Source organism: Streptomyces sp. NPDC007095, assembly GCF_040634475.1.
Classification (GTDB): domain Bacteria; phylum Actinomycetota; class Actinomycetes; order Streptomycetales; family Streptomycetaceae; genus Streptomyces.
This window is the reverse complement of the sequence record NZ_JBEYFS010000028.1, coordinates 1-48,220: the sequence shown is the minus strand read 5'-3', so window position 1 is coordinate 48,220 and position 48,220 is coordinate 1. Positions and strand designations below refer to the sequence as shown.

Below are 48,220 nucleotides of genomic sequence, written 5' to 3'. Positions count from 1 at the left end.
GGAGACATTCGACGCCGGGCTCGGAAACGAACTCGGAAGCGGACTCGGCGCGGGGCTCGGGGAGACATTCGACGCCGGGCTCGGAAACGAACTCGGAAGCGGACTCGGCGCGGGGCTCGGGGAGACATTCGACGCCGGGCTCGGAAACGAACTCGGCGCGGGGCTCGGGGAGACATTCGACGCCGGGCTCGGAAACGGACTCGGCGCGGGGCTCGGACACGGATTCGACGTGGACCGCGGCGAGGACGTCTTCGTACCGGCTCCGGCGATGGCGAGGGCCGCGGAGAGCGCGCCCGGCTCGGCCGACTCACCCGAGTCGGCCGAGGAGGACGCGCTGCCCGCGCTGGCCTATTTCGGCCCCCTGTGCGGGCCCTACGTAGTGGCGACACCTCTGCTGGACCACCACCACCGCACGCGCGTCAAATCCTGACGCCGCCCGCCCTCAGGTAGGCGACCGGATCGACGTCCGTGCCGAAACCGGGCCCCGTCCGCACCTCGAAGTGCAGATGCGGGCCCGTGCTGTTGCCCGTGGAGCCGGAGCGGCCGATGCGCTGGCCGCTCACCACTCCCTGCCCGTCCTTCACCGAGATCGCCGACAGATGGGCGTACTGGGTGTAGCGGCCGTCGGCGTGCCGGATCACCACCTGGTAGCCGAACGAGCCGCCCCAGCCCGCGCTGACGACCTGGCCCGCGGCGACCGCCTTCACGGAGGTGCCGGTGGGCACCGGGAAGTCGACGCCCGTGTGGTAGCCCTTCGACCAGGAGGCACCGGCGGCGTGGTAGGGCGTGCCGGTCGCGGCGTGCACGGGGGCGACGAGCGTGTCGGTCTTCTTGGCGGTGTCCGAGGACGTCTTGTGCGAGGGGGTCTTGTGCGGGGACGTCGTGTGCGTGGACGGTTTGTCGGGGGTCTTCTGCTTCTTCGACGCGGACGAGGGAGTGCTCTCGGTGTGTGCCGGGTTCTGGCCCTTGCCTCGCAGGTTCAGCCGCTGGCCCGGGAGGATCAGGTCCGGGTCGGAGCCGACGGTGGTGCGGTTCGCGTCGTACAGCCGTTGCCAACCGCCCTGGACGTGGCGGGATCCCGCGATGCCGGAGAGCGTGTCGCCGTGCACGACCGTGTACATCTCGGCGGTGCCGGCCCGCGACTGCGGTGTGGTCTGCGGCTGGACGTCGCGTGCGGAGCGCTTGGTGGTCTGGGGCGAGGTGCCGGACTTGGTGCCGGTCCGCTCGGCGGCCGGGGTGATGTCGGGGGTGTCCCCACCCCGGGTGAGACCGGCGCGCACCGAGCAGACCGGCCAGGCACCGGGCCCCTGGCCCTTGAGTACCTTCTCGGCGATGGCGATCTGCTGGTCCTTGGTGGCCTGATCCGCGCGCGGGGCGTAGACCTGCCCCCCGTACGCCTCCCAGGTGGACTGGGTGAACTGCAGTCCGCCGTAGTAGCCGTTGCCGGTGTTGATGCTCCAGTTGTCGGTGGACTCGCAGGCGGCGACCTTGTTCCAGGTGTCCACGTCGGCCGCGTGTGCGACACCGGTGCCGATCAGCGGGAGTGCCATTCCGGCGCCGCCCGCCGTGACGGTGAGTGAGGCGCGGTTGATCCTGTTCGGCTGATACCGGCGGTGCCGGCCGCGTACGGCCATGTGGGAGCCCCCTCGACATGCGTCAGGAGCGGCAAAAGTAAACGCCGCGAACAGGCCATGACAAGAGCGCAATCGGCCGTGCTGTGCGCCCCGGGCGCCGCTCCCTCGCCCGGGGAGGCGGCGGGTCGTTCTTCTGCGTACACGTCGCCGACGCGTCAGGATGGCCGGAGGAACACTGACGAACAGGAACGGCAGGATCACCGGCAGTACCGATACCGACCGATACCGATAGATACCGACGAATACAAAGACCTCTTACCGGATCTCTTAGGAGCCAACCGTATGAGCAACTCAGCCCAGATCGGCGTCACGGGTCTCGCGGTCATGGGGCGCAATCTCGCCCGTAACTTCGCCCGCAACGGCTACACGGTCGCCGTGCACAACAGGACCGCGGCCCGGACGCACGCGCTGGTGGAGGAATTCGGCCACGAGGGCGATTTCGTGGCGACGGAGACCGCGAAGGAGTTCGTCGAGGCACTGGAGCGGCCGCGACGTTTGATGATCATGGTGAAGGCCGGTGAGCCGACCGACGCGGTGATCCAGGAATTCGCCCCGCTTCTCGAGCCCGGTGACATGATCATCGACGGTGGCAACGCGCACTTCGAGGACACCCGGCGCCGGGAGCGCGACCTGCGGGGCCAGGGCATCCACTTCGTCGGCACGGGCGTGTCCGGCGGCGAGGAGGGCGCGCTGAACGGGCCGAGCATCATGCCGGGCGGCTCGAAGGAGTCGTACGCGTCGCTCGGTCCGATGCTGGAGAAGATCTCCGCGAAGGCGCCGGACGGCTCTCCCTGCGTGACCCACTGCGGTCCCGACGGCGCCGGGCACTTCGTGAAGATGGTGCACAACGGCATCGAGTACGCCGACATGCAGCTGATCGGCGAGGCCTACCAGCTGCTGCGCGATGTGGCCGGGTACTCCCCCGCGCAGATCGCCGACATCTTCCGCACCTGGAACACCGGCCGGCTCGACTCCTATCTGATCGAGATCACGGCTGAGGTCCTGTCACACGTGGACGCGGCGACGGGCAAGCCCTTCGTGGACGTGGTCCAGGACCGCGCGGAGCAGAAGGGCACGGGCCGCTGGACCGTGCAGATCGCGCTGGACCTGGGCGTTCCGGTGTCCGGTATCGCCGAGGCGGTCTTCGCCCGCTCGCTGTCCGGGCACGCCGATCTGCGCGCCGCCTCCCGGGAGCTCGCGGGCCCCAAGGCGAAGCCGCTCGGGGAGTCCGAGGCGGCGGCCTTCGCGGACCGGGTGGAGCAGGCGCTGTACGCCTCGAAGATCGTGTCGTACACGCAGGGCTTCCACGAGATCAGCGCGGGCAGCGACCAGTACGACTGGGACATCGACCTCGGTGCCATCTCCGCGATCTGGCGCGGCGGCTGCATCATCCGGGCGGCGTTCCTGGACCGGATCCGCTCCGCGTACGACGCCCGGCCCGACCTGCCGAGCCTGCTGTCCGACAAGACGTTCGCGCGGGAGATCGCGGCGGCGCAGGACGACTGGCGCGAGGTCCTGGTGGCCGCCACCCGCCAGGGCGTGCCCGCACCCGGTTTCTCCGCGGCGCTCGCCTACTACGACGCGCTGCGCGCCGAGCGGCTGCCCGCCGCCCTGACGCAGGGGCAGCGGGACTTCTTCGGGGCGCACACCTATCGGCGCGTCGACCGGGAGGGCTCGTTCCACACGTTGTGGGGCGGCGACCGGTCGGAGGTCGAGGCGTAGGCGGACGTAACGCTACGGGGCGTACGGGTACCGGACGTACGGGTATTCCGCGCCGCCGAGGCCGTCACATCCCCGGAACCCGGGGTGTGACGGCCTCCGACGTTCACCCGTTCGCTCGCCTGTTCACGTGAGCGGGGGGCCCGGTTCGGGGTTCGGTACCGGCTCGGGGCCCGGCGGCACCGGGCCGGGGCCCGGTGGGGTCGGTTCGGGGCCCGGTGGGGTCGGTTCGGGGCCCGGTGGGGTCGGCTCGGGCCCCGGCGGCTTCGGCACCGGGGACGGCGGAGGGGTGGGCTTCGGTGCGGGGTGAGGGCCCGGATCCGGGGTCGGGTCCGGGAAGGGGTGGGGGTCCGGGAAGGGCTGCGGGCGGTCGGGGCCCGGCCCGGGCGTGGGACCCGGTTGTACCGGATCGGGGTTCGGATGCGTCATGGTGTCCTCCAGCCAGTCGATACGTCGGCCCTGGACTTGTCCCACGCGTACCCGGCCACCGCTCCCCCAGTCACCCCGTCGCGCAAGGCGCGCGGACCAGTTGGACCAGACGGACCCGGCCGGCCGGTCCACCGGTGGCGCGTCCATCCATGGAACGTCCGGCCATGACACGTCCGGCCATGCCGCGTCTACCCGTGGCGCACCGCGTCCGCGCCGGCCGCGAGCCCCGGGCGGGGACTGGACAGTACCGGGACCGCGGTCGTGGTCAGCCGCTGGGCCGGGGTCATCGACGCCTGGGCGAGGACGATCGCGTCGGCGTCCGTGACCGAGTCGGCGGCCGCCGCCACGCTGCGGACGTACCCGTCGATGTCGCCTGCCTCGAAACGGGCCCAGGCCCCGTCGACCAGCAGCGTACGAACCTGTACGGAACGCCCGGCGGCGCGGGCCTCCTCCTCGACGAGGGCGGCCGTCGGCCCCAAGGTGCTCTCCGACGTCGCGACGACCACCACACGAGGGCCCCTGGCGACCGCGGCGGCGGCCATCGGACGGTCCACCCGGAGCACGGGTACCCCGGCGCCCGCCTCCTCGGCGACGGCGCCGATGGTCGAGCAGGTGCACAGCACGGCACGCGCCCCGTCGTCGACCGCCCGGTCGAGCGCCGCCCGCACCTCGCCGGCCACCGCGGCCGGGCCCTCGCTCCGGGCCCGGGCCAACAGTTCCTCGTCCACCAGGTGCCGCAGTTCCAGCCCCTGGTGGTCCTCGTCGCGCAGCGCGTCGAAGACGGGGATGTGCAGGGGCGAGGTGTGCAGCAGAGCGAGAGGACCCGATCGGTACATCAGAAGCGCCCGGGGTGCGTCTTGAGCCACTCCACCGCCGCCCCGAGCAACTCCGGGTCGGCCGCCGGAGCCTCCTCGGGGTGGCGCGCCGCCCACTTCACGACGTACGGGCACAGGGGCGCGACCACGACGCCCTCGCGCGCGGCGATGCCGTACAGCTCACGGGCGAGGGAGCCCGCGATGCCCTTCCCCTCGTGCTCGGGTTCCACGATGGTGTGCACGGGGACGAGGGCGCGCGCGGGGGCCTCGAGGACGAAGTACTCGATGTGGCCGACGACTTCGTCCCCGGCGAGGGCCTCGAGGCGGCCGCCCGCACGGTCGTCGCGGATCTCCATGTCGCTCATGGGCAACTCCTCGCGTCCTCGGGTCGTCTGCTTGCCCAGCCGCTGCCCCGGGGCCGGGGTTCAGACGGTGACCGCCTGCGGGCTGCGCTCCTGGTCCGAGCCCGGCACCGGTTCGGACGGATCGGCGCCGAGGGCCACGATCCGGTTGTCGTGGTCCACATGCACGACCCTCGGCCGCAGTGCCCGCGCCTCGGCGTCGGAGACCTGAGCGTAACTGATGATGATCACCAGATCTCCGGGATGCACGAGATGGGCCGCCGCCCCGTTGATCCCGACGACCCCGGAACCGCGCTCGCCCTCGATGACGTACGTCTCCAGCCGGGCGCCGTTGGCGATGTCGACGATGTGCACGAGCTCACCCGGCAGCAGATCCGCGGCGTCGAGCAGGTCGGCGTCGATCGTGACGGATCCGACGTAGTGCAGGTCGGCCTGGGTGACAGTGGCACGGTGGATCTTGGACTTGAATACGGTACGAAGCATTCAGCACTCCCGAAATTCGCTCCCTGCCTGCTTTGTGCAGGTCAAGGGCTGTTCTTTCACCCTACAGCGGAGGGCTCTCCGGCGGACATTCATCCGCGGACTCGGGCCTCTCACTGACCGCTTGCCGAGTTCACCGACATGGGCATCAGCCTGGGCTGAAGGCTGTTGACGAGTCCACTCCTCAGCCGCGGCCAATGAACGGGATCAGGGTAGGGAACAGGACACCGCCGGCGCATCGAGATCTCCGTCACGTGCCCCTGATGCCCTGCCCGGGACGGCGAATGGACACTGCTGCGGTACGGCCTGCCTGCGACATGTCGCAGGCAGGAGCGCCACCACGCCCGTCACCCCGAAGTACCCGCCACCCAAGGCAAAGAAGTGCCCGCATCCACAGCGAGAAGGGCATCCGCGTCGTCGGCCGACCGTACCAACGCGTCAGGCGCCGCTGCTGCCGAGGTGCCGGGCTTTGAGCGCGGTGACCTGGGCAGCCAGGTCCGATGGAGAGGAACGGCGCAGAGCAGTAGCGCGTGCCAACCGAGCCACGTCACTCGCCGACGGCACTGAACTGCCGTGACCGATCGCCCTCACGGGCGCGTGCCGCTGGATTTCCCGCGTCATGGTTCCGGTCATCCGCAACCGATGCGGCGCGGACATCGAGGTCAAGCCGTCAGACCAGTGGCGACCCGCGAAGCGGACGAACAGCGATCGGCGGCGGTCGGAGTGGGGGAAGGCCGGGCCATTGTCGACTGAGCACGTGTTGCCTCGGCCCCGGCCTCTCGGCGCCTTCGAGGCCCGGCATGCGACGGGCAGGGTCATCGGCGGCGGCGCGGGGCGGACAGAACAGCGGTGAAGTCGTCCAGGGCCGCGAGGTTGTGGGCGCTGACGACGGCGTCGCAGTAGGGCAGTGCCGCAGCCATGCCGCCCACGAGCGGACGGTAACGCGGGCTTGCCGTACGCGGGTTGACCCACACTACGCGGTAGGCGACCCGGGACAGCCGCGCCATCTGAGTGGCGAGGTCGGCGGGCGCTCCGGTGTCCCAGCCGTCGGAGATGATGGCGACCACGGCGCCGTGCGCCATGCCGCGCCGGCCGAACCGCTCGTTGAACTCCGCCAGGCAGTCGGCGATCCGGGTGCCCCCGGACCAGTCCGGGGCCACCCGTCCGGCCCGTGCCAAGGCGTCGTCCGGCCCGGCCCGCCGGAGGACGGGCGTGAGGCGTGTGAGCCGGGTGGCGAAGGTGAAGACCTCGGCGTGGGCGGCACGGGCGGCACAGTAGAGCAGTTGGAGCATCGCGCGGGCATAGGGCTCCATCGATCCGGAGATGTCGCAGAGCACGATGAGGTCGCGGGGGCGGGCGCGGGGCGCGAAGCGGCGTAGTCGCAGCGGGTATCCGCCGGTGCGCCGGCTGACGGAGAGGGTGCGGCGCACGTCGATGCGCGCACCGTGGTGCGCGGTGCGGCGCCGGCGGGACGGCCGGGTCGGGGTGCGAAGCACGAGGGTGCGCATCACCTCGGAGAGCCGTGCCAGTTCCTCGGCGGACAGGTCCGCGAAGTCGCGGCCCGCGAGACGGTCGAGCGGACTGGCGGCGAAAGGTACGGGAGCCTTCTGCGGCTGTGCGTCGGCATCCCGGTCTCGTCCGTCGACGGTGTCCTTCCGGGTGCCGGGGACGCGGCCCGCAACGGTGTTCGGGAGCGTTCGGGGCGGGTCGCCGGGTTGCCCGCGCGGTGCTCCGCGGTCGGCCGGGCCGCCGAAGACCTCGCGGAAGACCGCGTCGAACGGCTCGATCTGCTCCGGGTCGGACACCAGGGTGGCGAGCGCGCAGTGCCGCAGCTCGCACGTCGTCGACGGTGCCAGCAGGGTGAGCGCCCGGGCGAAGCTCCGGGTGCGGTCGGGGCCCACCGCGATCCCCGCGTCGTGCAGGGCGGCGGTGAACGAGGCTGCCAGTTCCGGCAGGTCAGGCATCGGAACCGGACTCCGCGTCGATCAGCTCCGCCAGGCCGGCCCCGCGTACGGCCTCCAGGTCCTCGGCGTACTTGAGTACCGCCCCCAGGGTCCGGTCGGCGGCGTCTGCGTCGAGCACGGAGAGCCCCAACGTGTGCAGCGCGCCCGCCCAGTCGATCGCTTCGGCGATGCCGGGCGGCTTGGTGAGTCCCTGCCGAGCGCGCAGGCGTGCCACCCCGATCGCCACGCGCGCGGCCAGCCACTCGGCCGACTCCGGCACCCGCCTGCGGATGATCGCGGCGACCCGTGCGGTGTCCGGGTAGTCGATCCAGTGATAGAGGCAGCGGCGTTTGAGCGCGTCGTGCAGATCCCGGGTGCGGTTGGACGTCAGTACGGCCACCGGCGGTACCGCGGCCGTCCGGGTGCCGAGTTCGGGGATGGTGACCGCGGCGTCTGCGAGAAGTTCCAGCAGGAACGCCTCGAACTCGTCGTCGGCGCGGTCCACTTCGTCGATGAGCAGCACCGCCGGCCGCGGTCCCGGGTGGCAGATCGCGGCGAGCAGCGGCCGTGGCAGCAGGTAGTCCTCGGCGAACAGGTCGGCGTCCCGCAGGGGCTCCCCGCGGGACTCGGCCAGTCGGATGGCCAGCAGTTGCCGTGGATAGTTCCACTCGTAGAGGGCCTCGGCCGAGGACAGTCCCTCGTAGCACTGCAGCCGGATCAGCGGCGTGTCGAGCACGGCGGCGAGGGCACGGGCCGCCTCGGTCTTGCCGACGCCGGGCTCGCCCTCCAGCAGGATCGGCTGCCGCATGCGCACGGCCAGCAGCAGCGCCGTGGCCAGGGCGTCGTCGGCCAGGTAGCCGACCGTGTCCAGACGCGAGCGCAGGGCGGGGACATCAGGTACGAGGGGGTCGAGGTCAGGCATGCGCGTACCGGGAAGGGTCGTCGGCGAAGGCGTGCTGGCACCCCGGGCCGCAGAAGTACACCCTGCTGCCGGCCCGGTCCAGTGAGAGGGTGGCGGGCGTGATCACCACGGTCATGCCGCACACGGGATCCACGCCCTCGGCCACGGCCTGCGGTGCGGCGGAGTCGGCTCCGGGGCGCGCGGCTCGGGCCGCCTGCGGCCGCAAGGCGATGATCTCGGCGTACACCGACAGCGCGATCTCCGCCGGGGTCCGTGCGCCGATGTCCAGGCCGGCCGGGGTGTGGACGCGCGCGCGTTGTTCCTCGGTGAGCCCCAGCCCGGTGAGCACCGCCGCGCCGCGCTTCGGACTGGCCACCAGCCCGATGTACGGGATCCCGGCGCGTGCGGCCTCGATCAGTACGGTCTCCTCGTCACGGCCGTGGGTGGCGATGACGACGACGTCCAGATCGGGCGGCAGCGGCTCCCCGGACGAGGCCGGCCGGGCGTCGAGGCCGAGCACACGACCGACGTCGAGCAGAGCGCGGGCGATGGGGGCGTGTCCGTAGACGTACCCCAGCGCCGGCGGGAGGTTGGCCTCCAGGAAGATGTCCAGCGTCCCGCCCGACAGGCAGGGATTGGCCACCGTGACCAGGCCTTCGCCCGGCTCCTGCGCGCCTTCGGCCCCGCTGTCCGCGGCGGGCGTGATCCTCAGCAGCAGCGATTCGCCGGTCTCCAGCACCCGCAGGCCCTGCAGTTGCACCGTCGTCTCGGCGCATGTGCCGCCCACGAAGCCCTCGACGGTGCCGTCGGGCAGCACCAACGCGCTGTCCCCGGGCTTGGCACTCGTGGGCCGTTCCGCGTGGACGACAGTGGCCAGGACGAACGGGGTCCGGCCGTGCCGGAGCACGTCCGCGCGGGTCAGCAGTTCGGTGTTCGTCATCGCGGGGGCCTCAGGTGATCGCCAGGTCGGTGCGCAGCGGCCGGCCCTGGGCGGCCCGCCACACCGCGGCGGGCGTCAGCGGCATGTCGACATGGCGTACGCCGAGCGGCTTCAGCGCGTCGACCACGGCGTTGACCACCGCGGCGGGCGAGCCCACCGTGGCGGACTCGCCGACGCCCTTGGCTCCGATGGGGTGATGCGGAGAGGGGGTGACGGTCTCGCCGAGCTCCCAGGACGGGCACTCGACCGAGGTGGGCAGGAGATAGTCCATGAACGACCCGCCGAGGCAGTTGCCGTCCTCGTCGAAGGCGATCACCTGCATCAGCGCCATGCCGACGCCGTCGGCGAGTCCGCCGTGCACCTGCCCTTCGACGATCATGGGGTTGATCCGGTTGCCGCAGTCGTCCACGGCGATGAACCGGCGGACCTTCACCTGGCCGGTGTCCGCGTCCACATCGGTGACGCATATGTATGCGCCGAAGGGGAAGGTGAGGTTCGGCGGGTTGTAGACGCAGGTCGCGTCCAAGTGGCCCTCGACGCCCTCCGGGAGTTCCAGGTTGGAGTGCGCGGCGAGCGCGATCTCGGTCATGGTCCTGCCCTGGTCGGGGTCGCCCGTGACGAACCAGCGGCCCTTCTCCCATTCCAGGTCGTCCGGGCTCACTTCGAGCATCGCGGAGGCGACGATCTTCGCGCGTTCGCGCACCTTGCGGGCGACCATCGCGGTTGCTGCTCCGGACACCGGTGTCGAGCGGGATCCGTAGGTGCCGAGCCCGAACGGAGTCTGGTCGGTGTCGCCGTGCACCACCTCGACGTCGTCGGGCGGGATGCCCAGTTCCTCGGCGACGATCTGCGCGAAGGTCGTCTCGTGGCCCTGTCCCTGGGTCTGTACGGAGAGCCGCAGGACGGCCTTGCCGGTCGGGTGAACGCGCAGTTCGGCGCCGTCGGCCATGCCCAGTCCGAGGATGTCCATGTGCTTGCGCGGGCCCGCGCCGACGGCCTCGGTGAAGAAGCTGACCCCGATGCCCATCAGCTCGCCTCGCTCGCGTTTTTCGGCCTGCTCCCGGCGCAGGTCCTCGTAGTGCGCGATGTCCATGGCCAGCCGCAGGGCGCGGGGGTAGTCGCCGGAGTCGTACTCCCACCCCGTCTGCGTCTTGTACGGGAACTGCTCGGGCCGCAGCAGGTTGCGCATCCGCAGCTCGGCCGGGTCCGTGCCGAGCCTGTCCGCGAGCAAGTCGACCATCCGCTCGACCAGGTACACGGCCTCGGTGACGCGGAACGAGCAGGCGTAGGCGACGCCGCCGGGCGCTTTGTTGGTGTAGACGCCCGTCACGCTGCAGTGTGCGGCGGCCAGGTCGTACGAGCCGGTGAAGACGCCGAAGAAGCCGGCGGGGAACTGCGTCGGCTGTGCGGTGGCGTTGAACGCGCCGTGATCGGCGATCACCTGGACGCGCAGGCCCAGGATCTTCCCCTCCTTCGTCGCCGCGATCTCGCCGTGCATGTGGTAGTCGCGGGCGAAGGAGGTGCTCATCAGGTTCTCCGAGCGGTCCTCCACCCATTTCACCGGCTTGCCGGTGACGATCGATCCGACGACCGCGCACACGTAACCGGGGTAGATGCCGACCTTGTTGCCGAAGCCGCCCCCGATGTCCGGGGAGATGATCCGGATCTTGTGCTCCGGGATGCCGGCCACCATCGCGTAGATCGTGCGGTGGGCGTGCGGGGCCTGGGTGGTGGACCACACGGTCAGCTTCCCGGTGATGGCGTCCATGTCCGCCACGGTGCCGCAGGTCTCCAGCGGCGCCGGGTGCACTCGCGGGTACAGCATGTCCTGCTTCACCACGACGTCAGCGGCCGCGAAGACCTCGTCGGTGCGCTCCTTGTCGCCCGCCGACCAGTCGAAGATGTGGTTGTCGGTCTGATGGTCCTTGTCGTCGCGGATCACCGGCGCGTCCGGGTCGAGCGCCCGGCGGGCATCGACTACCGGCGGGAGCGGTTCGTACTCCACGTCGATCAGCTCGAGGGCGTCCCGGGCGGCATAGCGGTCCTCGGCGACGACGAAGGCGACTTCCTGGCCCTGGAAGCGCACCTTGTCGGTGGCGAGCACCGCCTGGGTGTCGTACGAGAGTGTGGGCATCCAGGCCAGCCCGAGTCCGGCCAGGGTCTCCCCGGTGATCACGGCCTTGACCTTCGGGTGCGCGTCGGCGGCGCTGGTGTCGACGGACACGATCCTGGCGTGCGCCAGCGGGCTGCGCAGGATGGCGCCGTACAGCATCCCGGGCAGCCGGACGTCGTCGACGTAGGTCCCGTGGCCGCGGACGAACCGCGCGTCCTCCTTGCGGGGCATCCGTCCGAAACCGACCGGCCGTTCCTCGGTGGTCGTCATGCCCGCACCTCCTCGCGGCCGGGCGCCGACTCGGTGGCCGCGTCCGCGGTCCGCGCCCCGCCGCCGTGCTCGGCGGCCCAGCGGATGGAGCGCACGATGTTCTCGTAACCGGTGCAGCGGCACATCTGTCCGGAGATGGCCTCGCGGATGTCCTCCTCGGACGGATCCGCGTTGTGGTCGAGCAGCCAGCGGGCGGTCATCATCATTCCCGGCGTGCAGAAACCGCACTGCAGCCCGTGGCAGGCGACGAATCCCTGCTGTACCGGGTCGAGTTCGGCCCCGTGCGCCAAGCCTTCTACGGTCCCCACCTCATGGCCGTCGGCCATCACCGCCAGCACGGTGCAGGACTTGACCGGCGTCCCGTCCAGCCAGACGGCGCACACCCCGCAGTTGGAGGTGTCGCAGCCCCAGTGGGTGCCGGTGAGTCCGAGTTCGTCGCGCAGGAAGTGAACGAGCAGCAGTCTGGGTTCCACGTCCCTCGTGTGCTGCTCGCCGTTCACGGTCACGGTGATCCGCATGTCACGCCTCCTGCCCCTGGGCACGTGCGGCGGCGGCGCGCAGCGCCCGCGTGGTGAGCACCCCGGCCAGATGCCGCTTGTAGTCGACCGGGCCGCGCTGGTCGGCCGTCGGCCTGCACTCCCGCGAGGCGATCCGGCCCGCCTCGACGAAGACCTCGTCGTCCGGCCGTCCACCGCGCAGGAAGTCCTCGGCCTGCTCGGCCACGAACCGTGGGGCACCCACCGCGGTCAGCCCGATCCCGGCCTCGGTGATGACCCCGTCGGAGATCTCCAGCACCGCTCCCGCGGCGACGACCGCCCAGTCGCCGACCCGGCGCTCGACCTTGCGGTAGGCACTGGCGTGCGAACGGATGGGCACGCGGATCTCCACCAGAAGCTCCGCTTCGTTCAGCGCGGTCTCGTACGGCCCGCGGAAGAACTCCCTGATCCCGATGGTGCGCCTGCCGTCGGGGCCTTGGGTGACAAGGGTCGCCCGCAGTGCCGAGAACGCCGCGGACAGGTCCTCCGAGGGATCGGCCTGGCACAGCGAGCCGCCCACGGTACCGCGGTTGCGTACGAGCGGATCGGCGATGACCCGTTCCGCGTCCCGCAGGATGGGGAAGTGCTCGCCGACCACCGGCGAGGCGAGCAGCTCCGCGTGGCGGACCATCGCTCCGACGGACAGGTCGTGCTCGTCCACCCGGATCAACGCCAGCTCGCCGAGGCCGTTGATGTCGATCAGGGCTTCGGGCTGGGCCAGCCGCAGCTTCATCATCGGCAGCAGGCTGTGTCCGCCCGCCACCACGCGGGCCTCGGGGCCATACCGTGTGAGCAGCTCGATCGCCTGCTCGAGGCTGGTGGCCGTCTCGTACTGGAAGGCAGCTGGAACCTGCATCGGGCCCTCCTGGAACGCTGTTCCCAGTGACCATTCATGCTGCGCTCGTCCGCACTGATCGCGCAATAGCTTGATAAGCATTCACTTATCCACTCAAACGCGGGAAAATCGAATAGTGACCGTCACGCAGCTGAGCTCCTTCGTGCTGGTTGCCCGGCTCGGTTCGGTGAGCGCCGCGGCGCGGACTCTGGACGTGAGCGAGTCCGCGGTGTCGCAGGCGCTCGCCGCGCTGCGCACCCACTTCGGCGATCCGCTCATCCGGCGCGCAGGCGGCGGTGGGATGCGTCTGACGCCCGCCGGGGCGCGGCTGCTGCCGGTCGCGTCGCGGATGGTCGCGCTGAGCGCGGATGCCGAGGCTGCGGTGCGGGCGGCACGAGGTGCGCCCGACGAACTGCGGGTCATCGCCACGAGCACGCTGGCCGAGTTCGTACTCCCGTCGCTCGTCGAGGCCTTCGCCTGTCGCTCGGGGCACAGGACCGAGACCTCGTTCGGGGTTGCCTCCGGCAACGAGATACGCGTACTGGTGGAGAATCGGCTGGCCGACGTCGCGCTCGGGCCGCGCCTCGACTCCGCCCGCAGGGGCGAACTGGTCAGCGAGCCGCTGTTCCGCACCCAGTTGGTCGTGGTGATCGGCGCCAGGTCACCGCGGCCGCCCGGTCCGCCGCCGCAGTGGTCGTGGCTGGTCGATTCCACCGGGACCGATCCGGACGCGGACTCCGGGCGGCTGCTACGTCGGCTCGGAGTGACCGAAGGACACGTGTGGGTGTTCCCCAACCAGGCCGCGACCTGGGCGGCCGCCGCCGAGGGCGCGGGGGTGGCACCGGCGTCGGCCCATCTGGTGTCGCCCCGCATCCGGCGTGACGAGCTTCGCATACTGGAAACCCCGGCCACCCCGTCGGACGCCACCTGGCACGCCACCGTCCTGCAGCCCGAACACCGTTCCCCGGCCGCCGACGCGTTCCTGCACTTCCTGCACACGCCCGCAGCGACCCGCATCATGCGCGGGCCCGGCACGGGCGTCCCGCCCTCCCGGTTCCGGCCCCCGGTGTACGTCACGCTCTGGGGCGCGTGAGAGAGCAGGCTCTCCCCCGTTGCCGTGGCGGCGCGCCCGGCTTGTCGCAGATGCGGAGGTACACCAGCGTGTCTGGGCGGGCCCGCCTGCCCAGGGCCGGTACACGGCACTCCGGGTCGGCCTGCAGAGCGCGCACGACGCCGGACGTTGCCTCGCAGGCAAATACCTCCAGGGGTATTTGACGCCCTTCTCGAAGCCGCCATACGCTCGCGAGCAAGAAACCCCCGGGGGTATTTGAGGAGGCAACGAAGTGGCTCGTGAAGTGACACAGGAGGCGTTCGCGGCCGGGCACGTACCGGGCGCGCTACTGATGCCGCTGCGCTCCGCGCCGACCCAGTGCGGTGAGCTGCCGGCCGACCGGCCGGTGTACGTGATCCGTGCCGGCGGCAACCACAGCATGACCGTCGCCGACTGGATGAACTCGCGCGGCATCGACGCCCGCTCCGCGGCCGACGGCACCTCCGTCCGGGTACGCGGCGGACGCCCGGTCGCGGCCGGACCCATCGGGCACGCGGCCTGACCCCACACCGACACCGGGCCAGAAGAGAAGGAGCTCCGCCTTGACCGCCACCCCCTCACCCACCGGCGAGCCGATCTCCGGCCGTCACCGCGTCGCCGTCATCGGCGGCGGCAGCGCAGGCATCAGCGTCGCCGCCCGCCTACGCCGAGCCGGGGTCACCGACATCACCCTGATCGAACCCTCCGACACCCACTGGTACCAGCCGCTGTGGACCCTGGTCGGCGGCGGCCAGGCGCCCCTGCGCGCCACTCACCGCCCCGAAGGATCCGTCATACCCGACGGCGTGCGCTGGATCCGCCGGCGCGCCCAGGCCGTCGACCCCGACGCCCGCACGGTGACCCTGTCCGGCGGCGCCGAACTCACCTACGAGTACCTGGTGCCGGCGCCCGGCCTCCAGCTCGACTGGGACGGCGTGCCCGGCCTCGCCGAGGCGATCGGCTACGACCGGGTGAGCAGCAACTACGCGCCCGAGTACGCCCCGCGCACCTGGAAGCTGATCAAGCAGATGCGCTCCGGCACCGCGGTCTTCACCCACCCGGCCACACCTCTGAAGTGCGGCGGCGCCCCGCAGAAGATCGCCTACCTGGCCGCGGACTACTGGCGCAAGCAGAAAGTGCTTGACCGCATCCGCGTCATCCTCGTCATCCCGGACCCGGCGCTGTTCAAGGTGGCCGCCTGGTCACAGGTCCTGGAGAAGGTGGCCGCCCGGTACGGGATCGAGGTGCGGCTGCGCTCGGAGATGACCGCCGTCGACGGCGACGCCCGCGAGATCACCGTGACCGACCACGCGAACGGCACCGAGGAGACCATCGGCTACGACCTCCTGCACGCCGTACCGCCACAGAGCGCACCCGACTGGATCAAGACGGGCCCGCTCGCCGACCCGGCGAGCCCTCAGGGGTTCGTCGCCGCAGACAAGCACACACTCCAGCACCCGTCCTACGACAACGTCTTCGCCCTCGGTGACGTGGCGAACCTGCCCACGTCCAAGACCGGCGCCGCCGTACGCAAGCAGGCGCCGGTCGTGGCCGCCAACCTGCTCGACGTGATGAACGGCCGGGCTCCGTCGCGCCGTTACGACGGCTACACGTCCTGCCCGCTGGTGACGGCCCGCGACCGGATGCTGCTCGCCGAGTTCGACTACGACCTGAACCCCACACCCACGTTCCCGCTGCTCGACCCCTTCAAGGAGCGGCGCACGATGTGGATGTTCAAACGGTACGGGCTGCCGCCGGTGTACTGGCACGGCATGCTCACCGGCCGCCTCTGACCGGCCGGCCCGGGACGTCCCCCGGCCCGGGCCGGTCACCCCGCCCTCGAAACAAGGGCGGACCAGACCCTCCCATATACCCCCAGGGGTATGGACAACCCTGCCTTTCCGACACGGAGGTCATCCGCCATGTTCTTCGCCCAGTACTACCTCGACTGCCTCTCCCAGGCGTCGTACATGATCGCCGACGAGACCACCGGCCGGGCGGTCGTCGTCGACCCCCGCCGTGACGTCTCCGAGTACCTCACCGACGCAGCCGCCCATGGCTTCACCATCGAGGCCGTCGTCAACACCCACTTCCACGCCGACTTCCTCGCCGGCCACCTGGAGCTGGCCGACCGCACCGGCGCCTGGATCGGCTACGGGCAGCGCGCCGAGACCGAGTACCCCATCCGCAAGCTGACCGACGACGAGCGGATCAGCCTCGGCGACGTGCACCTGCAGATCCTCGAAACCCCTGGCCACACGCCGGAGTCGATCAGCGTCCTGGTGTACGAGCACGCCGACGACGCCGTCCCCTACGGCGTCCTCACCGGGGACGCGCTGTTCATCGGCGACGTGGGCCGGCCCGACCTGCTCGCCTCGATCGGCGTGACCGCCGACGAACTCGGCCGCATGCTCTACGAGAGCATCCAGCACAAGCTGATGGCCCTGCCCGACGCCGTCCGGGTCTTCCCCGCGCACGGCGCCGGCTCCGCCTGCGGCAAGAACCTCTCCACCCAGCGCCAGTCCACCATCGGCGAACAGCGCGCCACCAACTACGCCTGCCGCCCGATGAGCGAGGAGAAGTTCGTCGAGCTGGTCACCGAGGGACAGCCGTCCGCGCCCGCGTACTTCGTCTACGACGCCATCCTCAACCGCAAGGAGCACGACCTGTTCGACGCCGCCGCCGCGCCCCTGCCGCTGTCGGTCGGGGAGTTCATGCAGCGGCGCGCTGCGGGGGCGGTCGTGGTCGACGCCCGCTCGCCGCAGGACTTCGCCCCGGGGTATCTGCGCGGCTCGGTCAACGTGCCCGCGGACGGCCGCTTCGCCGAACAGGCCGGCATGGTCGTCTCCCCCGAGCAGGACGTCGTCGTCATCGCGCCGCAGGACCGCGAGGAGGAGGTCGTCACCCGGCTCGCCCGGATCGGCTTCGACAAGGTCGGCGGCTACCTGCGCGAGCCCGAGGGCGCCTTCGCCTCGCTGGCCGACGAGATGGAACAGGCGAGCCGCCTGACTGCCGACGAACTGCGCCGCCTGCTCGACGACGAACCCCCGCTGGTCCTGGACGTGCGCAACGCCGCCGAGCGTGAAGAGGGCTTCATCGAGGGCTCCCTGCACATCCCGCTGGCCGAACTCGCCCGCCGCGTCGACGAGATCCCGGCCGACCGGCCCCTGGTCGTCCACTGCGCGGGCGGTCACCGCTCCTCCGTCGCCGCCAGCCTGCTGCGCCACCAGGGCCGCGCCGACGTCTCCGACCTGCTCGGCGGCTACGGCGCCTGGCTCGCCCTGCCGACATCGGCCGACGTCTGATCCACCGCACGGCGGGCGGCGGCCGAACCCGGCCGACCGGCCCATCGACACCAGCGGCGGAGGCGTTCCCGTACTTCGCGGTCGCGCGCGTTCGGCACTACCGCCGGCACGCGCCGCACTCCGTCCGGCAGGCCGTGCCCGGTACCGGTCATCTCAGGTGTAGATGATCTGGCCGCCGGCCGCGTGCTCGTAGAACTCGCCGACCGTGATGATGTCCTGGACCTGGTCGACGAGGTCGTCCTTGTCGAGTTCGAAGAGGTCGACCGACGCCTTGCAGGCGTAGATCCCGGCGCCTGTGTCGGCGATCATCTCGATGAACTCGGGGATCGACGGGATGTCGAGCCTGTCCATCTTGCGTTCCATGTACCGGGTGACCAGGTCGGGGACGCCCGGCATGCCGCCCAGCAGGGTCGGCAGGTGCAGGCCCGGGTTGCCGACGGTGGCCAGCTTGATGTGCTCCCAGCGCTTCCTCGTGATGGCGTCGAGGCCGAAGAAGGTGAAGAACAGGTCGGCCTCGATGCCCTCGGCGCGGGCGCCGTTGGCCATGATCAGGGCCGGGTAGATCCCTTCCAGGGACCCCTTGGAGACGATGATCGAGACCTTCTCGATCGTTGCGGTGTCGGCCATGACGGCACGCTCCTCGATGGCAGAGACGATGGCGGAGATGTCAGATGCAGCCGCGCGGCTTGGGAATTCCGGCGATCTTCGCGGCGGTCTTGGCGGGGCCCTTGGGGAAGAGCTGGTAGAGCTCCTTGACGCTCACGCCGGACGTCTTGCCGAGGACGCGGACGGTGGGGCCGGTGCCCTTGGCGGCGTATTCGGCGCGCATGAAGTGGATGACCGTCCAGTGCCGGTCGGTCAGCTTCTCGATGCCCTGGTCGTGGGCGATCTGCTCGGCCATGGGCTCGGTCCACCGCGCGGGGTCGGTGAAGAAGCCCTCATCGTCGACAGGGACGGCCGTGTCGCCGTAGGTGGCAGTGGGCATGGCGGGTTCTCCTTCGATCAGGCGTGGACGTGGTGCTTGCCGTGCTCGGGCATCGCCGAGTCGATGCCGGGCAGTTCACGGCCGGGCAGCAGGCTGTGCCAGTACAGCCACTCGAAGGCGAGCTTGCCGAGGTGGTTGGCGTGCGACTCCTTCAGCAGCGGCAGGCCCACTGCGGCCGGGAAGTGACCCGGCAGCGGTTCGGTGTCGTAGTTGAAGTCGATCAGCAGCGCCTTGTGGAAGCCCGTCTCGACGAAGCAGTTGGTGTGTCCGTCGAAGGTGGCGTCCAGCGGCTGTCCGGCCAGGAAGCGCCCGATGTTGTGGACGAGGGTCTCGCCCGCGAAGTGGGCCACCGAGCCGGCCTTGGACGCCGGCAGCCCGGCCGCGTCCCCGATCGCGAACACCTCGGGGCGCTCGGGGTGTTGGAGGGTGCGCTGGTCGACGGGGATGAAGCCCAGCTCGTCGCCGAGGCCCGGGGAGCGGCCGACGTACGCGGCGCCGCCGTGCAGCGGCACCACCACGGCCAGGTCGAAGGGCACCTCGCGCTCGTCGTACGAGACCAGCCGGCCGCCCTCGCCGTCGACCTCTCCGAGCGTGAACTCGGTGACCAGCTCGATGCCCTTGTCCGCCAGCAACCCGCCGAGCGCCTTCGCCGCGACCGGCTTGGTGAAGGCACCGTCCAGCGGGGTGGCGTAGGTCAGTCGGACCTTGTCGCGGATGCCGCGCCGCTGGAAGTACCAGTCGGCGAGGAAGGCGAACTCCAGCGGAGCCACGGGGCACTTGATGGGCAGGTCGGCCACGTTCACCACGACACGCCCGCCCTCGAAGCGCTCCAGGGCATGGTGCAGGCCGACGGCGCCGGGCAGGTCGTAGAAGGTGAAGACCTTCTCGCCCCAGCCGGGACCGGTCAGCCCCTCGGTCTCCTCCGGCAGCAGCGCGGCTCCGGTGGCGACCACGAGGACGTCGTAACCCAGCCGTATGCCGCCGCTGAGGTACACCGTCCGTGCGTCCAGGTCGACCCGCTCGATCTGCGCCTGCTTGTAGTCGGTGGTGGCGTGCATCTGCCGCGGACGGGACCGGACGAGGTGATGCGGCTCGGCCGCTCCGAAGGGGACGAACAGCAGGCCGGGCTGGTAGACGTGGTCGTCGTCCTGGTCCACGACGGTGATCCGGCATTCGTCCTCGTCATACACGCGGCGCAGCCGGTTGGCCGTCAGCGTGCCGGCGGTACCGCCTCCGAGAATCACGATGTGTTTGCCCATGCCCCCACTGTCGTGCGGGAGAAAAGGCCCGGGGATGGGCCGATGGTCCCCACCCCGGTACCCACCCGGGTATGTCTTCGCCCCCATGCAGGCCCCATGCGCTGCCCACCCACCACGAATCCCCTGAAAAAATACCTACCAGGGTATACCGCCGCGAGGGCCGGTGCGAGGGCCGAACGGCCCCCGTCGCACCCCGTCGACCTCTCGATCAGCCGCGCCGTTCGCGGTCGACTGGAACCTGGCAGCACTCGACGCCGATGAGAGAGGCCCGGCCATGACCGGCACCGCACCGCAGACCCTCAGCACGAACCAGCCGCTGGAGGCGGAGGTGCACCGCTTCGAGGTGACCCACGTCGACCGCGACGTCTACACCGTGGACATCCGCGGCCACCGCATCCAGGTCGACCAGCCCATCGAGGCGGGCGGCACGGACACCGCGCCCACCCCCACCGAGCTGTTCGCCGCCTCCCTGGCGACCTGCGTCGCCTTCTACGCGGGCCGTTTCCTCCACCGCCACGGCCTGGACCAGGCCGGACTGCGCGTCCGTACGGAATTCACCATGGCCACCGACCGGCCCGCCCGGGTGGCCTCCGTGCATGTCACGGTCACCCCGCCGCCCGGACTGACCGAGCAGCGCCGCGCCGCCCTGCTCGCCGTCACCTCGCGCTGCACGGTCCACAACACACTGCACCAGCCACCCGAGATCGGTATCGATCTGGCACCATGAGCATGCCCTTGGCGCCGCCCGCCTCGCCCCTCCTGGACCGCATCAGCCGCGGTCGGCGACGACGAGGTGCTGGAGAGCCCCTACGGCCCCCGTCGCACCGTCTACGCCGACCACACCGCCTCCGGCCGTTCCCTGGACTTCGCCGAGGACTTCGCACGCACGCAGGTGTTGCGCCCTTACGGCAACACACACCTGGAGAGCTCGAGCCCCGGACTGCAGACGACCCGGCTGCGCGAGGACGCCCGGCGCATCATCCGCGACGCGGCCGGCGGCACCGAGGACGACCTCGTGATCTTCTGCGGCTCGGCAGCCACCGCGGCGGTCAACAAGCTGGTGGGCATCCTGGAGCTGCGTCGCGGCGACTCGTACCCGCAGGACGTGCGTCCGGTCGTGTCCGTCGGTCCGTACGAGCACACCCGAACGAGCTGCCGTGGCGGGAGTCGGTCGCCGACGTCGTGGCCGTCGACGAGGACGCGGACGGTCACATCGATCTCGATGAGCTGGAGGCGCAGTTGGTCCGGTACGCCGGCCGGCCGCTGCGCATCGGCAGCTTCTCCTACGCCTCCGACGTCACCGGCATCCTCACCGACACCGGCCGCGTCGCCCGTCCGCTGCACGCACACGGCGCCCTGCCCTTCTGGGACCACGCGGCCGCCGCCCGCCGATCGACCCCGTCGGCCTGATGCCACCCACGGACGGATCACCACATCGGCGGTCCGCCACCACGGACTGGGCGAGGAGGCGCTGTCCGGCCGACTCGACCGCGCCCGCGAGGCGCTCGCCTGTCGTTCCGACCTCCTCGATGACGGCCTGACCGGGCCGCCAGGCCGACTTCGAGCGGATGTACTGGTTCCCGCTGCCGCCGGTCCGCCTGGAACAAACCCGGCACCGGTCACACAAAATACCCTGCCGGGTATATGAGAGGAGACCGGAACGCCATGCCGACCATCGAACTGACCGAGGACAACTTCGAGGAGACCGTGCGGACCGTGCCGGATGTTCGGCCCCGTCTGCAAAAAGGCCGGCTACGCGCCACGCCGACATCGTCTTCGGCGAGGTCGACACCGAGGCCCAGCCCGAACTCGTCGCGGGCTTCCGGATCTCCTCCATCCCCACCCTGACGGCCGTCCGCGACCGGACCGTCCTGTATACCGAGCCGGGCTGACTGCCACCGCAGGCCCTGGAGGAACTCATCGGCAAGATCCGGGCCGCCGAGATGGACGACGTACGACGGCAGGCCACAGCGGGCACGACGGAGGGAAGCTGACGCTTCGGCGCATGTCCAGGGCGCCCACGGGTCGCACGCGCCCTGGAACGCCGGTTCAGCGGCTGCGCAGGGCGGCGAGCGCGGCGTCGAGATCTGCCGCCCGAGGGCGGTTGTGGGGCAGCCTGCCCAGGATGGCCGCCATGCCGCACGTGTCGGTGACCGCGGAGAAGACCAGCCCGCCCGCGATGCCCGCGGCGAGGAGCTGGAAGGCGGGGTGCACGAGCAGACCGAGGACGAGCCCCAGGAGCACCACCGCCCCGGCGGTGAAGCGCACCTGCCGCTCCATGCTCCAGCCGGCCCGGGTGTCGCAGGCGGCGGGACGGTGCAGGTCGTGGCCGTCGGCGGCCCAGGCGCTGGTGCCACCGGCGAGGGTGGCGGTCTGTATGCCCTGCTCGGACAGCAGCTTGCAGGCGCTCTCGGAGCGCGCGCCGGAAGCGCACACGACGAGGACGTCACCACGATCGGCGGCGTGCCGTATCTCCGGCAGGGCGCGGCGGACGTGGTCCAGGGGGATGTTCAGGGCACCGGGCAGGTGGCCGGAGGCGTACTCGGCGGGCGTGCGCACGTCGATGACGGTGAGCTCGTGGAGCCGGGTGCGGGCCTGATCGGTGGCGAGGGTGACGGGGGCGAGGGGGCTGGTCATGGCAGATGTGATCCTTAATCGTCGACGCCGTCCCGAACCGGGACGTACAGTACCCCTAGGGGTATTCCTTGAGGAGTGATCGTGGAACTGGAGCTTGAGGGTGCGGACCTGAAGTCCGTGCTGAACCGACTGCGCCGCGCGCAGGGTCAGATCTCCGGCGTGATCCGGATGATCGAGGAGGGGCGCGACTGCGAGGACGTCGTCACTCAGCTCGCCGCCGCTTCACGCGCTCTCGACCGTGCCGGATTCGCGATCATCGCGACCGGCATGCAGCAGTGCATGACCGACATCGAGTCCGGCCGCAAGAACGGCGAGGACGCCCAGCAGATGCGCGCCCGACTGGAGAAGCTCTTCCTGTCCCTGGCCTAGAGCCGGCCCGGGCCTCGGGGGTTCGGCGCATCACGCCGCCGCGTCGATCAGCATGAAGGCGGCCACGGCCAGCAGCACCAGGGCGAAGATCCGCTGCAGCGTACCCCCGGAGACCTTCGTGGCCAGCCGTTTCCCGTCCCAGGCGCCGAGGATCGCGGCCCCGGCGAAGGGGCCGACGACCGACCAGTCGAGTCCGTCGACCGTACCGGCGCGAGCCGCCAGCGCGGCCAGGGAGTTGACGGTGATGACCAGCAGGCTGGTACCCACCGCGTTCCGCATCCGCATGCCGAGCACACTCACCAGCGCCGGTACGGCGAGGAAGCCGCCGCCGACGCCGAGAACGCCGGTGACCGCGCCCAGCCCGGCACCCGCGGCCGCGGCCCGGCCCGACCGTACCGGCACGATGGTGTCCGCGTGCTGACGGGTCCGCAGCATACGGAGTGCGGCCGCTCCCGCCACCACCGCGAAGGCCGCCGTCAGCGCCGCGGCCGGGATACGTCCGGCGAGCGCGCCGCCGAGCATCGCCGGGCCGATCCCGGCCGCCGCGAACAGCAGCCCCGTCCGCCAGCGGACGTTCCCGTCGCGGGCGTGCGCGGACATCGCGGTGGCCGAGGTGACGGCCACGATGACCAGGCTCGCGGTGGTGGCCGCGACCGGGGTGAAACCGAGCAGGTAGATCAGGGCGGGGACGGCCAGCACGCTGCCGCCGCCGCCGAGCGCGCCGAGCGCAAGACCGATGACCGCACCAGCGGTCAGGGCCAGTATGAGAGTGCTCACGCGACGATGCCGTTCCCGCCGTGCGGGTCCACCACCGGCAGCCCCGCCTCGGCCCAGTCCCGCATGCCGCCGATCACGTCCACGGCCTCCGCGCCCCAGGCGGCCAGCAGTTCGGCGGCCTGCAGGGAGCGGTTGCCCGAGCGGCAGATCACGACCAGGGGCCGTGCCTGCGCCTCAGCGGGCAGCCCGGCCCCGGCGGCCAGTGCCGAGAGGGAAAGGTGTACGGCTCGGGGGGCGTGCCCCGCCTGCCATTCGTAGGGTTCGCGGATGTCGAGCAGCACGGCGTCGCCTCCGCTGTCGGCGGCGTTGCCGTGGCCGGTGCACGCGGCTGCCTCCTGCACGGTCACGCGGCCCGGGCCGCCCTGACCCCGTCGGAAAATGCTCATCTCGGTTTCTCGCTCCTGTTTCCCATATCGGTACGGAAGATCGGCAGGGCCGGTGCGGCGTCCGGCGCCGTCAGGGGGTCCGCACGGTGAGCCCGGCCTTCTCGGCCGCGTCGAAGGAGTCGTCCACGGCGACGACCTCGCGACCGGCCGCGTCCAGCAGGGAGGCGGCGATGGCGGCGCGCATGCCGCCCGCGCAGTGCACCCACACCTCGCCGGCGGAGACCTCGTCGAGGCGGCTGTGCAGGGCGTGGACCGGGATGTGGACCGAGCCCTCGATGTACCCGCCCGCTCGCTCGGAGCCACGCCGGACGTCGAGAACGACGACGCCCTCCGCCGGGTGCCGACCCGCGAGGTCGGCGAATGTCGCACGGCGGAAGGAAGCCGGTGCATCGCCCTCCGGCATCCAGCCGCCGGGGTCGCCGGTGGCCGCCGCCGCGGGGCGGTCGATACCCACGCGGACCAACTCGCGCTGGGCTGAGGCGAGTTGCTCGGGCGATTCGGCAAGCAGCGTCACCGGCTTGCCCCACGGGATCAGCCAGGCCAGATACGTGGCGAGCTGCCCTTCGACCTCAAAGTTGAAGGAGCCGGACACATGCCCCGCGGCGAAGGCGACACGGTTGCGCAGGTCCACCACCCACTCCCCCGCCGCCAGCCGGGCGGCTATCTCCTCGGCTTCGGCGACGGCCGGCGGGGTCAGGTCGACGGGCGCGGGTCCGGCTGCGTTGGCCGGGCCCATGTGCGTGTAGTAGGCGGGGATGTCATCCAGGCCGGCCAGCAGGTCGGCGACGAAGTCGTCCACGTTCCGGGTGAGGGCTTCGTTGGACGCCTTCTCCTTGCCGATGGTCGTGTCACTGCCCTCCGCCTGGGAGGAGGAGCAGAAGCTGCCGAAGCCGTGCGTGGGCAACACGGCCGTGTCGTCGGGCAGTTCGGCGGCCAGCCGGTGTGCGGAGGCGTGCTGGGCCCGGGCCAGGTGTTCCGTGAGCCGCGGCTCCACGAGGTCGGGGCGGCCGACGGTGCCGATCAGCAGCGAGCCGCCGGTGAACACCGCGACCGCCGTGCCGTTCTCCTCCAGCGCGTAGGAGGTGTGGTGCGGAGTGTGGCCGGGTGTCGCGAGCGCGCGCAGGGTCAGGCCGGCCTCGGTGTCGATCTCCGTGCGGTCGCCGTCGTGCACCGGCACGCGCGCGAAGGAGACTCGGGCCCCGGCGGGAACGAGGTAGGCGGCGCCGGTGAGCCGGGCGAGCTCCAGGCCGCCGGTGACGTAGTCGTTGTGGACGTGCGTCTCGACGACCTGCGAGATCCGCACCCCGCGCCGGGCCGCCGCCGCGATCACCTGGTCCACGTCACGGGGCGGGTCGACCGCCACCGCCGTCCGCTCACCGCCCGCGAGGTAGCTCCGGTTGCCGAGCCCTGACACCTCGATCGTGTCGACGAAGAACACGAGGTACTCCCTTCCAGCGAATAATTACCCCTGGGGGTATATCTACGACGGTAGCATGAGTACCCCAGGGGGTATTTTCAGGGACGGGGAAGGCCCTCGGAAACGCCTCACGAGCAACTCCGGCACGGCAGGACACCCGTCCCGCGCCGCGCGAACCGACCAGAAGGACCACCGCCATGCGCTACGACCGCACCGTGCACCTCGACACCGACTTCGCCACCGCCGTCAGCCGCGTCCGCGAGGCCCTCGCCGAGCAGGGCTTCGGCATCCTCACCGAGATCGACGTCACCGCCACCCTCAAGGCGAAGCTCGACCACGACATGGAGGACTACGTCATCCTCGGCGCCTGCAACCCGCCCCTCGCCCACCGCGCCCTGGAGGCGGACCGCACCATCGGCCTGCTGCTGCCCTGCAACGTCGTCGTCCGCCGCGACGGCGACCACACCGCCGTACAGGCCCTCGACCCGAACACCATGGTCACCCTCACCGGACTCGACGCCCTCCGCCCGGTCGCCGAGGAGGCCGCCCGCCGCCTCGACGCCGCCCTCGCCTCGCTCACCACACCCGGCACGAGCGTCTGACTCCACCGGCTCGGCACCACACGCACCGGACGGTCCCGCAGGGCCGCGCCGGTGCCGATTCCACGGAGGCTCTCGCCCCAGCGCCGCCCACGTCGGCGAGCACACCGGCCAGGCGCCGTGCGGCACTGCCCGATCACCGTCGACAGCACGGCAGCGATGGCGCACACAGCCCCACCACTCGCCGGTCCGGCACCACACGGGGCGCCGTCGGCCCTCCGCGCACTTCGAAAACCGCATCCATGCGCAGCGCGGCCGCTGCGGCACGACCGGGATGACCCGCCGGTACCAGGCGGCCCACGCCCTCGTAGGCCACCCCGTCGACCAGCACGTCAGCCTGATGAGGCTGGGCGAAGTTCCGCCACCACTGTTTGCGGCGGCGCGGCCCGCGAGCTGGTGGCCCTCGCGCGCGCACTGCACGGGCAGGATGACAGGGCGCCCCGTGCGACACCCCGGGAAGGACAGTGCGCACAGTCCGGGTGGCACCGCGTGCCACCGCGATCGCAGCAGCGCCGGCACGATGCGGTTCGCCCGCCGCGGGCGGCGTACCGCAGTGGCTGAGCCAGTCGCCGGAATGCTCCCTGCGTCCATGTCCCCGGGGTGTGTGCGGTCGCGCCGCCCGCCCAGGGGCCGTTCGTCTCCGACCAGCGGCCGAACGGCACCCGCGCCACAAGAGCGGGCGGTGCCCGGCCGGGGTGCTGGGCGGGGCGACGGTGCGCCTCGGTCACAGGCGTCGGAGGACCATAGGATCGTGGCTGCGGGGACGGCCGTGTGTAACACATGCGTTCGCGTGCTGACAGGGCCGTTCGGGCATGATGAGGAGGTGCCAGCGGCACCTTTTCCGGAGGGAGCGGGAATGGCGGAGAGTCCGGCACAGGGGTGGAAGGGCGGCCCCGCGGCGCCCCAGTTGCGGCTGGACGAGCTGCTGGAGGGCCTGCAGGCACAGGTGGCACAGGTCCGCGCGACCCGGGACCGGGTGCACACACTGCTGGACGCGGTCCTCGCCATCGGCTCCGATCTGGACCTCGACGTGGTGCTGCGGCGGATCACCGAGTCCGCGGTCACCCTGGTGGACGCCCAGTACGGGGCCCTGGGCGTGCTGGGCGAGGAAGGGAAGATCCGGCAGTTCATCACGGTCGGCATGGACGAGAACACCATCCGCGCGATCGGCCACTATCCCGAGGGCCAGGGCATCCTGGGGCTGCTGATCCGCGAGCCGGAGCCGCTGCGGCTCGCCGACCTGGGCCGCCATCCCGATTCGGTGGGCTTCCCCGCCGGGCATCCACCGATGACCACCTTCATGGGGGCGCCGGTGCGTGTGCGCGACCAGGTCTTCGGAAACCTGTATCTGACCGACAAGCGGGGCGAGGCGGAGTTCGACGAGGATGACGAGGCGGTTCTGCGCACGCTCGCTGCCGCGGCCGGCGTCGCGATCGACAACGCCCGCCTGTACGAGGACACCCGTCGCAGGGAGCAGTGGCTGGCGGCAAGCAGCGAACTGACCCGCAGCCTGCTGTCGGGCACCGACCCGGACCAGGTGCTGCACCAGGTTGCCTCGACCGTCAGGACTCTGTCCAGGGCGGATCTGGTGACGCTGGCGGTGCCGTTCGACGGCGGCGACGAGTTGGTGATCGAGGCCGCCGACGGTGGAGGGGCCGAGCAGGTGCATGGGCTGGTACTGCCGTCTACCACGCTGGCCGCGAAGGTCTACCACTCCAACGAGCGGATCACCAGCAGTGCGCTGTCCGACGAGCCGCAGGCCGGGGGCGGCTCCGCGGCGCAGATCGGCCTGGGGCCCGGATTCCTGCTCCCCCTGGGCGGTGGTGAGCACGTGCGCGGGGTCCTGCAGGTCGCCAACCTGCTCGGCGGCACGGAGTTCTCGGACACCACCATGGCCATGATCAGCAGCTTCGCCGACCAAGCCGCGCTGGCCCTGGAGATCGCCGAGCACCGGCGCGAGGCCGATCACCTGCTGGTCCTGACCGACCGCGACCGCATCGCCCGCGACCTGCACGACCTGGCTATCCAGCGGCTGTTCGCCTCGGGACTGACCCTGAACTCGGTGCTCGGCCGGGTGTCCGACCGGCCCGAGGTGGCCGAGCGGGTCCAGCGGGTCGTCGACGACCTCGACGACACCATCAAGACCGTGCGAGGCACGATCTACGCACTGCGCGAGCGCGACCGCACCGACGGGCGCGGCGGGCTGCGCTCGAAGCTGCTGGCCGAGACCGACCAGGCCGCCGCCGTACTCGGTTTCGCTCCCGCCCTGCGCATGACCGGCCTGCTGGACACCGACGTACCCGCCAGCCATGCCGAGCACCTGCTGGCGGTGTTGCGCGAGACGCTGTCGAACGCTGCCCGGCACGCACACGCCACCGCCGTCGAGGTCACTGCCGAGACCGACGGCAGCCGGCTCCAACTGCGCGTCGGCGACAACGGAACCGGCATCGACCCGGCCGTCGACCGCCGCAGCGGCCTGGACAACCTCCGACAGCGCGCCACCGATCTCGGGGGCAGCTTCACTCTCAAGCCGAACGATCCCACCGGCACCATCGTGGAATGGACGGTGCCCCTCCCTGTACAGGCCGAAGCCTGAACCCCACTTTGGGGCACCGAGGGTGCTGAGGAAGGCGTCGCGAACAGCGGCTCGGTGGCCTCGGCGAGGAAACCGGGGAAGTCGGCTGCGGTCACGTGGCGCTGAGTGCAGAGCGCCTTCTGCCTGGGCCCATCCCGCTCGGCTAGCGCAAGCCTGGTCGCCCGGCCTCCGCTCGGAAGAGGGCGGGCGTAGGCGTACGGCTCCCGGCGGGCGGCATGGGCGGACTGCTGTTGCCGCCAGTACGCGTGCCGGGCACCGGTTCGCACTCCCCCGCCCTCCAGTCCCGCACCTTCCCCCGCGGGTTGGCCAGTTCGTCGGGGGTGTCGTGCAGCAGCGCCGCGGCGACCACATCCCTTCGTACGCCGAGATGGCCGGCGGCCTGGCGGCTGAACTCCTTGGCGAGGGTGTGGAAGGCGTCCCAGTCGGTACGGGTCTGCCAGGGCGGGGCGATGGCCGGGTTGAAGGCGTGCACGAAGGGGTGCATGTCCGTGCTGGACAGGTCGTGTTTCTCGTACCAGGTGGCGGCCGCCAACACCACGTCGGAGAAGACCGTGGTGCTGGTCATGCGAAAGTCCAGCGTGAGCAGGAGGTCGAGCTTGCCCTCGGGGGCCTTCTCCCGCCACACCACATCCCGCGGACGGGCGTCCGACGGGGCCTCGCTCGCCCGGACCGCGTGGTCGGTGCCGAGCAGGTGTTTGAGGAAGTACTCGTTGCCCTTGGTCGAGGAACCCAGCAGATTGGCCCGCCAGATGGTCAGCACCCGTGGGAAGTTCTCGGGTGCGTCCGGATCCTCGCCCGCGAACCGCAGCCGCCCGGCCTTCAGTTCGTCCCCCATGTGCTCGGCGACCGGGCGGCCCGCGATGACGGCCTCGTCGGCCAGGTCCAGCGGGTTGCGGTCGAAGGTCGGATACGACGGCATCCATCGGATACGACGGCATCCAGCCCATCCGCGCCGACTGCGCGATGACATCCGCCGTGGTCTTCCCGGCGAACGGGCCGCCCGTGCCCGGACCGGCCGCTGCGAGGGTGTCGGCGGAGAACGGGTCAGCTCGTCGATCGACGCCAGGGACTGGCAGCCGCAGTACTCGCACACCGGTCTTCTCCCTGTCCTTCGTTCCCGTTGGTCTGTCCGCTCGCCCTCACGCGGTGGTGCCGGCGGTGCGGTGCCCGCGCCGACCGCCGGTGCGCGGCTTCCGCTTGCCGCCTTCAGCTGCGGCGCGGACACCGGTGAGGGCGAAGGCCAGCGCCGCGGCGGCAACGATCGCGAGCAGGACGAGACCGATTGCGTACGAGCCGTACTCGCCGTACAGCGAGCCCATCACCAGCGGCGGCAGGAAGCCGCCCAGGCCGCCCGCGGCGCCGACCACGCCGGTGACCGACCCGACCTGGTTCGCCGGGGTCAGCAGGGCCACCAGGGCGAAAGTCGCCCCGCTGCCCGCGCCGAGCGCGGCGGCCATGGCCAAAAAGGCGACGGTGCCCACCGGCGCCAGGGCCGGAGTGAACGACTGCACCACCGCGCCGGCAACGACCGCGGCCAGCGAGCCGGCCAGCACCCGGACCGGGCCCACGCGGTCCGACAGCCAGCCGCCGATCGGACGCATCGCGACCGCCAGCAGCACGAACCCGGCCATGCGGTTCGCGGCGTCCGCCTGGGTCAGGCCGTAACCGGTCTTGAGGTAGGTGGGCAGGTAGACGGAGAAGGCGACGTAGCCGCCGAAGGCCACCGCGTACAGCGCGGACGCCTGCCAGGTGATGCTGAGCCGGGTGGTCGCGGCCAGGCGGCGGGCCAGCGGCTCGGTCGGTACGGTGCGCCCGGGTGCGTCGCGCAGCAGCAGCGCGGCGGCCACGGCATACACGGCCAGGACCGCGGCGGTGATCAGGAACGGAGTCGCCATGCTGTTCGCGTCGACCAGCTTCACGGTGGTCAGGGCGCTGATCGCGGTGCCGCCCATGCCGGCACCGAAGACGCCGATGGCAAGACCCCGCCGCTCGGGCGGGAACCAGGCGTTGACGAAGGGCACGCCGACGGCGAAGGCGGTGCCGCCGATGCCGAGGAAGAACCCGCCGGCCAGCAGTGCGGCGAGGGAGGAGTGCCCGGCCAGGCCGAGGTACAGCACCGGAACGATGGTGGCCGCCGACACGATCGGGAACATGACCCGCCCACCGAACCGGTCGGTCAGCGCACCCACCGGGATCCGGCACAGGGAACCGACCACGACCGGCACCGCCACCAGCAGCGACTGCTCGAACGACGACAGGTCGAGGCCGTCCTTGAACCGCGGGCCCAAGGGACTCAGCAGCGCCCACGCCCAGAAGTTCACAGCGAATCCGACCGTGGCCAGGGCCAGCATCAGCCATGCCCGGCCGGACACCGGAGCACCCGACGGCGAGCTCCCACTCTTCGACTTCAACGGCTGGACCATGTTGTCCGTCCCTTTCCTCTGCGTGGTGGTACGGCGCCACCGGGATCGCACGCGCACAGCAGGCCCCTTGCCTGCCCAACGGCATCCCGTGACCACTGTCCGCATCCGGATTCGTCGACGGGATGGGCCATGAGTCCCTACCGACGGACACACAGGCCCTGTCGGGTCCGGCCGTCCTTCCCCACTCCCACCACCCCGTGCACCGAGTTGCCGGCGCGGCCTCCGCGAAACAGCGGCCACGGCCGGCGCTCCCGTCGGGATGCCTCAGGGAGGGCCGGTCGGCCCTATCCCCTCGCGGCTCCTCCATGGACGATGGACCGATGTCCCAGAACGACGCCTTTCGCGCACTCGACCGGCAGGAGTGCCTGCGCCTGCTGACCAAGGTGCCTGTCGGCCGCGTGGTGTACACCCGGCAGGCACTGCCCGCGGTCCTCCCGATCAACTTCTCCCTGGACACGGACGACTCCGTCCTGCTGTGCACCTCGCCGGACTCGGACCTTGCCGGCACCATCGACGGCGTCGTGGTCGCCTTCGAGGCGGACGAGTTCGACGCGGCAACCCGGTCCGGCTGGAGCGTGGTCGTCACCGGACGGGCCACCGTGGTAACCGACCCCGCCGAGCACGAGCGGCTGGCGCGGGCCGACTTCAGTTCCTGGATGCCCTTGCAGGACGCGGTGTTCGTACGGATCGAGTCCAAGATGGTCACCGGGCGCGAGCTCAGGGGAGCGCACTGCACGCAGTGAGGCGCGCAGCCAGCCGCGACGGCTGGGCTTCCGACGCCTGCCGCGCGGACAAGGCGCGAGCCGACGGCCGCGAGCCGACGGCACGGAGTCAGTCCGCCGGCTCGGTCCTCATATGAGGGCCTCCGGCCCCGGCCCCGCGACGGAACCAGGCAGGTGTGCAGACGCGCGGGGCGTCCTGCCGCCGTCCGGGCCGTATCCGAAGCGGATCAGCAGTTGCGGGCAGCACCGCTGCCTCGATCCGGCCGTCTCCGCCCGCAGGTCCGGCCACTCCATCGCCTGGTGCAGCATCGAGGTGCGCACCCCGTGCCGGGTCGCCGTGAGCAGCACGCGTTCCAGGGCCTGGCCCGCCCTCAGCCAGTCCTCCCGTCGGTCGCGCGCGGTCCACAACAGGGCTGCCTGGGCGTGGCGTTCGAAGCGCAGGGCGGGAAGGCGTGGCGCGGGCAGCTCACCGGTGAAGTCCCGCACCGGCATCCGCCCGGACGCGTCCCGCGGTCCCAGAGCTGTCAGGGGAATGCCGTAGGAAGTGTCCGCTCCCGGGGCTGTGATCCAGGTGCGTGTCTCAGCCGTGCGGTCCGGGTGGTCGGCGTTGCGGGCCTCGGCCGCCTGCGTCAGGCGCAGCAGGTGCCGGGTTGTCATGATGTCGGGAACATCCAGGTGCGCGCCCTCGGCACGGGCCGCGCTGATCATCTCGGTCACGATCGGGTCCGGCACCGGGCGGCCGGTGAAGGGCATCCGGCTCGTGTGGCGCCGCTCGATGGCCTCATACAGACCGTCCAGGGACGGCTGCCCGTCGGCGACGGGCCCTGCCGTCAGTTGCACCGTGGCCAGCGGGCCGGGATCGTCCGTGGCGGGGAACAGCCGCACGACGGGGTTCCAGCCCAGATGCACAGCGGCCAAGCGGAGGTTGAAGACGGCCGCACCCACCGACAGGTACTGGGCACGCCGCTTCGGGTCGGCCCTCGGCAACGCTCGTTCCTGGTCGACACGGACCTCGATCGACCGGCTGTCAGGGTCCAGGCGGAACCGCCAGGGCTGTGTGTTGTGGATCGACGGTGCCGCCACCGCCGCGGCCAGCAGGGCCTGAACGGCTGTGGCGTCGACTTCCCGGGTCTGCATCTCGGCTCCTTCGCAAGCTCTCCCCCTGTATCCGTCAACCCTCCGCCGCCATCTCGCTCGGGGGGGGAGGGTTGACCGGCCCCTCACAGCGGGCCATGCGGCCTCGAATGACGAGCCGGACGACGCAGAGAGGACCCGCCGCGGACGCGGCAGTGGGCATCGGGGCACGCGTCGCAGCCCCCCCGATCCGACGAGAGCGGATGGCCTCTTCGGGCTCTACCGGTCGGCCGCGTCGTGCCGCTGGCGGCGGATGGCATGGGCTGTGGCGCTCATCGCACGGCCCTTCCCAGCGCCTTGGGGCTGCGTCCGGCCGCCCTTGAGTCAGGGCAGACGAGGCGGGCGGCCGGACGGTGACCGGACCGGACCGTGCGCGGCACCCACCGCGAGCGACAGCGGTGGAATCGGCCTCGATGGCGGTCGACATGGTGGTCGTGCACGGGATACCTCCGGTTCGGTCGCCGTCAGCATCCACCGGCGGCCGTGGTCGGCGCGACGGCCGAAGGTCTTGTGGGAGCGCCGCGTCAGCTGTGGCTGAGCCGGAGCCGCCAGGCTTCCGGGCCGCGTTCCAGGTACTCCACCGAGAAGACCCCGGGGCTGCGCTGTTCGATCTGCGCGAGCAGCGGCAGCGGGTCGCGCGGGGCAACCAGCACCATCGCGGTGCCGGCCGGGACGGCGTCCAGCGCGCCGAAGACCGTGGCATGGCGCAGGGCATGCGGAACCTCCCGCACATCCAGCTCGGGCTCGGCCGTCTCCTCCGCACCGCCGCAGCCGCATACTCCACCCCAGCCGCCGGTCTCCTCGGTCTGTTCTTCCTGCACGTCCTGTCCTTCCTCGGTGTCCTGGGTTCCGTAGGCGCCCTTGGCGGGCGTTTCGTCGGCGAGCCGGTGGTGCATGTCCGCGAGCAGCTCCGCCAAAGAGACCTCGGGCGTCATGGCGAGCAACGGCAGCACAAGGCCGTTCTCCTTGGCCACGTGTTCTTCGAAGAGCACCTGCAGGGCCCGCGCGTCGGCCGCCGCGCCCACGGGGCTGGGTGCGGTGCGCAGGGCGTCGACGAGCGAGGTGAGGCAGCGGTGTTCGCCGATCAGGCTCTCGATGAGCAGGCGAGCCTCGGGCATGCTGTGGGCTGCGGGGTAGAGCGCGGCTTCCTCGGCTGCGGCATGCGGCAGCAGCGAGCGGTCGCAGAAGGCCACGAGTCCGGCGTGGATCTTCTCGGCGGCGCTCGGGTCGCGTTCCATGGCGGTGAGCAGCATCTTCACCCGTCCGGCCAGCTCCCCGGCCAGGCGGGCGTGGTGCGCCCCGGCGCCTTCAAGGGCCGTGGCGTCCTGGGGGTCCGAGGCGAAGGTGAGCACGCTCATGACGGTCTCTCCAGCTGTTGGGGCCGGCGCGGCCGGCCGAGGCGGGCGGGGATGGCATTCCGGGTGCCGACTCCGGGGGCGGATGCCGCGTCCGGCCGCGGTGTGCGGCCGGTCGCTCGACCGAACCGGGCGCCACGCGCCGTACGCGCTGCGCCTGCGGCAGCCAGGGACGGGGGATTTGGCCGCCTGGCAGGCACGGAATGCGGTCGTACAGATGGGCATCTGCGGTTCGGTCAATGCCCAGCATGCAACGCCGGCCTCACCCGGCTCCCCCGCCGACCGGCCCCCCGGTACCGGGACCATTGGTCCCTATCACGACCGCCCGGACTGGGCCGGACGGTCATCCGGCAGGGACCGCCGGCCCCAGGTGCACCAGGGTCCGCCCCTCCTAGCGTTCCCAGCCATGGAGAACGATCAGAACGAACGACAGCGCGAGTCGCGCGGCGCTCAGACCTGGCCGCTCGCGGCCCGGCGACTGCTCACCCGCCGCGAGGTGTCCGCCGACGGACGCGCTGTCTTCGGCACGGGCGACGCCAAGTGGGAGGGCTTCTACCGGGACCGCTGGGCGCACGACAAGGTGGTGCGCTCCACACACGGGGTCAACTGCACCGGCTCCTGCTCGTGGATGGTGTACGTCAAGGACGGGATCATCACCTGGGAGCACCAGGCCACCGACTACCCGTCGATCGGCACGGACTGCCCCGAGTACGAGCCGCGCGGCTGCCCGCGCGGGGCGTCGTTCTCCTGGTACACCTACTCGCCCAGCCGGGTCCGCTACCCGTATGTGCGCGGAGCGTTGCTGAAGCTGTGGCGCGAGGCCCGAAAGCGGCTCGGCGACCCGGTGGCCGCCTGGGCCGAGATCACCTCCGACCCGGCGAAGGCGCGGGCGTACAAGCGGGCCCGAGGCAAGGGCGGCCTGGTACGCGCCGACTGGGACGAGGTGAGCGAGCTGGTCGCGGCCGCACACGTGCACACCGTCAAGGCGTACGGCCCCGACCGAGTCGCCGGCTTCTCCCCGATCCCGGCCATGTCGATGGCGTCCTTCGCAGCCGGCGCCCGGTTCATGTCGCTGATCGGCGGCACGCTGCTGTCGTTCTACGACTGGTACGCGGATCTGCCGATCGCCTCGCCGCAGGTCTTCGGCGACCAGACCGATGTGCCGGAGGCGGCCGACTGGTGGAACGCGGGCTATCTGATCATGTGGGGCTCCAACATCCCCGTGACCCGCACGCCCGACGCGCACTTCCTGACCGAGACCCGCTACAACGGCACCAAGGTCGTCGCGGTCAGCCCCGACTACGCCGACAACGTCAAGCACGCCGACGAGTGGCTGGCCCCGCACCCCGGCACCGACGGGGCGCTGGCGATGGCCATGGGCCACGTGATCCTGCGCGAGTTCCTGATCGACCGGGAAGTGCCCTACTTTCACGACTACCTGCGCAAGTTCACCGACGCCCCGTTCCTGGTGGCCCTGCGCGAGCACGACCACGGTCTCGTCCCGGACGGATTCCTGACCGCCGCCGACCTCGGACACGACACGGAACACGCCGAGTCCAAGACCGTTCTCCTCGACTCGGCCACCGGTGAACCAGTCGTGCCGAACGGCTCGCTCGGCTTCCGCTGGGGGGAAGCCGGTCAAGGCCGCTGGAACCTCGACCTGGGCGACATCGTGCCCGAGTTGAGCCTCTTCGAGCGGGCCGAGGAGACCGCCGCCGTCGCCCTTCCCCGCTTCGACGAGGGCAGCACGGAGGGCGGCTCGGTCATGGTGCGCGGGGTGCCCGTACGCCGGATCGGCGGGCGCCTCATCACCACGGTCTTCGACCTGATGCTGGCGCAGTACGGCGTCGCGCGCCCCGGCCTGCCGGGCACCTGGCCCACCTCGTACGACGACGCGGCCGAGCCGTACACACCCGCCTGGCAGGAGACCATCACCTCCGTCCCCGCCGAGCAGGCGGCGCGCATCGCCCGCGAGTTCGCCCGCAACGCCGAGCGCACCAACGGCCGCTCGATGATCGCCCTCGGTGCGGGCACCAACCACTGGTTCCACTCCGACACCATCTACCGCGCCTTCCTCGCGCTGACGACCATGACCGGCTGCCAGGGCGTCAACGGCGGTGGCTGGGCGCACTACGTCGGTCAGGAGAAGGTCCGCCCGCTCACCGGCCTGCAGCATCTCGCGTTCGCCTTCGACTGGCAGCGGCCCACCCGGCACATGGCGGGCACCTCGTACTGGTACCTGAACTCCGACCAGTGGCGCTACGAGGCGTTCGGACCCGACGAGCTGGCCTCCCCGCTCGGGGACGGGCGGTTCCAGGGCAAGGCGTTCGCCGACTGCCTGGCGCAGGCCGTGCGGCTGGGCTGGACGCCCGGTCACCCCGGCTTCGACCGCAACCCCCTCGACCTGACGGACGAGGCGGCACAGGCGGGCCGGCCGGTCGCCGAGCACATCGTCGACGAACTCAAGTCCGGGCGGCTGCGGTTCGCCGCCGAGGACCCCGACGACCCGGCCAACTTCCCGCGCGTGCTCACCGTGTGGCGGGCCAACCTGCTCGGTTCCTCCGGCAAGGGCAACGAGTACTTCCTGCGCCACCTCCTGGGCACGGACGCAGCGGTCCGTGCCGAGGAGACCCCGCCCGAGGGGCGCCCGAAGGAGGTGGTGTGGCGGGAGGAGGCCCCTGAGGGCAAGCTCGATCTGCTGGTCACCATGGACTTCCGGATGACCTCCACCAGCCTGCTCTCCGACGTCGTCATGCCGGCCGCGACCTGGTACGAGAAGGACGACCTGTCCAGCACGGACATGCACCCCTTCGTGCACGCCTTCACCCCGGCCATCGCGCCGCCCTGGCAGGCCCGAACCGACTACGACACCTTCCTGACCATCGCCGACAAGTTCAGCGAACTGGCCGCCGAGCACCTCGGCACCCGCACCGACGTCCTCGCGGTGCCGCTGCTGCACGACACCCCCGACGAACTCGCCCAGCCGGGCGGAGTCGTACGGGACTGGAAGTCCGGCGAGTGCGAGCCGATCCCGGGGCGGACCATGCCGAAGATAGTCGTCATCGAACGGGACTACGCCGCGACCGCGCAGAAGATGCGCGCCGTCGGCCCGCTGCTGGACACCCTGGGCACCACCACCAAGGGCGTCACCGTCCACCCGAACCAGGAGCTGGACGAACTGCGGCACCGCTGCGGGGCGGTCCGGGACGGAATCGCCGCCGGGCGGCCCTCGCTCGCCACCGCCTCCGACATGTGCGAGGCGATCCTGGCCCTGTCCGGTACCACGAACGGGCGCCTGGCCACGGAGGGCTTCCGGGAACTGGAGCGGCAGACCGGCAGCGAGGGCCTGGTGGAACTCGCCACCGAGCGCGAGGCGGAGCGGATCACCTTCGCCGACACGCGCACCCAGCCCCGCGCGGTGATGACGTCGTACGAGTGGTCGGGCAGCGAGACCGGGGGCCGGCGCTACTCGCCGTTCGTCATCAACACCGAGCACAAGAAGCCCTGGCACACGCTCACCGGCCGCCAGCACTTCTTCGTCCAGCACGACTGGATGACCGAACTCGGCGAGCAACTGCCCGTCTACCGGCCCCCGTTGAACACGCCCCGGCACTACGGCGACGAGCAGCTGCACGAGACCGACCGGGCGGAGGTCACTGTCCGCTACCTGACCCCGCACTCCAAGTGGTCCATCCACTCGAACTACCAGGACAACGCGCACATGCTGGCGCTGTCCCGCGGTGGCCCGGTGATCTGGATGTCCACCGCCGACGCCGAGAAGATCGGAGTCAAGGACAACGAGTGGATCGAGGCGTACAACCGCAACGGCGTCGTCGCGGCCCGCGCCGTGGTCACGCACCGGATGCCCGAGGGCACGGTGTACATGTACCACGCCCAGGACCGCAACGTGAACGTCCCGAAGACCGAGATCAGTGGCAGGCGCGGTGGCATCCACAACTCCTTGACCAGGCTGCTGCTCAAACCGACGCATCTCGCGGGCGGCTACGCCCAGTTCACCTACGCCTTCAACTACTACGGCCCGACCGGCAACCAGCGCGACGAGGTCACCGTCATCCGCCGCCGCAGCCAGCAAGTGGAGTACTGACATGCGCGTCATGGCACAGATCGCGATGGTGATGAACCTCGACAAGTGCATCGGCTGCCACACCTGCTCGGTCACCTGCAAGCAGACGTGGACCAACCGCACCGGCGTCGAATACGCCTGGTTCAACAACGTCGAGACCAAGCCCGGCGTCGGCTACCCGCGCCGCTACGAGGACCAGGAGCACTGGAAGGGCGGCTGGATGCTCGACAAGCGCGGGCGTCTCGTCCTGCGCTCCGGCGGCCGGATCAAGCGACTCCTTTCGCTGTTCTCCAACCCCGACCTGCCCGCCATCGAGGACTACTACGAGCCGGTCACCTACGACTACGACAACCTGGTCAGCGCCCCGGCCGGCCAGGACATCCCGGTCGCGCGACCCCGCTCGGTCCTCACCGGAAAGCCCACCGCCATCACCTGGGGCGCCAACTGGGAGGACGGCCTGGGCGGCGCGCCCGAGAACGCCGGCGGCGACCCCAACCTCACCGGGGAATGGGCGGAGAAGGTCAAGTTCGAGTTCGAGCAGACCTTCCTCTTCCACCTCCCCCGCCTGTGCGAGCACTGCCTCAACCCGGCCTGCGTCTCCGCCTGTCCGTCCGGCGCGATGTACAAGCGCGTCGAGGACGGCATCGTCCTGGTCGACCAGGACCGCTGCCGCGGCTGGCGGATGTGCGTCACGGCATGCCCGTACAAGAAGGTGTACGTCAACCACGCCACCGGCAAGGCCGAGAAGTGCACCTTCTGCTTCCCGCGCATCGAGGCCGGGCAGCCCACCGTCTGCTCCGAGACCTGCGTGGGCCGGCTGCGCTACCTCGGGCTGCTGCTGTACGACGCCGACCGCGTCGGCGAAGCCGCGGCCACACCGGACGAGAAGGATCTGCTCGACGCCCAGCGAGGTGTGTTCCTCGACCCGCGCGACCCCGAAGTCATCGCGGCCGCACGGGAGGCCGGCATCCCCGAGGACTGGCTGGACGCCACTCGCCGCTCCCCCGTGTACGACCTGGTCATGCGCTACAAGGTGGCGCTGCCGCTGCACCCGGAGTACCGCACGCTGCCCATGGTCTGGTACGTCCCGCCGCTCTCCCCCGTACTGGACGCCGTCGACACGGCGGGCGGCAACCAGGACGACCCCGACCACGTCTTCGCCGCCGTCACCCGGCTGCGCATCCCGCTGGAGTACCTGGCGGAGCTGTTCACCGCCGGGGACACCGACGTCGTCGCCGGGGTGCTGATGAAACTCACCGCACTGCGCTCGTACATGCGCGAGCGCACCCTCGGTGAAGCCGGCGACGAGGCCGTGCTCAAGGCCGTCGGCCTCACCGCGCGGGAGGCGGAGGACCTGCACCGGCTGCTCGCCGTCGCCAAGTACCAGGACCGGTACGTCGTCCCCGCCGCGCACAAGGAGGACGCCGCCGCGCTGACCGCGATGGAGAACCGCTGCCCGGTCGAGTCGTCCGGCGACCCGGCGGACGCCGGTGCCCGACGAGTGATGCTCGGCATCCCCACCCTGCGCCGCCGTGCGCCCGAAGCTCCCGCCGGAGGCCGTCCGTGAGCCCGCTGCCCGCCACCATGTCCGCCCTCGTCCGCACCCGCGTCCGGGCGGCCGTACGCCGCCCGGCCCGGCTCACGCCTGAGGAGGCTGAGGCACGTACTCTGCTGCTGCGGCTGTGTTCGCTACTGCTGCAGTACCCGGACGCCGAACTCACCGCCGCCCGGCCGACGCTGACGGCCACCGTCGAGGCGCTTCCGCCCTCGCCCGCCGCCGAGCACCTGGCCGCCTTCACCGCCTGGCTCACCGACCAGGAGACAGAGGCTCTTGAGCGGCACTACGTCGAGATGTTCGACCTGCGACGCAAGAGCAGCCTGTACCTCACCTACTACCTGCACGGTGACACCCGCCGCCGGGGCATGGCCCTGCTCACCTTGAACCAGCGGTACCGAGCCTCGGGCTGGGACACCGACGGGGGTGAACTGCCCGACCACCTCCCGGTCGTGCTGGAGTTCGCCGCCCTCGTAGGCCCGGGTGGTGGCGAGGCCCCGTTGCGTCAGCACCGCCGCGGCCTGGAGCTGATCCACCGGGCACTCACCGACGCCGACTCCCCGTACCGGCACGTACTGGCCGCGTTGCTCACCCTGCTGCCGCCGCCCACCGAGGCGGACCGCGCGGCGGTGGCCCAGCTCGTCGCCGAGGGCCCGCCGAACGAGGAGGTCGGCCTCGACCCCTACGGGACCTACGGGGACGGGGAGTTCGCACCTCCGGACACCTTCGTGCCGCCGCAGCCCGCCCGGCCGACCCGTGTGCCACCCGCTCCGGCCAGCCGTACGGAAGGCCCCCGATGAACGACGTACCCACGCCCCTGGCGGCCGCGTCCACGAGCGGCGCAGACCTCCTCCTGTGGGTCGCCGTCCCCTACATCTGTCTCGCGGTGTTCGTCGCCGGGCACGTCTGGCGCTACCGGCAGGACCAGTTCGGCTGGACCTCCCGCACCAGCCAGCTCCTCGAACACCGGTGGCTGCGCTTCGCCAGCCCGCTGTTCCACCTGGGTGCCTTCATGGTGATCGCCGGGCATGTGGTGGGCCTCGCCGTTCCCGCCTCGTGGACCGAGGCCGTGGGCATCTCCGAGCAGGCGTACCACACCACGGCCGTCTGGGCGGGCTCCGTGGCGGGCGTCGCCATGGTCACCGGGCTCGGCATGCTGTGCGCCCGCCGCCTGCTGACACGATCGATCCGGCTGGGCACTGACCGCAGCGACAAACTGCTCTTCCCACTGCTGTCCGCCACCGTCCTGCTCGGCATCACCGCCACCGCCGCGCACAACGTGTTCGGCGCCGGCTACGACTATCGCTCCACCATCTCTGTCTGGTTCCGGGGCCTGTTCGTCCTCCAGCCGCAGCCCGAGGCGATCGTCGGCGCCCCGCTGCTGTTCCAGCTGCACGCCCTGACCGCCTGCCTGCTCTTCGCGGCCTGGCCGTTCACCCGGCTGGTACACGTGTGGAGCGCCCCGATCGGTTACCTGGCCCGCCCGTACCTGGTCTACCGGCGACGGGCCACACCGACGGCGGGGGCCCGGCCCCGGTCTGCCTCCGGCTCGCGCCGAGCCGCATGAGACACCGGCCCATGCTCACGCCGGACGCCGCGACCGCCCGGCGCGAGCACGTCGTCGGAGCGAGCCGCCGAACGGGCCTGGTCATGCTCGTCACCGGGATCGTCGGCTGGCTCGCCGCCTTCCAGCTCACCGTGGACGACTGGCGGCTCCTGCGCGACCCCTCCTACCAACCGCCGTGCAACATCAGCCCCGTCGTGAGTTGCGGCAGCGTCATGTCCAGCCCGCAGGGCAGCCTGTTCGGCTTCCCCAACATGCTGCTGGGACTGGGTGCCTTCGCCGCCGTGACCGCCTTGGGCATCGCCGTGCTCTCCGGGGCGCGCCTGCACCGTCGGCTGTGGCTCGCGCTGGACGCCGGGGCGCTGGCGGCGGTGGTGTTCGTGCACTGGCTGATCGGGCAGTCCCTCTACGAACTCAACAAGATCTGCCCCTACTGCGCCGTCGTCTGGGCCGTCACCATCGCCCTGTTCTGGTACCTGACCCTGCACTGCCTGGACCGGGGAATCGTCCCCGTGCCCCGGGGTGTGCCGGCGGTCGTCCGGGACACGCACTGGATGCTGCTCGCCGCCTGGTACGGGGTGATCGCACTCCTCGTCCTCACCCGCTTCTGGCCTTACTGGAGCAGCCTGCTGTAGCCGGCCACCGCACGCCGCACCACCCACTCGCTGGTCACGCGGACGAAAGAAAGAAGATCATGGACGACGTACTGCAGGAATGGACGGCCGCTGTGCAGGCCGACCTGCGCATCGATCTCGAAGTCGACCGGGCCCTGCTCCTCGCCCTCGCGGGGAATGCCGCGCACGGCGTCGCCCGGCCCGCCGCCCCTCTGACGACCTTCCTGGTCGGGTATGCGGCGGGCCGTGCGGGCGGCGGCCCCGAGGCGGTGGCCGGTGCGGCCCGGCTCGCCGGTGAACTCGCCGCCCGGTGGGCCGGTGAGGCCGACCACGGCCCCGGGGCCGCATGACAAGACCTCCGCGCTGCCTGTAGTGCCCAGAACCCCTGCGCCCCTGACCTTGCGATTGTCTGCAAGGCCAGGGGCGCAGGGGCATGCGGCCACGTCGGCGCGGTCAGGCGGACGCCCCGCCAGAGTCGTACGGCCGGCCGAACAGGCTGACCGGTGAGGCGGCGTTGCGGACTTCTCGCAGACCGGGGTGGCGTCGCCGCAGCCGGCGCCCCGGGCGCCGGTTGCATCGTGAACCAGGATGCGGGTCAGCCGTGGCAGGCGCCGCCGAGGCGGACCGTGACGATGCCGTCGTGTACGTCGACGAGTTCGTCCAGGGCCCCGCCGACGGCGGGCAGGGCGGCGCGGACGACGGCGGCCGACTCGTACGGAAGCTTGGATCTCCTCAGCAACGGGGGTGTGCAGAGGGGGACGGGTCTCACCACCGTGTCCGGGTCGGGTCGGGTCGGTGGCGGGGATCCGCCATCGGCCTTCGCGGTGGCCCTCGGTTCACATCGGGCCGGACACTCTGCACGCCGGGGCCGTCGGCCCGGTCACCGGGCGGCGCCTGCCCGGACGGCTCTGCCGACCCATCCGCATCAGGGTGTCAGCCTGGTTTTCGTACGACTCTCCAGTGACGGGGGGCCAAACACGCCGCCGAACGTTTCCGGCCGGGAGTGCCCCGTCCGGCAGGCCGCCCCTCAGCCGCTCACGCGATCTCGAGGACGTCCCTTACGGGGCGGCGGGGTGTGGCCGGGCCCCTCGGGCCGTAGCCGATACGCAGCACCATCTGCACCTGGCCGGTGCCCGATTCCGGGTCGCGGGCCAGCAGGCGCAGCTCGCGGTTCTCCAGGGCGTGGGAGGTCAGTGAGGTCGCCAGGTCGGCAAGGGTGGCCTCCAGCAGGACGCGTTCCAGCGCCTGCCCGGCGCACAGCCAGTCGGCGGGTCCGTCGCCGCGGGTGCTCAGCAGGGCCAGGTGGGGGGTGTGCTCGAAGGTGGTGGTGCCACGGTCGGCCACGGCACGGCGCCCGGCGAAGTCCCGCACGGGAGCCTTGCCGTCCCGTTTGCGCGGTCCGAAGGCGTACTCAGGGACGCCGTCGACGGCGGTGTCCGCCTCCGGCCCGAGCCGGGTCCAACGGACCAGGTCCTCGCTTGCGTCAGGATCCATGACGTCGCGGCTCTCGGCGTCGCGCACCAGGTCGAGCAGGGTCTCGGCATGCCAGGGGCCAGGGAAGAGCAGCTCGGCTTCCTCCCGCGCCGCCGCGTCCTGCAAGGTGGCCCGCATGTCCTCGGGGATGCCCTTCTCGGCGAAGGGGTGGCGGCTGGTGTGCCGCTGCCGGATCGCGGGATGGAGCCGCGCCAGGTCGTCGTCCCGCGAGCTCCCGGCCGGGTCGGCAAAATGAACGGCTGCAAGCAGCAGCGGGTCCTGCGGCTCGGGCAGCAGCCTTGTCTCCGGAACGAGGCCCGCGTGCGCGGCGGCGACGCGCAGGTTGAACAGCGCCGCCCCGCAGCCGATGTGCAGCGCCCGGTTGCCGGGATCGGACCGGGGCATGGCCCGCTCGGGGTCGGCACGCAGCGACATGACACGCTCGTCGGCGACGTAGCGGAAGCGCCACGGCTGCGCGTTGTGCATGGACGGGGCCGCGGTGGCCTCGGCCACCAGCATGGCCACCGTCTTCTCGTCGAGCTTTCGCAAACCCATGCCGGCCTCCTCGCATGCTCCCGGCGTGCCGGGCCCCCACCATCAGGTACCCCACTGAGCAGGTGGGTGCACGGCCTGACACCGCACACCACAGTGACGGTCGGTCTGCCCCGGCAGGCTGATCCCAGTGTCCTCCCGACGGGAGCCAGCGGTCCTGCGGAGTCCCGAACGCGACCAGTCACGACGCCGGCCTCCACCCCACCCCGGCAGAACACGCCGCGCAAGACCCCTGTCGTCCCCAAGCCAGGTCCGACAGCCCCTCCTCCGCCCACGCCCCCGGAGTGATCATTAAGTCAGGCACGGGCGCCTTGACCGTATCCACGAGGGGTTCCCCGTCCCCCCACGAGAACGGCGCCCGCGCCAGCGCCTTTGCCGGGGTCCGCCACGGCAGCGCGGGGGCCCGCCACGGCAGCGCGGGGGCCCGCAAGATTGCCCTGGCGCTGTCGGGCTGGTCGGCACTCGTCGGTCCGGCCGTCGCAGCCATGGCGATCAGCGCATGGCTACGGCACGTCCCCGGCGCCTCCGCCGGGCAGGCCGCCACGATGACAGCGCTCGGTCTGCTCTTCAGCGTCCCTGGTGTCACCTTGCTCACCGCGGAGGGCCGAGCGCACCGCCGTCACGGAAGAACGTGTACTGATCCGAAAGGCTGCGCACGCTCTCCCCGCAGCCACCGTGATGGGCGGCCGCCTGGGCAAGCCCGCCCGTATGTCCGTGGTGGGGGGGACCGCCGGGGAGCCGCATGCGCCTCCTGGGCGAACTCGTCGTCGCCAGCGGGCAGGCGCAGGATCGTGGCCCCCTTGCCGGAGCAGCGCAGTCCGTGCGGCGGGCTGCCGACGGTACCCCCGCCACCCGCACACCGATTCCTCACCTGCAGCATCACCTGCAGAATCACCTGATGAGCGATACACATTGACGCTGGACGGCACGTCAGCGCGGCACCCCAGACGCGCATTCGGTGAACAAGCCGTCGGGCCGGCGGCATCACCGCCCCGCCTGCCCGTCGAAAAGGAAGCCACCTGTGTCGTCGGTGCGGGGGATCAGAGGTATGTGGGGTTGATCGGCGTGCCGTCGATGCCCGCTTTGCTCTGCGCGATGATCTCCTGGACGTGCTGCTCGATCTCCTGCGGGTCCAGGCCGAGCATTTTGCCGATATGGACCGACCACACCTCGGAGCGCAGGTTGGTCTCGAAGTCCAGATCGGCGCGTACGTTCTCCCGCGCCGCCTGGCGGTTCTGGCTGACCATGACGAACGTGGACAGGAAGATCGCCTCCAGGCTGACGATCATGGTGAGCAGCCCGAAAGGATACGGATCGAAGATCCCCGCCTTCCCCAGGAGGCCCTCGTTCAGCGCGATCCATATCGTGAACCAGATGGCGTGCAGGTAGACGAAACGCATCGTGCCCGCGAACGAGGTGATCGCGTCGGCGACCCGGTCCTGCGAGCTGCGCGTCCGGGCGAACCGGACCCGCTCGTGGGGAAGGCGGACGACGGGCTGCCGAGGGGCGCTCCCGCCCGGGCGCGAAGGGCTGCCGTGGCCGTCGAAGTCCAACTTCATGTCGTCCATCCTGCTCGACCGGGACCCGCCGCTCGCGGTCAGGCTGTCGCTGCCGAACAAGGATCTGGTCGGCGCGGGCACAAGCCGTGGCGCGAGAAAGTGATCCGGCTGCGGACCCGGTCGGCCGCGCCGGACGGCGCGATCGTCCGGCAGTCCGGCGACGCGTTCGCAGGCGGGCCGAGGCACGGGCACAGGGTGTGGCCGCGTCCCGAACGGGCCCATCACGCCGAGGGCATTCGGTCCCCCGCCGAGGGCATTCGGTCCCCCGGTCTCAGGACGGTCGGCCCTCCCCCGGCCGGCTGTCGTGCGGGACGCTGAGAAGGCATCAGGGGCCGGCTCACCGGGACGGTCCGAAGGGACAGCAGCGGCCGCTTGGCCGACAGAGCCCGTGCGCTCCGGCCCCGATGCCATCGCGGACGCCGTGCCCCACACGACTTCACGCCGGCGGGCGTCCCGGCACAGCAGCATCCATCGCCCTCCTCTTGCGGACGGCGGACGTGGAAGGGAGTTGGCGTGATGAGCCGCATCGTCGGTGAGGTGATGACCAGTGAGGTCGTCGAAGCGCGCCGGGAGACGTCGCTCAAGGACGTGGCGCGACTGCTGGACCGGCACGGCATCAGCGGCCTGCCCGTGGTGGACCACGACGACAAGGTCCTGGGCGTGATCTCCGGGACCGACCTGATACGCCGCCGGGCAGCCCCGTCCGCACCCGGCCGCGGACCGCGGTTCCGCAAGTCCGCGCTGCACCGCTCCACCCGTCACGCGGCCATTGCGGCCCGGGCCACGACCGCCGAAGCACTGATGTCGACGCCCGCAATCACGGTGCACCCCGAACAGCTCGTCGCGGACGCCGCCCGCGTGATGGAACGCCACCACGTCGACCGCCTTCCCGTGGTGGACGAGGAAGACCGGCTGATCGGCATCGCCACCCGGCGAGACCTGCTGCGGGTCTTCCTGCGGACGGACGAGGAAATCCGCCGGAACGTGATCGACGACGTCCTGACGCGCGCCATGTGTCTACCGCCCCACGCCGTGATCGTCACGGTCCACGACGGCATGGTCGTCCTGGAAGGGCAGCTTGAGCGTCGCACCGACATCCCGCTCGCCATCCGACTGACGTGGCGAGTGGACGCAGTGGTCGGCGTCGTGAACAGCCTGACGTTCCGCATCGAGGATGCTCGTCCGCCCGAGCCGCACCCCTCAGACAGGATCACCCACCCCTGGCTGCTCAAACCCTGACCTCCGAAGCCGAGGCGGGCCGTTTGTCACAGCAGCCCGGCAGAGAGCGCCTTGCTCTCCCTCTCTCGGACGATGCAGGCAACATCCGGATCCTTGCGGTCCATCAGTGTCCGCAAGCAGGGCAGCCCGAAGTGGGGCCGGCGGCGCCGGCCGCACACCAACAATCACCGAGAACCTGACGTAGTTCCGCACGGCTTGGGCCACGCCCGACCACATCCCCTCGCCGACGCCTGCTGGGACCAACACCGAATCTGCTGACCGGTCGTGACGACCTGTGGGGCCGCCTGGCCCGGGCATCCAGGGCCTTTCAGACGCCCGCCGGGGACCGAGGGGACCTGGGTAGCGGAGCGATGTCCGAGAGACGCTGCCGGTGGAGCGGCGCCGATCCCCCGCAGTGCCGCTCTCATACGGGCCGCCGGATGCGCGGCTTCACGCCTGGCTGCACGCGATCCGGCTGATCTTCGACAACATCGAGCCCGCGGTCAACGACCGCGACGGACGGCCGGACGCGCGGGAGAAGATGCACAACGCCGGCACCATCGCGGGCATGGCCTTCGGCAACGCCTTCCTCGGCATCGTCCACGCCATGTCCCACACCCTCGGCGCCACCTTCCACATCGCGCACGGGCGCACCAACGCTGTCCTGCTGCCGCACGTCATCCGCTACAACGGCACCGTCCCGACGAAGCTGACGGGCTGGCCCAAGTACGAGAGCTACCGCGCCCCCGAGCGCTTCCAGGACATCGCCCGCACCCTCGGCCTGCCCGCCTCCACTCCGGCCGAGGGCGTGGAGTCCCTCGCCGGAGCCGTGGAACGCCTGCGCGACGCCGTCGGCATCGAGCCGTCGTTCCAGTCCCTCGGCGTCGACGAACGCGTTTTCCTCGACGCCCTGCCGCAGCAGGCCCTGAACGCCTACGAGGACCAGTGCGCGCCCGCCAACCCGCGGATGCCCATGCTCGACGACATGCAGGACGTCATGCGCACGGCCTACTACGGCCGCGCGGAGGCCCGGCCGGACGAGAGCGAGGGCGCGGTGGTCCCGGCGTGAGGTGCTCCGGCGTGGTTCCCCCGACCTGACCGGGCCTGCTGTGGTCCACTGCCGTCGCGTGGACCACAGCATCCAGGGTGCCGGGGGATCTCTCTCCCACAGGCTCCTCGTCCCTCCGGGCACGACTGTCCGGGCACGACCGTCCGGGACCGACGGCCCCGGGCAGTCCCCCATCGGCCCTCGTGGCGGCACCCCTTCAGGGCCGCGCTGGCCATCGGCCCAAGTCGGCGCACGGCACGGAGAAGTACCCGAAGGACCTGTTCGACTTGATCCTGGGGCTCAACCGGCGGGTGCTGAGGGTCGCCGCCTACGCCGCCCTGATGACGGACACCTATCCGCCAGTCCGGCTGGACATGGGCGGCGCCGAGCCAGGCGGCGGCCCCGAGAGACTGCCGTGACCGCGCAGCTCGCCTGCGTGAAGGCCGTCCTGACGCCCATCAGTGACGACGAGATGTACATCGCACTGGTCACTCCGGAACCGGGCAACCCGCGTCACGACCC

40 protein-coding genes and 5 pseudogenes are annotated in these 48,220 nt (G+C 71.3%); 21 read left to right on the top strand and 24 right to left on the bottom strand.

From position 1 onward, the window contains the following. A pseudogene (locus ABZ656_RS12555) lies at window positions 1–430 on the top strand (hypothetical protein); the annotation flags it as partial. Here ABZ656_RS12555 and ABZ656_RS12550 read toward each other — a convergent pair. Then, on the bottom strand, window positions 420–1,634 hold the full coding sequence (locus tag ABZ656_RS12550; protein ID WP_101402308.1) for a transglycosylase family protein: 1,215 nt from the start codon (window positions 1,632–1,634) through the stop codon (window positions 420–422). The pseudogene ABZ656_RS12555 and the gene ABZ656_RS12550 overlap by 11 nt on opposite strands. A gap of 282 nt (window positions 1,635–1,916) precedes the next feature. Here ABZ656_RS12550 and gndA point away from each other — a divergent pair, with 282 nt between their 5' ends. After that, entirely contained in the window at window positions 1,917–3,356 is a 1,440-nt protein-coding gene (gene gndA, locus ABZ656_RS12545) for an NADP-dependent phosphogluconate dehydrogenase (protein ID WP_101402307.1), read from the top strand. 614 nt (window positions 3,357–3,970) lie between these two features. On the opposite strand, the gene ABZ656_RS12540 is transcribed toward gndA, so the two are convergent. The 9 genes from ABZ656_RS12540 to ABZ656_RS12500 form a co-directional block, all read right to left on the bottom strand. Continuing rightward, a complete protein-coding gene (locus tag ABZ656_RS12540; RefSeq protein WP_101402305.1) occupies window positions 3,971–4,618 on the bottom strand; it encodes an aspartate/glutamate racemase family protein in 648 nt (215 codons plus the stop codon). Beyond that, entirely contained in the window at window positions 4,618–4,962 is a 345-nt protein-coding gene (locus tag ABZ656_RS12535; RefSeq protein WP_101402304.1) for a GNAT family N-acetyltransferase, read from the bottom strand. Before ABZ656_RS12535 ends, ABZ656_RS12540 begins: the two co-directional genes overlap by 1 nt. Window positions 4,963–5,022: 60 nt before the next feature. Continuing rightward, on the bottom strand, window positions 5,023–5,442 hold the full coding sequence (gene panD / locus ABZ656_RS12530) for an aspartate 1-decarboxylase (RefSeq protein WP_101402303.1): 420 nt from the start codon (window positions 5,440–5,442) through the stop codon (window positions 5,023–5,025). Between the two features lie 812 nt (window positions 5,443–6,254). Next, on the bottom strand, window positions 6,255–7,403 hold the full coding sequence (locus ABZ656_RS12525) for a VWA domain-containing protein (protein ID WP_101402302.1): 1,149 nt from the start codon (window positions 7,401–7,403) through the stop codon (window positions 6,255–6,257). Next, on the bottom strand, window positions 7,396–8,304 hold the full coding sequence (locus ABZ656_RS12520) for a MoxR family ATPase (protein WP_101402301.1): 909 nt from the start codon (window positions 8,302–8,304) through the stop codon (window positions 7,396–7,398). The genes ABZ656_RS12525 and ABZ656_RS12520 overlap by 8 nt, the downstream gene beginning before the upstream one ends. Beyond that, window positions 8,297–9,223 carry an XdhC family protein gene (locus tag ABZ656_RS12515; protein ID WP_360267242.1) on the bottom strand — a complete coding sequence of 309 codons (927 nt, stop codon included), beginning with the start codon at window positions 9,221–9,223 and terminating at the stop codon, window positions 8,297–8,299. The genes ABZ656_RS12520 and ABZ656_RS12515 overlap by 8 nt, the downstream gene beginning before the upstream one ends. A gap of 10 nt (window positions 9,224–9,233) precedes the next feature. Next, window positions 9,234–11,606 (bottom strand): aerobic carbon-monoxide dehydrogenase large subunit, encoded by a 2,373-nt coding sequence (locus tag ABZ656_RS12510; RefSeq protein WP_101402299.1) that lies wholly within the window; start codon window positions 11,604–11,606, stop codon window positions 9,234–9,236. Further along, window positions 11,603–12,124: a (2Fe-2S)-binding protein gene (locus ABZ656_RS12505; RefSeq protein WP_101402298.1), complete on the bottom strand. Its 522-nt coding sequence runs from the start codon at window positions 12,122–12,124 to the stop codon at window positions 11,603–11,605. The genes ABZ656_RS12510 and ABZ656_RS12505 overlap by 4 nt, the downstream gene beginning before the upstream one ends. A gap of 1 nt (window position 12,125) precedes the next feature. Further along, the gene (locus tag ABZ656_RS12500; RefSeq protein ID WP_360267237.1) at window positions 12,126–12,998 is read right to left on the bottom strand and encodes a xanthine dehydrogenase family protein subunit M; all 873 of its coding nucleotides are present in this window, start codon (window positions 12,996–12,998) and stop codon (window positions 12,126–12,128) included. Between the two features lie 115 nt (window positions 12,999–13,113). Between ABZ656_RS12500 and ABZ656_RS12495 the strand changes: the two genes are divergently transcribed. From ABZ656_RS12495 to ABZ656_RS12480, 4 genes are all read left to right on the top strand, one after another. After that, window positions 13,114–14,070: a LysR family transcriptional regulator gene (locus ABZ656_RS12495; RefSeq protein ID WP_101402296.1), complete on the top strand. Its 957-nt coding sequence runs from the start codon at window positions 13,114–13,116 to the stop codon at window positions 14,068–14,070. 250 nt (window positions 14,071–14,320) lie between these two features. Next, window positions 14,321–14,590, top strand: a complete 270-nt coding sequence (locus ABZ656_RS12490) for a rhodanese-like domain-containing protein (RefSeq protein WP_360267234.1) — start codon at window positions 14,321–14,323, stop codon at window positions 14,588–14,590. Between the two features lie 40 nt (window positions 14,591–14,630). Continuing rightward, a complete protein-coding gene (locus tag ABZ656_RS12485) occupies window positions 14,631–15,860 on the top strand; it encodes an FAD/NAD(P)-binding oxidoreductase (protein ID WP_360267231.1) in 1,230 nt (409 codons plus the stop codon). Window positions 15,861–15,989: 129 nt separating this feature from the next. After that, entirely contained in the window at window positions 15,990–17,372 is a 1,383-nt protein-coding gene (locus ABZ656_RS12480; RefSeq protein ID WP_360267228.1) for an MBL fold metallo-hydrolase, read from the top strand. A gap of 153 nt (window positions 17,373–17,525) precedes the next feature. Here ABZ656_RS12480 and ABZ656_RS12475 read toward each other — a convergent pair whose 3' ends face one another. From ABZ656_RS12475 to ABZ656_RS12465, 3 genes are read right to left on the bottom strand one after another with little or no spacing between them, the layout of a single operon-like run. Further along, window positions 17,526–17,999, bottom strand: a complete 474-nt coding sequence (locus tag ABZ656_RS12475) for a DsrE/DsrF/DrsH-like family protein (RefSeq protein WP_101402292.1) — start codon at window positions 17,997–17,999, stop codon at window positions 17,526–17,528. A 40-nt stretch (window positions 18,000–18,039) separates the two neighbouring features. Beyond that, complete coding sequence (locus ABZ656_RS12470; protein WP_101402291.1) at window positions 18,040–18,357, bottom strand: TusE/DsrC/DsvC family sulfur relay protein; 318 nt, start codon at window positions 18,355–18,357, stop codon at window positions 18,040–18,042. Window positions 18,358–18,374: 17 nt separating this feature from the next. After that, window positions 18,375–19,616, bottom strand: coding sequence for an FAD/NAD(P)-binding oxidoreductase (locus ABZ656_RS12465; RefSeq protein ID WP_101402290.1), 1,242 nt, complete (start codon window positions 19,614–19,616; stop codon window positions 18,375–18,377). Window positions 19,617–19,890: 274 nt separating this feature from the next. Here ABZ656_RS12465 and ABZ656_RS12460 point away from each other — a divergent pair, with 274 nt between their 5' ends. Further along, window positions 19,891–20,343, top strand: coding sequence for an OsmC family protein (locus ABZ656_RS12460; RefSeq protein ID WP_360267223.1), 453 nt, complete (start codon window positions 19,891–19,893; stop codon window positions 20,341–20,343). A gap of 455 nt (window positions 20,344–20,798) precedes the next feature. Further along, entirely contained in the window at window positions 20,799–21,026 is a 228-nt protein-coding gene (locus ABZ656_RS12455) for a hypothetical protein (RefSeq protein ID WP_360267220.1), read from the top strand. A 639-nt stretch (window positions 21,027–21,665) separates the two neighbouring features. Here ABZ656_RS12455 and ABZ656_RS12450 read toward each other — a convergent pair. After that, on the bottom strand, window positions 21,666–22,253 hold the full coding sequence (locus tag ABZ656_RS12450) for a rhodanese-like domain-containing protein (RefSeq protein WP_360267217.1): 588 nt from the start codon (window positions 22,251–22,253) through the stop codon (window positions 21,666–21,668). Between the two features lie 81 nt (window positions 22,254–22,334). Here ABZ656_RS12450 and ABZ656_RS12445 point away from each other — a divergent pair, with 81 nt between their 5' ends. After that, entirely contained in the window at window positions 22,335–22,622 is a 288-nt protein-coding gene (locus ABZ656_RS12445) for a metal-sensitive transcriptional regulator (RefSeq protein WP_101403955.1), read from the top strand. A gap of 30 nt (window positions 22,623–22,652) precedes the next feature. Here ABZ656_RS12445 and ABZ656_RS12440 read toward each other — a convergent pair whose 3' ends face one another. The 3 genes from ABZ656_RS12440 to ABZ656_RS12430 form a co-directional block, all read right to left on the bottom strand. After that, window positions 22,653–23,399 carry a sulfite exporter TauE/SafE family protein gene (locus ABZ656_RS12440; protein ID WP_101402287.1) on the bottom strand — a complete coding sequence of 249 codons (747 nt, stop codon included), beginning with the start codon at window positions 23,397–23,399 and terminating at the stop codon, window positions 22,653–22,655. Further along, window positions 23,396–23,785 carry a rhodanese-like domain-containing protein gene (locus tag ABZ656_RS12435; protein ID WP_101402286.1) on the bottom strand — a complete coding sequence of 130 codons (390 nt, stop codon included), beginning with the start codon at window positions 23,783–23,785 and terminating at the stop codon, window positions 23,396–23,398. Before ABZ656_RS12435 ends, ABZ656_RS12440 begins: the two co-directional genes overlap by 4 nt. A 70-nt stretch (window positions 23,786–23,855) precedes the next feature. After that, window positions 23,856–25,223, bottom strand: a complete 1,368-nt coding sequence (locus tag ABZ656_RS12430; RefSeq protein ID WP_101402285.1) for an MBL fold metallo-hydrolase — start codon at window positions 25,221–25,223, stop codon at window positions 23,856–23,858. Between the two features lie 176 nt (window positions 25,224–25,399). On the opposite strand from ABZ656_RS12430, the gene ABZ656_RS12425 reads away from it, so the two are divergent. Together ABZ656_RS12425 and ABZ656_RS12420 are read left to right on the top strand one after the other, a co-directional pair. Continuing rightward, window positions 25,400–25,804, top strand: coding sequence for a DUF302 domain-containing protein (locus tag ABZ656_RS12425; protein ID WP_101402284.1), 405 nt, complete (start codon window positions 25,400–25,402; stop codon window positions 25,802–25,804). Window positions 25,805–26,657: 853 nt separating this feature from the next. Further along, entirely contained in the window at window positions 26,658–28,397 is a 1,740-nt protein-coding gene (locus tag ABZ656_RS12420; RefSeq protein ID WP_360267211.1) for a GAF domain-containing sensor histidine kinase, read from the top strand. 247 nt (window positions 28,398–28,644) lie between these two features. Here the strand turns inward: ABZ656_RS12420 and ABZ656_RS12415 are convergent. Together ABZ656_RS12415 and ABZ656_RS12410 are read right to left on the bottom strand one after the other, a co-directional pair. After that, window positions 28,645–29,395: pseudogene (locus tag ABZ656_RS12415) on the bottom strand (molybdopterin-dependent oxidoreductase); the annotation flags it as partial. A gap of 141 nt (window positions 29,396–29,536) precedes the next feature. Beyond that, window positions 29,537–30,820, bottom strand: a complete 1,284-nt coding sequence (locus tag ABZ656_RS12410; RefSeq protein WP_360267208.1) for an MFS transporter — start codon at window positions 30,818–30,820, stop codon at window positions 29,537–29,539. A gap of 320 nt (window positions 30,821–31,140) precedes the next feature. Here ABZ656_RS12410 and ABZ656_RS12405 point away from each other — a divergent pair, with 320 nt between their 5' ends. Continuing rightward, a complete protein-coding gene (locus tag ABZ656_RS12405; RefSeq protein ID WP_101402282.1) occupies window positions 31,141–31,563 on the top strand; it encodes a pyridoxamine 5'-phosphate oxidase family protein in 423 nt (140 codons plus the stop codon). A gap of 108 nt (window positions 31,564–31,671) precedes the next feature. Here ABZ656_RS12405 and ABZ656_RS12400 read toward each other — a convergent pair whose 3' ends face one another. Together ABZ656_RS12400 and ABZ656_RS12395 are read right to left on the bottom strand one after the other, a co-directional pair. Continuing rightward, on the bottom strand, window positions 31,672–32,679 hold the full coding sequence (locus tag ABZ656_RS12400; protein ID WP_360267204.1) for a nitroreductase family protein: 1,008 nt from the start codon (window positions 32,677–32,679) through the stop codon (window positions 31,672–31,674). Window positions 32,680–33,200: 521 nt separating this feature from the next. Continuing rightward, a complete protein-coding gene (locus tag ABZ656_RS12395; RefSeq protein ID WP_360267201.1) occupies window positions 33,201–34,034 on the bottom strand; it encodes a DUF2249 domain-containing protein in 834 nt (277 codons plus the stop codon). A gap of 403 nt (window positions 34,035–34,437) precedes the next feature. Here ABZ656_RS12395 and ABZ656_RS12390 point away from each other — a divergent pair, with 403 nt between their 5' ends. The 6 genes and pseudogenes from ABZ656_RS12390 to ABZ656_RS12365 all read left to right on the top strand — a co-directional run. Further along, the gene (locus tag ABZ656_RS12390; RefSeq protein WP_360267198.1) at window positions 34,438–38,136 is read left to right on the top strand and encodes a nitrate reductase subunit alpha; all 3,699 of its coding nucleotides are present in this window, start codon (window positions 34,438–34,440) and stop codon (window positions 38,134–38,136) included. Between the two features lies 1 nt (window position 38,137). Further along, a complete protein-coding gene (gene narH, locus ABZ656_RS12385; RefSeq protein ID WP_360267195.1) occupies window positions 38,138–39,682 on the top strand; it encodes a nitrate reductase subunit beta in 1,545 nt (514 codons plus the stop codon). Further along, window positions 39,679–40,470, top strand: a complete 792-nt coding sequence (gene narJ, locus ABZ656_RS12380; RefSeq protein WP_360267192.1) for a nitrate reductase molybdenum cofactor assembly chaperone — start codon at window positions 39,679–39,681, stop codon at window positions 40,468–40,470. The genes narH and narJ overlap by 4 nt, the downstream gene beginning before the upstream one ends. Continuing rightward, a complete protein-coding gene (narI, locus tag ABZ656_RS12375) occupies window positions 40,467–41,237 on the top strand; it encodes a respiratory nitrate reductase subunit gamma (RefSeq protein WP_360267189.1) in 771 nt (256 codons plus the stop codon). Before narJ ends, narI begins: the two co-directional genes overlap by 4 nt. Before the next feature lie 11 nt (window positions 41,238–41,248). Continuing rightward, window positions 41,249–41,869, top strand: coding sequence for a vitamin K epoxide reductase family protein (locus ABZ656_RS12370; RefSeq protein ID WP_360267186.1), 621 nt, complete (start codon window positions 41,249–41,251; stop codon window positions 41,867–41,869). 68 nt (window positions 41,870–41,937) lie between these two features. Continuing rightward, window positions 41,938–42,198: pseudogene (locus tag ABZ656_RS12365) on the top strand (DUF6457 domain-containing protein); the annotation flags it as partial. A gap of 245 nt (window positions 42,199–42,443) precedes the next feature. Here ABZ656_RS12365 and ABZ656_RS12360 read toward each other — a convergent pair. The 3 genes from ABZ656_RS12360 to ABZ656_RS12350 all read right to left on the bottom strand — a co-directional run bounded on the left by ABZ656_RS12360 (window position 42,444) and on the right by ABZ656_RS12350 (window position 45,432). Beyond that, a complete protein-coding gene (locus ABZ656_RS12360; protein ID WP_360267183.1) occupies window positions 42,444–42,587 on the bottom strand; it encodes a hypothetical protein in 144 nt (47 codons plus the stop codon). A 296-nt stretch (window positions 42,588–42,883) separates the two neighbouring features. After that, a complete protein-coding gene (locus ABZ656_RS12355) occupies window positions 42,884–43,876 on the bottom strand; it encodes a nitroreductase (RefSeq protein WP_360267180.1) in 993 nt (330 codons plus the stop codon). A gap of 1,037 nt (window positions 43,877–44,913) precedes the next feature. Further along, a complete protein-coding gene (locus ABZ656_RS12350) occupies window positions 44,914–45,432 on the bottom strand; it encodes a DUF1003 domain-containing protein (RefSeq protein WP_101403952.1) in 519 nt (172 codons plus the stop codon). A 516-nt stretch (window positions 45,433–45,948) separates the two neighbouring features. On the opposite strand from ABZ656_RS12350, the gene ABZ656_RS12345 reads away from it, so the two are divergent. The 3 genes and pseudogenes from ABZ656_RS12345 to ABZ656_RS12335 all read left to right on the top strand — a co-directional run. Beyond that, window positions 45,949–46,671 (top strand): CBS domain-containing protein, encoded by a 723-nt coding sequence (locus tag ABZ656_RS12345; RefSeq protein WP_101402273.1) that lies wholly within the window; start codon window positions 45,949–45,951, stop codon window positions 46,669–46,671. Window positions 46,672–47,110: 439 nt separating this feature from the next. Beyond that, window positions 47,111–47,719: pseudogene (locus ABZ656_RS12340) on the top strand (iron-containing alcohol dehydrogenase); the annotation flags it as partial. 236 nt (window positions 47,720–47,955) lie between these two features. Further along, a pseudogene (locus ABZ656_RS12335) lies at window positions 47,956–48,117 on the top strand (DUF4389 domain-containing protein); the annotation flags it as partial. Window positions 48,118–48,220: the final 103 nt, after the last annotated feature.

What these genes read in the sequence shown, in the direction of transcription:
- ABZ656_RS12425 (WP_101402284.1), top strand. Translation starts at nt 25,400, where the DNA reads ATGCGCTACGACCGCACCGTGCACCTCGACACCGACTTCGCCACCGCC.
- narH (WP_360267195.1), top strand. Translation starts at nt 38,138, where the DNA reads ATGCGCGTCATGGCACAGATCGCGATGGTGATGAACCTCGACAAGTGC.
- ABZ656_RS12355 (WP_360267180.1), bottom strand. Translation starts at nt 43,876, where the DNA reads ATGGGTTTGCGAAAGCTCGACGAGAAGACGGTGGCCATGCTGGTGGCC.
- ABZ656_RS12550 (WP_101402308.1), bottom strand. Translation starts at nt 1,634, where the DNA reads ATGGCCGTACGCGGCCGGCACCGCCGGTATCAGCCGAACAGGATCAAC.
- ABZ656_RS12450 (WP_360267217.1), bottom strand. Translation starts at nt 22,253, where the DNA reads ATGACCAGCCCCCTCGCCCCCGTCACCCTCGCCACCGATCAGGCCCGC.
- ABZ656_RS12410 (WP_360267208.1), bottom strand. Translation starts at nt 30,820, where the DNA reads ATGGTCCAGCCGTTGAAGTCGAAGAGTGGGAGCTCGCCGTCGGGTGCT.
- ABZ656_RS12515 (WP_360267242.1), bottom strand. Translation starts at nt 9,223, where the DNA reads ATGACGAACACCGAACTGCTGACCCGCGCGGACGTGCTCCGGCACGGC.
- ABZ656_RS12470 (WP_101402291.1), bottom strand. Translation starts at nt 18,357, where the DNA reads ATGCCCACTGCCACCTACGGCGACACGGCCGTCCCTGTCGACGATGAG.
- ABZ656_RS12505 (WP_101402298.1), bottom strand. Translation starts at nt 12,124, where the DNA reads ATGCGGATCACCGTGACCGTGAACGGCGAGCAGCACACGAGGGACGTG.
- ABZ656_RS12520 (WP_101402301.1), bottom strand. Translation starts at nt 8,304, where the DNA reads ATGCCTGACCTCGACCCCCTCGTACCTGATGTCCCCGCCCTGCGCTCG.
- ABZ656_RS12370 (WP_360267186.1), top strand. Translation starts at nt 41,249, where the DNA reads ATGCTCACGCCGGACGCCGCGACCGCCCGGCGCGAGCACGTCGTCGGA.
- ABZ656_RS12480 (WP_360267228.1), top strand. Translation starts at nt 15,990, where the DNA reads ATGTTCTTCGCCCAGTACTACCTCGACTGCCTCTCCCAGGCGTCGTAC.
- ABZ656_RS12405 (WP_101402282.1), top strand. Translation starts at nt 31,141, where the DNA reads ATGTCCCAGAACGACGCCTTTCGCGCACTCGACCGGCAGGAGTGCCTG.
- ABZ656_RS12400 (WP_360267204.1), bottom strand. Translation starts at nt 32,679, where the DNA reads ATGCAGACCCGGGAAGTCGACGCCACAGCCGTTCAGGCCCTGCTGGCC.
- ABZ656_RS12535 (WP_101402304.1), bottom strand. Translation starts at nt 4,962, where the DNA reads ATGAGCGACATGGAGATCCGCGACGACCGTGCGGGCGGCCGCCTCGAG.
- panD (WP_101402303.1), bottom strand. Translation starts at nt 5,442, where the DNA reads ATGCTTCGTACCGTATTCAAGTCCAAGATCCACCGTGCCACTGTCACC.
- ABZ656_RS12500 (WP_360267237.1), bottom strand. Translation starts at nt 12,998, where the DNA reads ATGCAGGTTCCAGCTGCCTTCCAGTACGAGACGGCCACCAGCCTCGAG.
- ABZ656_RS12525 (WP_101402302.1), bottom strand. Translation starts at nt 7,403, where the DNA reads ATGCCTGACCTGCCGGAACTGGCAGCCTCGTTCACCGCCGCCCTGCAC.
- ABZ656_RS12395 (WP_360267201.1), bottom strand. Translation starts at nt 34,034, where the DNA reads ATGAGCGTGCTCACCTTCGCCTCGGACCCCCAGGACGCCACGGCCCTT.
- ABZ656_RS12435 (WP_101402286.1), bottom strand. Translation starts at nt 23,785, where the DNA reads ATGAGCATTTTCCGACGGGGTCAGGGCGGCCCGGGCCGCGTGACCGTG.
- ABZ656_RS12540 (WP_101402305.1), bottom strand. Translation starts at nt 4,618, where the DNA reads ATGTACCGATCGGGTCCTCTCGCTCTGCTGCACACCTCGCCCCTGCAC.
- narI (WP_360267189.1), top strand. Translation starts at nt 40,467, where the DNA reads ATGAACGACGTACCCACGCCCCTGGCGGCCGCGTCCACGAGCGGCGCA.
- ABZ656_RS12460 (WP_360267223.1), top strand. Translation starts at nt 19,891, where the DNA reads ATGACCGGCACCGCACCGCAGACCCTCAGCACGAACCAGCCGCTGGAG.
- ABZ656_RS12510 (WP_101402299.1), bottom strand. Translation starts at nt 11,606, where the DNA reads ATGACGACCACCGAGGAACGGCCGGTCGGTTTCGGACGGATGCCCCGC.
- ABZ656_RS12465 (WP_101402290.1), bottom strand. Translation starts at nt 19,616, where the DNA reads ATGGGCAAACACATCGTGATTCTCGGAGGCGGTACCGCCGGCACGCTG.
- ABZ656_RS12345 (WP_101402273.1), top strand. Translation starts at nt 45,949, where the DNA reads ATGAGCCGCATCGTCGGTGAGGTGATGACCAGTGAGGTCGTCGAAGCG.
- ABZ656_RS12420 (WP_360267211.1), top strand. Translation starts at nt 26,658, where the DNA reads ATGGCGGAGAGTCCGGCACAGGGGTGGAAGGGCGGCCCCGCGGCGCCC.
- ABZ656_RS12350 (WP_101403952.1), bottom strand. Translation starts at nt 45,432, where the DNA reads ATGAAGTTGGACTTCGACGGCCACGGCAGCCCTTCGCGCCCGGGCGGG.
- gndA (WP_101402307.1), top strand. Translation starts at nt 1,917, where the DNA reads ATGAGCAACTCAGCCCAGATCGGCGTCACGGGTCTCGCGGTCATGGGG.
- ABZ656_RS12475 (WP_101402292.1), bottom strand. Translation starts at nt 17,999, where the DNA reads ATGGCCGACACCGCAACGATCGAGAAGGTCTCGATCATCGTCTCCAAG.
- ABZ656_RS12390 (WP_360267198.1), top strand. Translation starts at nt 34,438, where the DNA reads ATGGAGAACGATCAGAACGAACGACAGCGCGAGTCGCGCGGCGCTCAG.